Source organism: Undibacterium sp. GrIS 1.2, from assembly GCF_040544435.1.
Classification (GTDB): domain Bacteria; phylum Pseudomonadota; class Gammaproteobacteria; order Burkholderiales; family Burkholderiaceae_D; genus Undibacterium.
In genome coordinates this window covers 1-57,671 of the sequence record NZ_JBEONP010000008.1, presented here as the reverse complement: position 1 = coordinate 57,671, position 57,671 = coordinate 1, and the positions used below count along the sequence as shown (strand labels likewise).

Sequence of the window (57,671 nt, the reverse complement as noted above, 5' to 3'; positions counted from 1 at the left end):
GTTGGGCATCCCCTCCCCTGATATCAACTTAGAGGTAGGTTCTGGCAGCCATGCAGTACAAACGGCCGAAGTCATGTGTCGCTTTGAAACTGCGATGGGCGATGATTTGCCGTCCGCCGTTCTGGTTGTCGGTGATGTCAACTCAACTATTGCATGTGCCTTGGTCGCCAGTAAAAAAGGGATTCCTGTGATCCACGTGGAGGCAGGCTTACGTAGTTTTGACCGGGCAATGCCAGAAGAAATTAATCGCGTATTGACGGATCAAATCTCCGATTTATTGTTCACGACGGAGCCAAGTGCTAAAGATAATTTAGCGCGTGAGGGTATTGCAGCTGGTCGCATACACTTTGTCGGTAATGTCATGATCGATACGCTCAGAAATAATCTGAGCCGGACAATTGCTCCAAGCACGATCGCCGCAGATGCTGGACGTGCTGGTTTTCTAGAAGGACGAAAAGACTTTGTGGTTGTAACAATGCATCGTCCATCAAATGTCGATGATCAAGCGATTTTGACCGCTTTGATGGAAACCATCGTCAAAATCAGTACGGAAGTACCGGTCATTTTTCCAGTACATCCTCGTACGAAATCCATGTTGGAAAAATTTGGTCTGATGAAGTTATTGGACTCATCAAACATTTTATTACTGCCCCCGATGGGTTACCTTGAAATGCTAGGTTTGATGAAAGATGCGAAGTTGGTACTCACAGATTCCGGCGGCATACAAGAAGAAACAACGGCTCTTGGTGTGCCATGTATCACACTCAGAAATAACACTGAGAGACCAATTACGGTTGAAGAAGGTAGTAATACTATCGCCGGACAAGATCCCGAAAAAATTATGGCAATTTTTAAAGATGTGATGCAAACCGGCGGCAAAGCCGGGCGCATCCCAGAATATTGGGATGGTCATGCATCTGACAGAATTGCCGCCGTAATCGGTGCGCAGCTTGGTATCGCCATTAAACCCCAACAATAAGCATCGGTACGGATATCATCATGTCACTTTCAAGCAAATCTCCTTCTTCATCTGGCATACGTAATGCTATGACGATTGACGTAGAAGATTATTTCCAGGTGTCGGCGTTTGCTGGACACATATCACGCGATAGCTGGTCAGATTTGCCTTGCCGCGTGGAGAGAAATATGGATTGCATACTCGCGCTGCTCAGTCAGGCGCAAGTTAAGGCAACCTTCTTCACACTAGGCTGGCTCGCAGAGCGTTATCCTTCTATGGTAAAACGTATCGTTGAAGAAGGTCATGAACTGGCAAGCCATGGTTATGGCCATTTGAGGGCGTCGGATCAAAGTCAGGCGCAATTTCTGGAAGACATCAGTAGTAGCAAAAAGATTTTAGAAGATATCGGTGGCCAAGCGGTACTAGGCTATCGAGCTCCCAGCTTTTCTATCGGGACAAATAATTTATGGGCGCTCGATTTGCTGCTCCAGGCAGGATATCGATACAGCTCCAGCATCTATCCAATTCAGCACGATCACTATGGGATGCCGGATGCGCCTCGCTTCAGTTTTTACCCGAACGGCAAAGATGGTTTATTAGAACTGCCGATCACGACCGTACGTTTTTTCCAAAAAAACTTCCCCGCAGGCGGTGGTGGTTTTTTCCGTCTATTTCCCTACCAGCTTTCCCGCTGGCTACTGGAAAGAGTCAACCAACAAGATAAGCAATCCGGCATATTCTATTTCCATCCGTGGGAAATAGATCCAGGGCAACCACGTCAACATCAGATCAATTTAAAAACCCGCTTCCGTCATTACGTCAATCTTGATCGTACTGAAAATCGCCTCAAGGCGCTGACCCGCGATTTTCAATGGGGTCGTATGGACGAAATTTTTCTGGTGCCCAATTGAACGCTGTCGTCAATTCCTTGCCGACGCAACCGACATCCATCCAATCAACTCCTGTTATTCGCTTAATGCAGGCAAGTGATTTAGCCAGATGGGATGCGTTTGTACTATCCAACCCTGAAGCTAGTTTTTTTCATCGGGCTGGCTGGCAAACCGTTATTGAAAAAGCCTTTGGTCATAAAACCTGGTTTTTCTATGCAGAACTCAATGGAGAAATCATCGGCGTCTTGCCATTGGCTCAAATAAAAAGTTTTTTGTTCGGGCACTCTCTCATTGCTTTACCTTTTTGTGTTTATGGTGGCATAGCAACCAGTTCCGATATCGCAAGAGAAGCACTCAATCAAGAGGCACAAAAACTAGCTGCGTCTCTCAAAGTCGGTCACTTGGAATATCGCAATTATCGCGAGCAAGCATCACATCCTGATTGGGTCACCAAAGATTTATATGTCACTTTTCGGAAAGAGATTTTTGCCGACGAAGAGCAAAACATGTTGGCTATCCCGCGCAAGCAACGTGCGATGGTGCGCAAAGGTATTAAGGCTGGCCTACAAAGTGAAATTGATCAAGATATTGAACGATTCTTCTCGGCCTATGCTGATAGCGTACATCGCTTAGGTACGCCGGTATTTTCCAAAAAGTTTTTTACTTTGCTAAAGCAGACCTTTGGTACCGACTGTGAAGTATTAACCATCACCAAAGACGGTCGGACTGTGAGCAGCGTGATGAGTTTTTATTTCCGTGATGAAGTATTGCCATACTACGGCGGCGGCAAAAGCGAGGCTCGCGAAGTCGCGGGCAATGATTTCATGTATTGGGAATTAATGCGTCGCGCCTGTGAACGTGGACTTAAAATTTTTGACTTCGGTCGTAGCAAACTGGGAACTGGTGCGTTTGACTTCAAAAAAAATTGGGGCTTTGAAGCTCAGGCACTACATTACACTTATCAGCTGCATCAATCATTAGCAGTACCCGATACCAACCCATTAAATCCCAAATATCAGCTATTTATCAAAATGTGGCAACGGATGCCTTTGGCTTTGGCGAATGTAATAGGTCCACACCTTGTAAAAAATCTGGGATAACAGTGGAACATATACTGCTTTTGGTGCATCGCATCCCCTACCCTCCCAATAAGGGAGACAAGATACGCTCCTATCATCTGCTGAAGCATTTGACTAAGCGCTATCAAGTTCACTTGGGTACTTTTGTGGATGATCCCGATGATTGGCAGTATGTTGATATCGTCAAACAATGGTGTGGCGAAACCTATTTCGGCAAGTTAAATCCGGTCAAGGCTAAACTGCGCAGCCTGGGTGCACTGATCAGTAACCGTGCGCTCAGTCTCGACTATTATCGCGACGCTGATTTATCTGCATGGGTCGCTCAATTGATGGCAGAGAAATCGATAGGACGAGTACTAATATTTTCATCAGCGATGGCGCAATATGTTGAATATGCATCGGAGGCGCGTCGCGTGATTGACTTTGTCGATATTGATTCAGATAAGTGGCTGCAATATGCAGAGAAGAAATTGTGGCCTATGAACTGGATATACCGCCGAGAAGGTCGACAACTCTTACGATATGAAAAAAAAATCGCGCAAAATTTCGATGCCTCACTGTTCGTCTCCGCTGCGGAGGCAAGTTTATTCAAGCAATTAGCACCGGAGAGTAAACATAAAATCGGCTTCTTCAGTAACGGTGTCGATACTGAATATTTTTCGCCAGCACCAGACTATCTCAATCCCTATCCACAGGGTCAAGCGGTCATCGTATTTACCGGAGCCATGGATTATTGGCCGAATATCGACGCCGTGCAGTGGTTTGCCGAAGATATATTGCCATCAATCCGCGCAAAAAATCCTGCTGCCTGTTTTTATATCGTTGGCTCACGACCCAGCGACCAAGTACAACTCCTGGCCAGGCTTCCCGGTGTCTATGTCACGGGTACTGTTGCGGATGTACGCCCGTATATCGCGCATGCAGGTGTCTCTGTTGCCCCTTTGCGTATTGCACGTGGTATTCAAAATAAAGTGCTAGAGGCAATGGCAATGGCAAAAACCGTTGTCGTATCACCTCAAGCTTTAGAGGGTATTCATGCCATACCAAATCAAGAACTCATTGTTGCTGAAATAAGCGAGCAATTTATCTCTGCCATCTCGGCTTTATTAGCCAAGCCCGATGGATTACTTGGTCCTGCAGCCCGTCATAAAGTAGAACAAGAATATGGCTGGAGTAGCAATCTGGCGATGTTGGATACCTTACTTGACGCCACACCTTCCGTTTTATCGGAAATCGCCACAAAGGAAGCATCTTGAGTACCCTGTCCGTCAAGTCAAACGCAGGATTGTTTAATGCATCAATAGTGCTGATACTGATCGCTGCTTTACTTACACCATTCCTGATTTATTTTGGGACTGCACAATCTATTGTTGCGATCTGGAATAGTTCGGAAACGTTCGCTCATGGTTACATTATTTTGCCCATCAGTTTATGGCTGATATGGAAGCGACGCCAAGTATTAAGCACCCTTTCACCAGCGCCTTATTGGCCTGGATTACTACTTATAGCAGCTTGCGGATTTGGCTGGCTATTGGCGGATTTAGGTGATGTCCAGGTAGTACGGCAATATACCTTCGTAGCGATGTTGCCAGCAATTGTGATTTCAATGCTGGGGCTGCGCATTTCATGGAAAATGGCATTCCCATTATTCTTTTTATTGCTTGCTGTACCTTTTGGCGATGTCTTCATCGAACCGCTCATTAATTTCACGGCAGATTTTACAGTCGCTGCGCTGCAAGCCACCGGCATACCTGTATTACGTAACGGAGCTAGTTTTGAAATTCCATCAGGAAGCTGGTCGGTCGTTGAAGCCTGCAGTGGCGTACGTTATTTAATATCGTCGATCACGCTTGGTTTTTTATACGCATATCTCACTTATGTGTCACGTATCCGCCAATTAATGTTTGTACTGCTCTCCATCATCGTACCCATCATTGCCAATGGCATGCGGGCATATATGATCGTGATGATTGGTCATTTGAGTGGGATGCAATTGGCAGTTGGTGTTGATCATCTGATCTACGGTTGGTTATTTTTCGGTTTGGTCATGTTCTTGATGTTTTGGATTGGTAGTTTTTGGCATGAAAATAAAAAAGACGTATTGCCAGTAACTACCGCAAATCAAGAGTCTGAGCAGGTAAAAGCCGTACCGGTATCACGATTGTTCATCGCACTCATTGGCGTAGTTATCAGCTTAGGTATTTGGCCGCTGTATGGAAATTATCTTGCGCGAACCAGATTCAATCCTGCCACTCCGATCCTTAACAGTTTTCATCCAGATTGGCAGCCGACTACCGCATTCACCGATTGGAAACCGTATTTCGCTCCTGCTAAAACGGAGCTTTATCAATTCTTCTCGCAAGACAAGCAGGCTTTAGGTATATCTGTACTGTACTACCGCAACCAAAGTCGCGGCGCAGGATTGATCAGCTCTTCGAATAAATTAGTGCCAGAAAAAGATCCGGTCTGGTTCAACGTCGGCAGCTCTGTTCGTCAAGAGACCATCGGCAAGCAATCCCTGTCCCTTAGAGAAAGCAGACTGCAAAGCGCAGCCGGGCCGCTTCTCGTCTGGCATTGGTATTGGGTGGGCGGGCAATTTACCAGCAATGATTACTTAGGAAAAGTTTTACAAACAAAAGAAGAGATTCTGATGCGCGGAGATGATGGTGCGGCACTGGCTGTGTTTGCGCCTTACACTGCAAATCCTGATGAGGCTCGCGTGGTAATGCGTCATTTTCTGGACAGTAATATGACGACGCTTGAAAAAACGCTGGCGGCCAATAAGAAGCAATGACATTCATTAGCAAAATGACCCAAGAGCCCATTCCTCTCGTCGTGCATTTAATCTACCGCTTAGATTTCGGTGGATTAGAAACATTGTTAGTGGAGTGTGTGAACGGCATGCCAGCAGATCAATATCGCCATGCGATTGTCTGTCTTACTGGCTATACCGATTTTGCACAAAAAATTACACAAGCCAATGTTCAGCTTTTCTCTTTAGATAAAGCGCCGGGACTCGGCTTAGGTACACATCTTAAACTTTGGAAGTTATTACGGCAGTTGCGTCCAACAATTCTGCATACGTATAACCTATCTGCAATTGAGTACGCACTCACTGCAAGCTTGGCTGGGGTTCCTGTTCGCATTCATGCTGAACACGGACGTGACGCCGGTGATCCCGACGGTAAAAATAAAAAACATAACTTACTGCGCAAGTTGTTAGTCCCATTTGTGGATTGTTATGTGCCGGTTTCGGGCGACCTGCAACGCTGGCTCAAGAGCGTGGTTGGTATACCCGATGCTAAAAACCGACTCATCAACAATGGTGTTGACACTAACAAATTCAGCGCGCATCAAAGTTCTAACCCTCAGCCTGAGGTGGATAAAGCAACTTCATTAACGCCACTGAATTTACCGACGATATTCCCTCCTGACAGCTTTGTGATTGGCACGGTTGGACGAGTTCAGGATGTAAAAAATCATGCCACGCTGGTGGATGCTTTTATTCAATTGCAAGCGCAATTGCCAGCCGATAAATCCCGTATGCGTTTAGTCATCATCGGCGATGGTCCACTGCGACCTGCACTGATTAACAAAATCAACGAGGCCGGTATCTCTGATGTAGTCTGGCTACCCGGGGCACGTAGTGATATTGCAGAAATCATGCAGACATTTTCTGTGTTTGTATTACCCTCTATCGCCGAAGGCACTCCCGTCACGATGTTGGAGGCAATGTCCTGCGGATTACCCATCGTTGCCACCCGTGTTGGTGGTATTCCAGAATTAGTGGTGGATCATGTCACAGGGACGCTGGTTGCGCCCAATGACACTAATGCATTAACGAATGCCATCGCAGTCTATCTACAACAACCCGAATTGATTAGCTTACACGGCACTGCTGGTCGTAAGCGTATAAAGCAGTATTACAGTATCAATGCGATGTTGGCTGCGTACACCGATCTATACAATCACTTTTGCCATACAAAATTAAAGTCCATATAAAACTGAAATGACCTTGAAAGAAATAATCATAATATGTGCGGAATAGTCGGCATTTTTGACATGCGAGGAGAGCGCGCCATCGACAGAGATGTGCTGCACCGCATGAACGAAACTCAACATCATCGAGGCCCTGTCGAAGGTGGCTTACATATCGAGCATGGCCTGGGTTTTGGTCACCGTCGTCTTTCCATCATTGATCTGTCATCAGGCCAGCAACCGCTGTTCAACGAAGACCATAGCGTCGTTGTCGTGTTTAACGGAGAGATATATAACTTTCAAGCTTTAATGGCAGAGCTAATCACGCTTGGTCACAGCTTCCGCACGCATTGTGATACGGAAGTCATCGTGCACGCATGGGAACAGTGGGGTGAAGCTTGTGTAGATCGCTTGCGCGGCATGTTTGGATTTACGATCTGGGATAGAAATAAAAAAATATTATTTCTGGCGCGGGACAGGCTGGGAATCAAACCGATGCATTATGCTTTTCTGCCGGATGGCATGTTTGCATTCGGCTCAGAATTAAAATCCTTACTATCGTTACCGACTTTGGTGCGCGAGATTGATCCTTGTGCGGTAGAAGATTATTTTGCTTACGGCTATGTACCGGAACCAAGAACTATTTTCAAAGGTGCGCTCAAGCTGGCGCCGGGACACACGCTGACGCTGCATGCAGGCGCAATGAGCAGCGTAGTACAACCTAAAAAATATTGGGATGCACCATTCAAAGCGCATGCGCCCATGACCGAACCGGAGATGGAACAAGAGCTGATCGTCCGTCTGCGGGAGACCGTCCAAAGCCATATGATTGCCGACGTTCCACTGGGTGCTTTTTTATCCGGCGGTGTCGACTCCAGCGCAATCGTTGCCATGATGGCGGGGCTGACAAATGAGCCTGTTAATACCTGCTCTATCGCATTCAATGATCCGGCATTTGATGAGTCCGCCTACGCTACACAAGTCGCTAATCAATACCATACACGGCACCACACCGAGACCGTGGATAAAGACGACTATGGCCTGATTGATACGCTGGCGGCATTGTATGACGAGCCCTACGCCGATAGCTCTGCCATTCCCACTTATCGCGTTTGCCAATTAGCGCGTAAGCGTGTGACAGTCGCATTGTCGGGCGACGGCGGTGACGAAAATTTTGCAGGCTACCGTCGCTATCGTTATGCCATGGCCGAGCAAAGAGTACGTTCTGCATTGCCACTGGCGCTGCGCAAACCACTGTTTGGCTTTCTTGGGTCGTATTATCCTAAAGCCGATTGGGCACCTCGTATGTTCCGCGCTAAGACCACGTTTGAAGCCTTAGCTCGTGATCTGGTTGAGGGTTACTTTCACGGTGTTTCGATTCTGCCAGATCGGGTACGCGACCAATTATTTAGCGATAAATTCCGTCGTGAGCTACAAGGCTATCGGGCGATTGAAGTAATGCGTGGTCACGCCAATAACTCACCGACAGATGATCCTTTATCGATGGTGCAATATATTGACCTGAAAACGTATTTGCCTGGTGACATCCTGACCAAAGTCGATCGTGCCAGTATGGCGCACGCATTGGAAGTCCGTGTCCCTTTGCTGGATCATCAGTTTGTAGAATGGGTTTCAGGCTTGCCATCCTCGGTCAAACTCAAGGGCGGCGAAGGTAAACATATTTTTAAAGAATCTCTGAAGCCACATTTATCCGATGATATTTTGTACCGGAAGAAGATGGGTTTCTCTATTCCGCTCGGGACTTGGTTACGTGGTCCCTTGCGCGAAAAAGTGCGGGCGGCTGTACTCAATCCCGCCTTACTAGATACGGGCTTTTTTAATCAAAGTTATCTGGAACAAATGGTCGATCAGCACCAGTCTGGCTTAAAAGACCATAGTGTCTCTTTGTGGTCCGTCTTGATGTTTGATGCTTTTTTACGTACGAATGGCGTGTCCGCTGCCAGCACGTCGACGACTAACACTGCGGGGAAACATTAATCATGCGTGTTCTGCATATTCTGGATCATTCAATCCCCCTGCATAGTGGTTATACCTTCCGTACCCGTTCCATTCTGCGCGAGCAACAAGCACTCGGCTGGGACACCTTTCATGTCACTGGTTCCAAACAAGGCGTTTGTGCGGATCTGGAGGAAGATGTCGACGGCTTACATTTCTATCGGACGCCCGCAATCAACGGGCCACTCGCCAAATTACCCGTACTAAATCAAAAGGCCGTCATTGATGGATTGACGCGTCGCTTGTCCGAGATCATTCCGCTTATCAAGCCTGATGTCTTGCATGCACACTCCCCTTGCCTGAACGCGATTGCGGCACTCCGCGCCGGCAAAAAATTTGGTATTCCTGTGGTGTATGAAGTGCGTGCTTTTTGGGAAGATGCCGCAGTCGATCACGGCACGGCCAAAGAGTTCGGCTTGCGCTACCGTGTGACGCGTGGGCTGGAAACATATGCTTTAAAACGTGTGAACGCAATCACCACGATTTGTGAAGGCCTGCGTAAAGATATCGTACAACGCGGCATCGCTGCAGACAAAGTCACTGTGATTCCCAATGCAGTCGATATCGATAAATTCTCTGTCGGTGGGATTGCTGACCTCGCACTGAAAGCAAAATTAGGGTTGCAAGATAAACGCCTGATCGGATTTATCGGTTCGTTTTACGCCTACGAAGGCCTGGACGTCCTGCTGCGTGCATTTCCGTTGATGTTGGCGCACGCACCAGATTTGCGGGTACTGCTGGTGGGTGGCGGGCCACAAGATGGCGCATTACGGCAACTGGCAAAAGAACTCCGGATTGACGACAAAGTGATCTTTACCGGACGGGTGCCACATGAGCAGGTTCAGCAATATTACGACTTGCTGGATGTACTGGTCTACCCGCGGCTGTCCATGCGCTTGACTGATTTGGTCACACCACTCAAACCTTTAGAGGCCATGGCGCAAGGACGCTTGTTAGCCGCGTCCGATGTCGGCGGGCATTTAGAATTGATTGAAGACGGTAAAACCGGCGTGCTGTTTAAAGCAGATGACCCGCAATCGCTGGCTCAAAAAGTCGGTACGCTGATGGATGCGCCACAACAATGGCCAGCCCTGCGTGAAGCTGGGCGTCGCTATGTAGAAACCGAGAGAAACTGGCCGATTAGCGTTGCACGTTATAAGCAGATATACAGCCGGCTGACTGGCTTACGCGGTTTATAAATTGACCGTCTGAGCTTACCCACCTAGAGAGAAATAAATACTCCCAATAGGTATATTTTAATTATCCATATAATCATTGGACAATCAAGCATATTTCTTAAATTTAATGGGGAGTATATTCAAATTCACTCTAATCTGACGCATGCTGACAGATGCAATCAGCACTAACCAGATACACCAATCTGGACACAAGCAAGAGTCAGTCTGAAATTTGATCAACCATTATGAACAAGCAATATTCCCTCTACCTCGACATTGTTCGTTTTCTGGCATCGCTATTTGTGGTGTTAGATCACTTCAGTTCGCAAAAAATTGTCGGCGGCAGTGCCCGGCAATTTATTCCAGAACTAGGTCGGGAAGCGGTGATTATTTTCTTCGTCTTATCAGGCTACGTGATTGCCTATACGACGCAGACCAAGCAGCAGTCCTTGCGTGAATATGCCGTTGCTCGCTGTGCCAGGATTTACTCGGTTGCATTGCCGCTTTTATTGCTGGCATTTTTATTGAACTACGTATGCAACACTTATTTCCCGAACGGCGATGGGGCTGCGCCTTACTACGAAGTTTCTAAAGCGTATTTTTATATTCCGTTTCATCTTCTGTTTTTGGGAGAGTTATGGAATTTTTCTGAGATCCCGCCGTGGCTCATCCCCTATTGGTCTTTGGGATATGAAGTCTGGTATTACGTATTTTTTGCAACCCTCTATTATTTTTCCTCATACAAACGCATCCTGTTGGGTGGCATCGTTTTTTTAATCCTGGGACACAAACTTTGGCTATTGTTACCCGTATGGATGAGTGGCGTATTTCTATACCATCACCAAAACAAAATCCCTCTCAGCGTCAACATGGCAAGACTCGGTTGGTGTATGAGTCTAATTGCGCTTGGCGTTTACGAATATTCTGACTTTGATCAATCCTTGCTAGCCTGGGGTGCGCAGATCTGGCCTTTCAAATCACTGACATTGGGCAGTGCCAGTCGTGATCTGGAGGACTACCTAGTCTGCCTGATGATTCTGATGAATTTTTATTGTGCGCGCTATGCAGAATTCTCCTTACTGGAAAAATGTAGTCATAGCATACGCGCCATCTCGTCTTACACTTTTACACTGTACCTGGCACACATGCTGGTGGTATCGATGTGGCTGCGCTTCTACCCGCACGATGCGACTAGCTTGATGGATATTCTCTGTATCTCAGTTTTGATCGCCTTATTTACTTATGTGATCGGGCAATTTACGGAACATAAGAAAAATTGGTTTGCCATGATATTTGATCGCAGCTTTGGTGCGATTGCGGATCAGATCCGCCGCATCTCTAAACCACATCAAGGTAAAGCCTGAGCCGGCTGCGGCCTTCAAAGTCACACCGCATTTTTTAGTGATCTAACAAGCTGATGCTGATAATTTTTACCTATTTTTAAGAATGATTCTAAGCGATGCTTTTTAATTCTTTCAGTTTTTTACTGCTGTTTTTGCCAGTCACTGCCATCGTATTTTTTGCGTTGGCGAAACGTAGCCATCAGTTAGCAGCAGGATGGCTAGGATTGGCTTCGCTGTTTTTTTATGGCTGGTGGGATTATCGCTATCTACCTTTGTTACTAGGCTCTATCGCATTCAATTATTGGGCTGGCTGGCGCATAGGCCATATGGATCGCAATCATCCCAATGATCACTCTAAGGCCAAGCCGTGGCTAATTTTTGCCGTCGTTACCAATCTCGCGCTGCTCGCTTATTTTAAATATGCGGATTTTTATATTTCCAGTGTCAATTATCTGACTGGATCTAAACTCGATGCGCTGCATATCATTTTACCGATCGGAATTTCGTTTTTTACTTTTACTCAAATAGCTTTTCTGGTCGATACCTATCAAGGCAAGGTCAAAGAATATCGCTTTGTACATTACCTTTTATTTGTCACTTACTTCCCTCATTTGATCGCTGGACCGGTGTTACACCATAAAGAAATGATGCCGCAGTTTGGTAATGCCGCAACCTATCAATGGTCCCCCAAAAACATGGCAGTTGGCTTATCGATTTTTGCTATGGGTCTCGCCAAAAAGGTATTGATCGCCGATAGTCTGGCGCCGCATGCCAGCTTCTTTTTCGATAAAACAGATACCCCATCGCTACTGATTGCCTGGGGCGGAGTGCTGGCGTATACCTTCCAGCTGTATTTTGATTTTTCTGGCTATTCCGATATGGCGATTGGACTATCGCGTATGTTCGGTATCAAGCTGCCGCTGAATTTTAATTCGCCTTATAAGTCGGTGAATATTATTGAATTTTGGCGTCGCTGGCACATGACCTTGTCGCGGTTTTTGCGCGACTATTTATATATCGCTTTAGGTGGCAATAAGAAAGGTTCCGTGCGACGTTATTGCAACTTGTTTATCACTATGGTGCTGGGTGGACTGTGGCATGGCGCAGGCTGGAATTTTGTAATTTGGGGCACGCTACATGGCGTCTATCTGATGTTAAATCATGCCTGGGTTGGTATCGCTAGTGCCTCACGTTTACCTCGTAATTCTTTGGTCTGGAAGTTGTTTAGCATTGCCTTAACTTTTGCCGCGGTCTGTATCGCTTGGGTTTTTTTCAGGGCATCCGATTTCAATCGCGCCAGCTCGATTATTCAAGGCATGTTCAACGTCTATGGTATCGGCTTGCCAGAAACCATCGGCTCCCATCTTGGCGGATTAAAAATAGTATTAGAAAAAATGGGAATCACGTTTTATCTCGGTGGCGGGACGCGCTTTGTACAAACCTATACCTGGGTTTTGATCGCGGCCGGCATCGCGTTCCTGCTGCCAAATACGCAGCAGATCATGGATAAATTCGATCCGGCGCTGGACTATCAAAGCGGCAAAGATAACGCACCGGCCTTCATCCAACGTTATATGAGCTGGACACCAGGCTGGAAATGGGCAGTGTGGGTGGGGATGATTATGGTCGCCAGTCTGCTACTCATCAATCGGCCTGCAGAATTTTTATATTTTCAGTTTTAAGGAAACGACATGTCTGATCAAACATCATTTGTCCGTTTTCTACGTTCGACCTGCATCGTCATATTATTGGGTATTGCTGCAGCGATTGCACTGGTAGTGGTAGTGGACCCTTATCGTCTGTATAGAGTCGTCGATGTGCCTGGGTTCAATGCGGTCAAACCACAACCAGATCGCTATCAGGAACAGATCAAACTGAGCAATGCGCGCCGCACTAACGCAAGCGCGCTGATCTTCGGCAATTCTCGTGCTGAGTATGGTCTCAATCCGGAATATCAAGGCTTTCATCAGGCCGGTCTGTCGGCTTACAACATGGCTTTATCTGGTACCAAAATTGGTGCCTCAAGGCGTGACTTAAGCTACTTCAAAACCTCGGGACAAAAGCCTGCATTTGTCTTGCTAGGCGTCGATTTTCTGGATTATCTGGTTGATGCCACCAAGCCTATACCGCCAGCCGTAATCACACCTGTCAGCCAATATGATGTGAACGGGATTAAATGGCAATTTGATGCACTGTTTTCATTGACCTCGGTCAACGATGCGCTCAAGACTTTAGAAATTCAAAAAAATCCAGAGGCAGAAACGATTAGTCCACGTGGTATGAATCCCCTGCTGGAATATAAAAAATTCGCACGGGAAGAAGGCTATTACGCCATATTCCAGCAACGAGCGCTGGAATATGCAAAAACCTTCAGTCAAAAACCACATGACTTGGTATTTCCGGCCAGCGGCAGCTCGCCAGAATTGGATGGCTTACGTGCGACTTTAAGCATGATCGCTGAAGATAAAACGGACGCCAATATCATCATCTATCCTTACCACGCGCAAATACTGGCGATGTTTGAAGAAACGGGTCTGTGGCCAGCGTTTGAGCAGTGGAAAGAACTGTTAATCAAAGAAATTGCAGCAACCAATGCCAAGTATCCAAATGTACATATCAAGCTATGGGATTTCAGCGGATATGGCACTCAGCAGTGTGAGCGGATTCCTGAAAAAAATGACCTAAAAACAGCGACCCAATGGTATTGGGAGGCTGGGCATTTTAAACAGAGTTTAGGCAACCTGATCTTGGCACGCATACTGTCCGATAAAATCGGACAGAGTCGTGCGATGATCTTTGGTACTGAGCTTGTGGCTAGTAACGCAGTAGAGAATCAGCGCCGGATTCAACAAGAAAAAGCCAGTTGTATAACGGATTATCCAGCTTTGTTTCAGCAGGTAGCATCATTGGTTGCAGCAGAAAAAAAGGAGAAATAGCTGTCGAATTGTTTTACACATCTATTAAAAAACCGATGCAATTTAACGATTTTTAACAAAACAAGCTTATTTTTCAATGGCCTGCGTAATAAGGTATGATTTTTGCTTGAAATACAAAATCGTTTCTTGTTGAGGGTTATTGTCATGAAAAATAAATTCATTCGCGCGGCGCTCGTATCTACCGCGTTAGCACTGTCCGTTGAGTCCCATGCAACCACGATCGGGTTTGATTCATTAACTACCGACGGTACAGGCTTCGTAAGTCCTAAGACATATACAGAAAGCGGTTTCCTGTTCCAGACACAAGATCCAAGCGGTGGCTTTGGTTCTGCACGTACAGGCGATGTAAACTTCCTCTACAACGGCCAAATCATGACCTGGTATTACGGCTCCGCCAGCTTGTTTAATGACAATTTGGGCTCGGGTGTAACGGTATTGAGTAAAGTTGATGGCAACACTTTTGCACTGAATTCGATAGATTTAGCGGCATTGAATAACTATTACTCCTTTGACGGTGGTGAGAACATCACCTTCACAGGTAATGTCCATGGCGGCGGTACCGTTACCCAGTCATTCCAATTCACAGACCAATTCAGTTTCCATACATTTGACTTCGTTAACTTTAGCGACCTGGATTCAGTTACCTGGGGTCAAGGCTTCCCATACCATCAATTCGACAACTTAGTTCTGGATGCGAGCGTAGTGACGCCACCTCCGCCACCTCCAAACGATGTTCCGGAACCAGCTTCGGTTGCTTTATTAGGTTTAGGGCTGGCGGGCTTGGGTATGGCACGTCGCAAACAAGCTAAGTAATTAATGCAAAGTAACGAGTTCAACTGAGCTCGTCAAGTATCAAAAAAGATTGCTCTGGCAATCTTTTTTACTTTCAGCGCGACCTGTCGCTAGAAGTGACGCAGCAGTCCGGGATCAGCAATCAGAATTTTTAATGTTACGGCTAAGATTTTTCGTGGCATTTTAAACATACTCTTGATTAGTATATTTTAATCATCCAATCAATCTATGGACAATCAGGCTATTTGTCATATTAAAATGGGGAGTATCTGATATTTGTCGAAATAAGCGTATTCCAACAACCGTATGACAACTCGCTATCTATGCGTGATGCTCATCTTAATCTGCCGTAACGCTAACCAGTCAAACCAAGTGTCGATTCCACGAAAACGTAATCGTAATTCGGCTGGATATTCGACATAAAGCTGATCGATATGCTGAGGCAAGCCCTGTAATCCTTTGGACTTCAGCGGATATTTGATCAATTTATTTTGGAAGTAGCGCAAGCTATAGCGGATTTTTCTACGGTAATACAAGCGCAGATCGCGCCAAGATAATAGTGACAAAGCTTCGTAGTAAAAACGCGCAGGTTCACAAATATAGATACGGCGCATATCCCAGCTCTGGGTGGGATTTAAATCCCAATAAGCCAGCGCACCGATCAAGGAATCATCACCGATCAAACCGATGGGAAGACGCACATTGCCAGCGCGAAGCTGCGTAACAAAAGTACCTGACAAAGCATATAGATTGCCGCACAAGCCACCGTCCCGCAGTAACAATTCTTTATCTGCTACACCGATACCTTCTGCGGGTAAGGCCGCCGCAACATGTGCCTCTGGGTGATCCGTCAAAGCTTGCTCTAACATGTCCAGGGAATCAGGCAACAATTCGCAATCACCATCCAAAAAATAGTAATGCGTTGCTTGTGCATCTAGCTCGTGGATGAAGACATTCCAGGCATTGGATTTATCACCGACGTGGATCTCCTGCAAAGAACAGAATGGATTGTCCAACATGAATGCGCGAACCAGATCGCCCGTGTTGTCACTACTACCGTTATTCAAGACGATGCATCGATCGTCATTAGAGATGGCGCGCTTAACACTCGCCAGACAGGCAAGAATTTTTTGTGACTCATTATGTGCAAAGATCGCAATCATCTTTGTCTTTTTATTGTGTTCAATGAACATGTTAGGCCTTTGTCAGATAGTAAGCAATGCACAAAGCCAGGTCGGTCTTTTGAATACATCCAACCAGAAGATCATTCAGATTTGGTCCATCGCTTATTCAGAAAATGGCGCATAGGATTTTCAATCAAATAATATGAAGCGATACCGCAGAATATGGCCAGGCACACTGCAAGCCAAGTAGCTAAGCCATCTCTGTGATGTGCCAGATAAAAAACCTGTTGCCATAAATAGATTGAAAAAGACCACAAACCGATTTGCTTAAGTAAGGTCCATGACAGGATTTTTTTTACAATCGCCGGCGCAGTCGAAAGTGCGTTCAATGTGAATGCAAACAAGCCAACGCCGATAAAACCCCGGACAGGCAACGGTACTGACCGCCAGTAACATGCCAAGCCAAGCAATATCAAAGCGGGATAGACAAACACGGGTAAGGTCGGGATACGGACTCTCTGCAAACACAGCAGCAGCAAACCAGAGAATAAAATACCGAAAGCAGAAATTTCAGAATGCGCCCAGAGCTCGTACTCCAATTGACCGGGAGGGAAATGCTGCCAGTAGAGCACACCTAAAACAACTGATAGCAAGCTAACGCTGCCAATAGCGTAACGTACATCAATATATTTCTGACGCACTGCCACAGCAATGAGCGTCAGCAGAATATAAGTATGCTCTTCTACACTCAATGACCAGATATGCCCGAAAGGCATGATGGCATGGCCGACCTCTCCTGGAAAGTAATTATTGATGAAGAGACTCGCCATCAGCGTCTCGCTCCAGTTGATATTTTTTCCAGTCAAGAAAAAGTACAGCAAGACCAGAGCAAGAAATGCAAAGTGCGCTGGAAATATCCTTGAAATACGACGCTGATAAAAGGTTTTGATCGGTACATTTTTGATAAACAAAAGACGACACATCAAAAAACCAGAGAGGACAAAAAAGAAGTCGACGCCAACACGACCAAAATTGATACCGGGGATAGGAAAAAAATGACCGATCAGAAGAAATATAATCGCAAGGCCACGCCAACCATCCAGGTAATCCACATGCTGATCTGCCATTTGTCTTACCTTAGGTTGAAAGAACTAGTATCTGCGACGCAGGACTTGTTCAGCTATGCGGTGCAAGGTTTTCCAACGTGGAGAATGCAAGGCCTGAGCAGATGACTCAGAAATCACTGGTGATAAGCCACGAAAACCACGCATATTGAAGCTGCTTTTATTATTGGCCATAAACTCGCAATAACGGCGAAAACGCTTAATCATGATAGGGTCGGCATTATCACGATTGGCGTTCAATAACTCAAAATTATGCGACAAGATGACGAAGCTTTTACGCTGATAGTCGTAAGCCTGTTGCAATAAACCCTCCAGTTCCAGATTAGAACAGGCACCGAGTTGTGCATGTCTTGGTGCGCCAGTACCGTCGTTAAAGATCGTCATCGGATATTCAATCACACCAGCACATTCGACTGGATCGTTAAGGGTTTGTCCTGGCAAAACACCACTTTCAAGACCCATCATGCTGGCGTTATAGCTGCTATCAAATGGGATTTGATTCGCGGCTAGCGCGTGCAAGGTGTTCAGATCAAAACCAAAACTTCCTGCGCGGAACGCATTCACTCGTCCGCCGCCAGCCTGCTGGATTAACTCTATCCCTTTAGCAATCAGGGTCGTCTGCTCCTCCAGCGAGAACTGACGCATGAACTGGCGTTTATGTTCACTATTAATGAGTAAGACTTGCTTGGCCTCATCGACCCATTCTGGATGCATATGCAATTGCACTTCTTGCCCATGCTCCTGAATCAGTCCGATGATCTCTGCTAGCGGCTCTAATCCAAAACGAGTAGCAAACAGAGGCTCTACAAAGAACACTCCATACAAACCGTGATCGCGCAACTGTTGCAGCTTATAGCGCAGACCGTACTCGCCTTTGGCAGTACGACCGTACACATATTGCTGAAAGGCATGTGGAAACTTGGCGTCGATATTCTTCCAACCACCGCACCAGATTTCTACATCAACAGTAAAAAAAACATCTAACATAAATTGATCAGAGTAAATACAACGCCTTGCTTCAAACATCCGTTAATAATAGTTAACAGCGGCTAATAGTGACTAGATAAAAATCTACCATCACCGGCATAAACCTAATGCGATACTACTGGTGACTGATTCACTAACTTGTAAGAAAGTGTTACCCGATGTTCTTCACCTTATCGAACAATTGCTCCAACATCAATCCATCCATAAAGAACTTGGTCGCCCAATTAGGGTAACGATACGTCATATATCCACCGTTAATCGGATGAGAGCCCTTCATCGCGCCGCGCACATGCAGATCGTCAGTAATCAAATTTTGTATGCTCATATTGAAGCGATTAGCTTTTTTTGCATGTGCGATCAACGATGTCTCACCTGTGAGTTGCGCCAGGCGCAGCCAATTGATCGCCATTTGTGAATTACCGGTGACGCAGCTCCAAGTAACTGCCGTTTTCCATTCGGGCGTATAAAACGCATTCAACGCGCCATCTTCACGCTGCTGTACGGCGACTGCTTTTGCCATCTTCAGCGCACGGTCAATATAGTCAGGTCGCTCTGCCGCAACACCAACTTCCAAAATGCCGCGAATAGAATACGCGATCGTGTGCGTCAGTGCAGTCAAATCCGCATTGTCGGACAAACAGTTATCTGGCAACCAGCCATTGGCCTGAGCGCGTGCCAGCGTCCATTCGACGTTCGCAATTGCAGCTTCTAGATATCGGGTATTTCCAACTGCCTCATACGCACGCACCAGACCGAAAGCAGAGCGTGTGTTATAGCTATTCAATTTGGAAGTAGTAAAAGGCGATGGAAAACGACGCCATGCACCGTCCTCATCTTGTGCTGCAACCAGCCAATCAGCAGCGCGGTTCAATGCAATTCTATAACGGTCGTCACGAGTTTCCAGATACGCTTTTGCCCAACCGAATAAGGCTTGCCCGGTATTAAAAATCGTTGGCGCCACAATCTCTGCATCCATAGTACCTGCGCGGACACCACCATCAGGTAGTTGAATATCGCATTCCCATTCCGTCATCCGCCTGGCGGCCTCGGCGTAAATCGGCGCATTATAATATTTTGCGTAATCGTACAAAGTAGGAATAACATAGCCAGTCGTCTCGGGATAAGAAGCTAGCCATTTTTGCGCACGGATATCAAAACTATGAGCAACACCGTCATCCGCCGTCCCCAGTTGTGCTTGCAATAGCCAGTCGGCAGCTGCTTTTAAATGGGTTTCTATCGATTGGGTTGGAAATACACTCATGCCCAATTTATCTTTAACTAATTGCTTAATGTGATTCATTTTTCTTGTTTCTCTCTTTATTTCTTTGACTGATCCTAGTGCTCAACAACCGGCTGTCTTATCGAATCTGGCTCCGCCTCTGCTAATCAACGTCGTAGTCGCTGCAGAACCCGATCCAACATAAAATCGATCCAGGGCAAAGGGTCATCCCAGCGCCAATACGCATCGTAAATAGCCGAAGTACTAGAGCGTTCATCCGCTAACTTGCCGCCCTCTTCAAATGCCCAGCGATCAGATTGGGGATCGCGCCAGACTATCGGTGATGGCGGCTTGTTGATCTGCTGCGCCGGCAATCCGTTTTCATATAAAAATGCTGCAAGCGGTAAATTCACTCCATTCAGGGTAGCGACCTCCTCCTGAAAATCAGTGCGGGCAACCGTCGGCTCTATCATGTAGAACTTACCGTCACGCTCATCGCGCTTATATTCCATACTACCCATGCCGGTAAAACTGACCTGATCAAAAAAAGCTTTGGTCATTGCGGTCAACTCTTGATCGTATTCCCAGGCTGCTGTACAACTTGCGGTGCCACCAATTTTGACAGGCCATGAGCGTATTTTCCGGCCAGTGAATGAGGCGACTAACTCGCCATCTTTTCCCAGATACTGCAGACAAAAATAGATTTCGGAATCCTGTCCCTCGATCCATTCCTGCACCACCATATCCGCCAGAACCGGATGTATTTCAAGATACTGTTTTTTTAGTTCGTCCATAGAAAGCATCTTGTATGCTTTCTTAAACCGTGCACCATATTCGTAATTTTTCTCACTTGGCTTTAACACGCAAGGAAATTGTAATTTTTCTACCTGGATTAAATCATCTGGTCCCTCCAGACGAACGGTCTTGGGAATAGGTGCGTGATACGCTTCAGCGAGATCCTGAAAACCCTGCTTGTGCATCAATTGCATCAGACAGTCGTGTTCCGGCAAGCGGATGCGATAAGCAGCATCAATCTGACTGCGTAATTCTGATACTGTTTTGACGGTTTTTTCTTCCGTCAAAAATAGGGTCAACGGACTAGAAAAATTAACTGCAAACGCTATTAGTTGATCAATAAAATCTTGCCCTTCCAATACCGGAACAACGATTTTTTTTGCATATTTGGAGCGCATTGCCGGTGCTTTGGCGTCGGTATCCATTACCACCACAGGAATACCAGCAGCACCCAGGCTGCGCACAATGCCCAGCGCATTGACGCCACCGCCGATCACCACTGCTGGCATATCTGATTTGTACTTTAGAGGCATATTAGGATGAGGTTGAATGGCGAATAAACGGCCAGCGGTTCAATCGGTTTTCTGCGATGCCCAGATCCAGCATGGTCTGACGGATTTGCTCCAGACCTTTCCGGTCCAGATACACAATCCAGAAAAAATAGGTCAGCATACCGACCATGACTTCTACCGCCAATAAAACCGGAATGGAATGGATCAACGGCAAGGCAATCGTTCTGGCTAATAAAACCGTTATACCCATCACCGTTGTTCCCAACAATACTGGCCATAAATTACGGTAATAAGACAGCATGGACATGCCAGTGATTTTGCTCACGTCGCTCAGCAGTTTGATGGACAGCAGCGGGTACAGCACGACCCAGACGATTGACACGCCACGTAATCCATCCAGCAATGCGCCGACGATTACACCCGACAACATCACCACGCTGCACATCGCGGTATAGGCAGAGAGTTTTTTCGCATGTCCGGTACTTGTCAGCACTTGTGATAACAAGGGATCGACCGATTTGATCAGTCCCATTAAACACAGGGCACTAAATGGGATAAGTACATCTATCCAATCTGGGCCTAGTAATACCAAGATTAATTCACGCGAACAAACCAACATGCCGATCAGAGCAGGGTAAGTAAGATAAGCAACCCCCCGTGTCAATTTGAGAACCACTGATGATAATTCTGATAAATTATTTTGAAGTTTAGAAAATAAAGGCGAAGCAACGTTAATAACTAGTGTCATGACTTGCGCAGTAGGCAAGGTTGCAATTGAAAAAGCAACATCGTAAATACCTAGTGCTTTTGCTCCCAGCATTTTTCCTATAATTGCTTTATCGGCGTTAGTATATAAATACCAAAATATACGTGTGCTAGTGACATGTAAGCCGTAAATAACTAAATTACTTGCTTCTCGTATCCCATACTTACCTTTCGGTCTCCATGATGAAAGTATAAAAAATCCTAAACTAGTAACGATGCTGGAAAAAACACTAGCCCAGACTAGTGACCAAGCGCCTTGTCCCAGAAACGCAAGCACCAGACTGACGATACTTTGTATTAGTGTCGCAAGAATATTCACGCCTGCGATTGCTTTAAATTGCATCTCTTTGCGCAAAAAAGCCATCGGTACTGTGCTAAATGCACCGAAGATAAAACTACTCGCCAGCACGGAGATCATGGCTTGTAATTCCGGATGTGCATAAAACTGTGCAATGGGTCCACTGGCAGCCAGTGTGATCAAAAATAAAACGATACTCACTAAGATCGCGATAACGAAACAGCCATTGACTTCTGTTGTAGACAGCTTGGTTTTTTGAACGATGGCAGAACCGATTCCAACTTCATTTAAAAATCCGATGAAGCTAACTACGATCATCGCAATTGCCATCAAGCCATAATCAGCCGGACTTAGGATGCGTGCCAGTATCAAGGTCGTACTTAGCGAAATAACTTTCCCCAAAGCGCTGCCAAGGCCAAGGTGACCCATCGCTCTGATTGTTTTTGATCGCATTTCACTACTCATACGCAGATTCTTTTACTTTCATTGGTAACTGATTTCTGTTGATAATCAGATTGATTTTATTGACCTGGATAGCAACGTACAGACTGGCTAATGGTGCTCGGAAATAATGAAAGCAGAGTTACCGCTAGGCTCACTCGCCTCTGCAAAAATTTGCGCCAATTGCCGCGCACGGTGCTTACGAGAAGACGCCTGCACCACGCTATCATCTGCAAGATGCGCTTGTCCCAAACGAAGTTTTTTGATGAACGCTCTAAGTGCAAGCGTAATCGCCTCAGCCGAATTCATCTCGGCTAAATCATGGAATCCTGCTACCTTGAGTGCACTAGCTGTATCGCCTGCGGGATCAAGTAATCCAAAAATCGGTTTGCGTGCTCGGAAGTATTCGTAAATTTTTGCGGGAATCTGTCGATTAAAGGGCGTTCCCTGAAACAGCAATAAACCCTGTACCTGCAACATTTCCGCCAACGCTTCACGATAAGGAACTGGTGCCGCGACATGGACAATTCCTTCCAGACCGTATTGTTGTATTAAGTCCTGAAAATACGCATCATCGCCAGGCGCACGCAGAATCACCTGAAAATGCTCTGGGTCTATCTCGCCCTGTGATTTTAAGCTAGAGATTGCCGCAAAGAATGCGCTAGGATCACGTCCCTCCGTGTATAAAACACCACTGTGCAACAGGGTAATTTTATTATCAGGTATTAAAGTGACGCTCTTTGCTGCCTGCTTTGCTGCCAGCTCTGCTGCAGCAAAACCATCCTCGTCATAACCATTCTCAATCACCACAAACTTCCCTTTGGCAACATCAGGAAATCGCTGTTGGTACGACTGCATTGCGCTGCGGGTAGTGAACATCGCTTTGGTGCAATGGCGTATGGTTTGACGTTCTATCCATTGGTACATTTTTCTTTGTAATTTATTCTTAGGATATTCTGGCTGTAACATCGGATCACGGAAATCGGCAATCCATGGCAAACCCGTTAATCTCTGCAAACAAAGACCAATTAAGTGCGCAGTAGAAATGGGAAACGTAGACCAGATCACTTCTGGCCGGTAGCGTCGGATCAGCATCAATCCCACCGGAACTGCGGAAAATAACCACGAGATCCAGCGATCAGGCAGTGCTATGATTTCGGGATAACGTCCGGCAATACCAAGGTGCCGTTTAGCGTCCAGGGCGTAAGACCGTTTCACAATCGTGCCGGCTGGAAGCTGATTCACCTGAGAGGAATTTTTTTGTTCGTAGGCCATGGGATGGGCGGACAACACCATCGGTTCCCAGCCCCACTCAGGTAAATTGCGGGTAAAACTCAAGGTACGTTGTATGCCACTACTGGCCGATTGCGGCGGAAAATGAAAAGCGATCAGCAAAGCGCGTTTTTTTAATTCTTCAATATTGGTGTTACCGTGAGATCCAAAGCCAGCGAGCCAGCGTAACAGGCGCAACTGAAACATAAAAGGCGTCGTGTCCCAAGGACGGCTACGCGGAATCTGAAAAAAATTGTCGGTCTTGACCGCGGCACCCATCGCGGTACTGAACGCGGCGACATAACCGGCCTCTCTTACCATAGTCATATGACGACCATCGAAGTCTTTACCGACTTTGCCGTTGGGATACGCAAACAAGCGTAATGGCTTACCGATGATCTCCTCCAAAACCTTTTTGTTTTGAACAATTTCGTATCGGGCTACGTCATCTTCTAATTTAGTCAGGATGGGATGCGTGATCGTGTGACCACCAATTTCTACTCCGGAGTTAGAAAGATTGACTAGCATCTCGCGTGTCAACATCAATCCGGCACCGAGGTTATCACCCGCTAATTTTTCTAGCTTGCGAATGACATTGAGGCGTCCATCGGCTGACAAATATTTGGAATCATCGTTAATCTTTTTAACCAGTTGATGCCTGTCCTGCATCGTATGTACTTGATGGACGCCCATCGCAATATCACGTAAATCCAGCTCACCGTTTGGCACCCGGCGGATCGCCTCAATGATTCTGTCGTTCCACATATTGCCCTCACCCAAATAGGCGGTGGTGACAAAGATGGTGGCGGGCAAATTGAATTCCTGCAAGATCGGCAATGCCAAATCATGTGTCGACCGATAACCATCGTCAAAGCTGATACAAACTGCGCGCGGTGGAACACGGCCTTCCTTCAACGCGGTGATTGCATCGAATAAAGGCAGTACATTGAAATTTCTCGCCAATGCTTTCATCTGCCAATAAAACGTGCTGACATCCGGCTCGGATTCCAGCAAGGGATCAGCGTGTTCCAGTATCCGGTGGTAAGTAATGATGCACACTCGTCCCTCTGAACTGAGTTGTGCAATACGATTGCCGATGCTGCGAATAAATTGCGATGAGAGTAGGGCGTTCTGTTTGTGTGCAGCCATATAATTGCAGCCCCGTTATTCGAGCATATCGAGCATGGATCGTATTCTTGAAGCGAAAAGCCACATGTCAAACTGATGCGGCGTTCTCATTTTTGGACGATGATATAAAACCGTAATGTTACAATAAATGCATGAAAATTAATATTCAAGATTGTGTTTTATTAGGGCTTAGCTGGGATAATTTGCTGTTTTTGTTGAAGTAAAGGTTCTTGCTCTCTTTTTTCCTGATCTTTAATGACGGAGGGCAATATTTTGTATTCAAGGACGATCACGATGGCAAACAAAGCGTAAATCATATCGAAGTACGCAAAACTCAAAGCAGCGCCACCGACAGCGTAAGCAAAAATAGAGAGCCTCACCATTGTCGCCAGATTGAATAGCCAATCAGGCCCATTCGCCTCGCGGGTTTTTTTAGCGACTTTGCCTGCGTTGACAAAAGACAGTCCCAGAATCGACACAAAAATCAGCAAGCCGACAAATCCATGATCGCCTAGTACCTGAAAATAAATACTGTGTGCGGCACGAGATAAGAAGGGATTCGGTACCGCTGTTCCGGTATAAAAGAAGGGATAAAGATTGAAATCCTGGCTGAGTGAATACCAGACAATACCGTTCTCCAACGCTTTAAATCCGCCGCCAAACAGAGGATGCTGAGTAGCAAGAATAAACGAGAGCTTCCAGGCAATCACCCGCCCCATAAACGAGCCGTCTTCACTCGCATTACTGATGGTATCCATACGAGAGAACCATTCGGCAGGAATCAAACCTATCATCGCACTACCGATGCAGACAAATAAAATTGCGAATAAGACTTTGCGCTTGCTCTTGATGAACAGATAGCCACCAACAGATGCCAGCGCCACCATGCCGCCGCGCGAGCTGGTGCCAATAATCGCAGTAACGACTAGTACGATCAAACCTAGCAGACCGAACTTCAATATCCAAGATTTCTTGCCGTACTCACCTAGCAAATAAAAACAAATGGGAAGCAACATCGCCATCGCTAGTGCCAGCTCATTGCGGTCACCAAGTACGTGTCCAGCCATACCTTCGATATTGTGCGCGCCGCCGCTAGAAATGTATTTGAGCCCTTCAATACCGGCATAGAAACCGACTGAAAAAATCAGGCACCACAGAAAAAAATCCAGGTGAAGTTTTTTCTCCATGACCAGTATCACGAACAAGAACAGCGCCAATACTTTAGTCAGGCGTCCCCAGAAATCCCAGGTCACATCAGCGATGCCAATGCCAAACAAACTACTCAGCGTGGTCCAGATAAAAAATAAAATGACTAGTACGCCGACATTACCTAGTTTTACTTTGGGTTTTCGTTTAGAGACTAAATACACGCCGATAGTAGCGGCAGCAAATAGGAGGTTATAACGTAGCGTCGCAGCCATGCCGTAGACCCAGCCGTTGGGATTGAACAAGGCAGTCCAGATCCACAGGCCAAGACCGATAAAAGGTCGCTGCAAGATGACGTAAATGAGCAGCGGTAATACTGCGAGCAAAACAATATCACGCATGCGGTTCTCTATTCCTTGATATCAGTGACGGCAGCCTGTTCGGCTTGTTCGCGCGCTTGTTCTTGCTTATCTTGTCGGATTGCCCAAAAGCACAGATAAACCACAGCCACTAAATTCATAGCCCAAAGTGCACTTTCCACGACGTCTCCTGATGAATGGATGTTTGCTTTAATTCCTTGGTGCTGAATCACTTAGCACCGGATGGACGGGCAAACAACCGTAATTTAGTTCGAGGGGATTATGCCGATAAACACATACTCCCCCTATTTTTTATAAAATAAGTCTAATTGTCCAAATAATCTCTGGACGATTAAAATATACTCATTATGAGTATATTATTTAACTACCTAAACTTGACTGCTTTCTAGCCTGCAGAAGCACGTTCTAAAATCTGCCTGAATAATGTCAGTTGTCCTTGGGTAGTCGCTTCCCAACTAAAATGCTCAGCATAACGACGCGTCGCTGCCCGATCTGGATAATCGGACCGCAAGCGCTGGACGGCTTGCACCAAAGCAGTGGGCGTCCGCTCAGCCATCAACACTCCAGCTTCTGGCGCGGCGACTACTTCCGGCGTACCCCACACTGTGCTGGCCACAACTGGCGTACCGCATGCCATGGATTCCAGCAATACATTCGCCCAACCTTCGCGTTCAGACGCTAAGATCATAGCATCGGCAGCACCGTAGTATGTCCTTAACTCGTCTTGTTTTAAGGCGCCTAAAAATGTCACCCGGTCGGCAACTTTTAAATCGATTGCCTGTTGCTCCAGTGCCTGCCTGAGCATGCCATGGCCGGCGATCAACAAGCGCATATCTGGCAACAAAGGCATCGCACGGAGGATCAGCTCATGTCCTTTAACAGGTACAAGATGCCCAACTGTAAGCAAAGTGAAATGGTCTAAGCCTAGCGCCTTACGCGCCACGATCCTGTCGACAGGGCGGAACAATTGCAAATCAACACCATTGCGCAGAGAGACGATCTTCTTAGCATTGACACCCAAACGTACCAGCTCGTCTTTTAATGCATTGCAAACGGTAATGATGCCACCGACCTCTGCTGCGGCCTGCAAAATCATGTTGCGCGGCTTGGTAAAGCTAGGTAATAAAGTGATGTCAGATCCGCGTGCGGTAATCACAACTGGCTTATTAAAGTATTGACCTAACTTGCTGGCGGCTACGCCATCAGGATAAAAATAATGTGCGTCTATCAAATCAAAATCGTAGCCTTCATCGATCATCTTTGCGATACAAGGTTTTGCCGCGCGCACCAACATCTGAGGTGCGATGTTCATACCGATTTTTGGTGGCAAAAAGTAGCGAGGATGATCTACCGACATACCAAAACGGTTCTCATGCAGCGGCACTTTGGCAAAACTCGCATAGTCACCAAAATAGGCATTGGTACTTGGAAACCAAGGTACAGGTGCGACTACCCTGGTACTGACTTGACCGCTGGCAATCAAATGACGCAAACGAGTCTCGACAAAAATGCCGTGACCAGGGCGCTGTGCATTGGGAAATAAGGTACTAAAAGTCAATAACTGCATGCGTTTTCTGTCTTGCTCAAGCGGAGGCAGCCGACGCCTGCTGGAAATTATTTTGAAATGGGAGCTGATCCTGCGTTACCAAATTTGCCTGTTGCGAGTGATAGATATAGCGCATTACTTGATCTATTACTTGATCTATTACTTGATCTATTACTTGATCTATTACTTGATCTATTTCTTCCCTCAGCCAGACGGTTTGCTAAGTTTGCTGCGTTTACTTAGCTTTAATTTTAGTAGCAAATTATAAAGATATTTTCCGGTTCAGGTGCAATTATCTTGAGCCCATTTTTGTATCCCGCATGGTGCGAGTACAAGATAATTACACCAGAACGAACATATTTTTAATTATCGAGGTACCACCGCAAATTGGGGATTGGTGGAGTAATCAGGTTTGACCGAGCGATTCATAAAAATTTGCCAGGCGTTAGCGCCGCCTGTCACGCCAGAATCTACGCTGTATGCCAGCGCCGGTTGCATATTTGATGGAAAACCTTCTGTTCCGTTGGAGTACCCAGTCATCTCACCGACCTTTAATCCCAGGTTAGCCGCCATCGCAGCACTGCCGCAGGCCAAGGAGGTCAAAGTGCTTGGGCTGCTGGCTAAATAAGCCTGCCCGATCGTCGTGTAGTAACTACTGGTCGCGGTATCTCTGACATTCATCGAATAAATCGCGCCTAAAATCCAGCAATAGCTAGGGTCAGCCATACGACTGATAGGGAATTTCGCCTTCCATTGCAGTAACGGCGCTGCTTGTGTAAAGCCTAGTTCAGTTGCATGCCCTGCTGCCGAGGTGAAGAAATCATCCATCCAAGGCGCAATACCACGGTTGGCAACGCCTTGCGCATCGGGATACGCGGTTGAATAAGCGTCGAAAATTGCGCCCAGTGTATTTTTGGGATCACGGTTGTTGCTGTAACTGGCGTTATACCAATCTAGATTATTAGATAAAAATTGTGCGAATTGCGCTTTGAACGCATCTTTATCAGGCGTGATGTAAGCAGCCTCGGCAAGGGTACGTAAAATCCATGCCTGTCCGCGGACTGGCGTGCGGTTAAACAAACCTTTGATATTGTCGCGGTAACCGGGATTACTCTGAAACAGATTCCACATCGTCCAGAATTGCAATTCTTCCAGATGATAAAAATCACCTGTCACCAGATATGGCAAGTAAGAAAAAGAAGGTTCGTGATTAGAATCAGCAACATTCGGATTGGTGCAAACCCCGCCACAGATAGGAAATGCCTCTAGCTTCTTGGTAACTGGATTCATGGTGTCGCCTGAATTTCCCAGTACCGTCATGTAGGGATAATCCATCAAACTGATCGGCCTGTCGGTATTTTTATCGCGGTAATGCATGGACCAGCTACCTGCCAGATCAGCCGTACCTAAGGTCACGTTTTTTGCATCTTTATCCATGCTCAACAAATAATTTGCAGCCCAGCCGGGCACCAAACCGATATCAGGTCGCCCTCCCGGTCCTGGCATATAAGGTTGCGCAATGCCACTGCCCATAGGCTCAGTGACGACCCCAACAAATCGGCTACGCAACGTTGCAAAAGAGGCCGTGGAAAACACGATACTCTGATCATAGTTAGGTATCGCTTTGGTTTTAATTAAATACGCGGTGTTATGCTGCAGATGCACTTGCGGCTCTGCGCCCCACCAAACGACTTTGCGCCAGCGGGCATGGTGGTAATGCGTCAACGCGGACTTGGAATACACTGTCTGACCAGACACAAGAATTTGCGCATCATAGGTCAAATTTTGTGGTGCTGGCTCATAAGCCCAATTGTTTTCAATAGTGATATCGACCTTCGCCTTGCTCAAGCCGGTAAATGATCTGATGGCAAAACGTGCTGTGAGGTGCGGATGTGCGACGCCTTGCGCCGTTGTTAAAGGTGCAGAGACCACCCATTCATTGGCGATAGGTCCGGCTAGCCAAGTGATGTATTTACCACCGCGTAATAGCGCGTCGGCCGAGGCGGTATAGGTTTGCCCAGCTAAATTGACACTCACACTAGAAGTAAAGCCAGCATTAACTAAGCCAATCGGGTTGACGGCTACCGGAGCAGTTACAGCACCGCTTGTTTTGACTAAGCTCAATGCTTGTAATTGAGTAGGATTTTGCGCAGGCAATTTGGGGATAAGGACCGAGATAATCGCATGACGCAAAGAACCATCGGGGTGCGTCGCTTTTGCATCAACTTGGATAGGAACAGCAGTACCGTCACTCAACTTACCGGCAAGGATAGATGACGAAGGTACGTCACCGGGAGCAAACACCTGACCAAAAGTGACTGGCGTATTCGTCTGGTCTGTGCTGCCAGTATTTTGGAATTTAATATCCGTAATTATTTGCGACGAGGTGGTTGCCGTTGAACCAGTTTGGGAACCACTAGTCGTGTTGGAGGGGGCCGTTGTTGAGGCTGCTGCGTTGGCGCTATCTGCGGATGTGGATGGAGCGGACGAGGAGCCACCACATGCGGACAATAGCAGGCTGAAAAATGTGCAATGAAAGAGATAAATCTTTGACGCGAAGTTCGGTGATTTCATGATAATTCCAATGCACATGTTGAATAGCCTCCACAAGCAAGACTATTTATTAACCCATGTTAATGTATTTTAAGACGGATGTTTGATGAAAAAATGTAAGCGCGAGAAGAATGTGTTTTAGTAAATTGACGCAATTACACTAATACTTCTATCGCTTTAGGATGTCCCAAAAAATCGTAAGGACTTGCAGACAGACCATAAGCACCCGACTGGAACACGACAATATAATCGCCGATTTGCGTTTGTGGCAACATCATCTCGTCAGCAATGAGATCTAAAGGAGTACAAAGCGGACCCACTACCGACACTGTCTCTACTATCGTTGATGGTGAAAAATTTACCGTCGTAACGGGATAATTTTTGCGAATGACCTGGCCGAAATTTCCTGATGCGGCTAAATGATGGTTAAGGCCGCCATCAATCACCAGAAATATCTTACCGCGTGACAATTTACGATCAATCACTTTAGCGACATAGATGCCCGCCTCACCAACCAGATAACGTCCGAATTCCAATGCCACTCGAATATCGGGGAAAACCGAGCGTATTCTTTCCATGCAGCTGACTAAATGAACACCAATCGGCGCTATATCGAGCGGCAACTCTCCAGGGAAATAGGGAATACCAAATCCGCCGCCAAGATTGAGATGTCTTAGTGGTTTGCTGGCATGCTGCGCCAGAGCGATCGCTAGTTCAATGCTCTTGGTCTGCGCCTCCATGATGGCATCCGCTTTTAAGCTTTGTGAACCACTAAAAATATGGAAGCCAAACCAGTCTACGCAGTCTATATTTAGCGCTGCTATCCGCTGTAAAACTTGTGGCACTTGCTCGGCATCAATCCCGAACTGCTTGGCGCCCCCGCCCATTCTCATGCCAGAGGATTTAAGCTCAAAATCAGGATTGACCCGTATCATTACTTTGGCTTGTATCGTCAGGCGTTGTGCGAGCTGATGCAAACGCTCCAGCTCCCCCTCTGATTCAAGAATAATCATTGCGCCGGAGGCCAAGGCTTGACTTAGTTCGGCATCGGTCTTACCAGGACCCGCAAAACTAATATTGCCTGGTGATGTGCTGGTATCGAGAGCGCATTTCAGCTCACCGGCAGAAGCGACATCCAGACCATCGACTAAACCTGCCATATGTTGCACAACTGCTGGCATAGGATTGGCCTTGATGGAGTAATGCAGATAAATGTCTTTGGGCAAGGACTGGCGCAAATGCTGCACTCTTGCCGTTAGCAAGTCTCTGTCATACGCAAAAAATGGCGAGCTACCGATCCGCTGCGCCAGTCTTGGCAATGCGATCCCGCCAATTTGAAGACAACCATCTTTGGTAGCAAATTGAGTTTGGGATGCGTGCACAGGTTTCTTCATTTTATACAAGGCTTAGCGAAATCTAATTGGGGGCACAGAAGTAACAGAGAAAACTCTTATGTTGAATCATCTTGAGACAGCAAATATCCATATACTCCCCCTACTTTTTAAAGAATATGCCGTATAGACTAGGTTTATTATGGACACTCTATATATACTCATAGAGAGTATTTTTAAACCATACTATAAGTCAGGGCTGAAACCGATCTGCGAATCGCAATTGCAATGCCTTACGATCAATTTTCCCATTGGGATTTCTTGGCAACGCGGACGACTGAATTTCTATATGCGCTGGCACCATGTAGGAAGGCAAACGTCGTTGACACTCTTTGCGCAACACATCAGGATGCAAATCTACTCCCTCAGTATGGCTGGCAACCAGAATAATCGCTTGCCCGGTGACTGGGTGCGGCACGGCAAATACGGCAATCTCTGCCACTCCCTCGACCACATGCACGATGTCCTCGACTTCGGTAGGACTAATCCGGTAGCCAGAGACTTTGATCATCTCGTCCTGACGCCCGATAAAATACAGATAACCCTCCTTATCACGCCGCACTGTATCACCGGACCAGACTGCAATCTCGGGGAGAGGCAAGCCCGTAAGCTGCGCACTACTATGTTTGCCAAGCGGCTTAAAACGTTCAGCCGTTTTTTCCGGATCATTCCAATACCCCAGCGATACTAAGGGACCACGGTGTACCAACTCGCCCTCCTCTTCGGGCTGGCAATGCTGTCCGTCTTTGTTAATCACTAAAATCTCAGCATTAGGAATTGCGCGGCCAATAGAGTCAGGCCGATGATCAACCTCGGACGGTGGTAAATAAGTAGAGCGAAATGCCTCCGTTAAACCGTACATCAGATAAATCTTGATATCTGGCAGATGCGTACGCAAAGCATTCAGCGTCATTTTCGGCATCGCTCCGCCAGAATTGGTGAGATACCGCAAGGAGGTTTTTGCTGGCCATTTTTGTTGGCTGAGCTGGATCCATAGCGGTGGAACACCCGCCAAACCAGTAATTTTTTCTTCCTCAATCATATTGATAATATCGCGAGGAAAAAGATAATTCATTAAAACTACAGTAGCGCCGACAGCAAAACCCGTCGTGAGTTGACTCAATCCATAATCGAAACTCAGCGGCAAAGCAGCCAAAATTCTATCTTGCGGATGATTCTCTAAATAGCTGGTAACGCTGTTAGCGCCAACCAAGAGATTGCGATGAGACAACACCACGCCTTTGGGCTTACCTGTGCTACCGGAGGTGTAAAGAATCGCTGCCATATCACTGTCGATACAGCGATGCGGTAACAATGGTTGATTAGGTAGTTTTTGCGACTGCGATTTTGTCGGTGGCGTTTTCTCTGTCTGCTGTTGTGCTTTGGCGTTTTCTAATCCGATGTCCCAAGAAGCGATTTTAACTTGCGCAACATTCAAGGTAGATTCGCTCGCGCCAACAAGAAAGATCGTATGCAAATCAGGACATTGCACCAAAACCTGAGCAAGCGTGCTTAAGCGCTCCGCCGAAGTCACCAGGATTTTGACATTGCAATCACCCAGGATATGAGCGACTTGGTCGGGTTTCAGTAAAGGATTGATTGGCACAAAGGTCGCGCCAGCTGCAGATGCGCCGAATAAAGCTGGCACGACTTCCAAGCGCTTTTCCAGATAGACCGCCACACGCTCGCTGCGCTGTAAATCTGCTGATAAATATAGCTGAGCCGCGAGTTTTGTATAGTCTTCCAAATCAGCATAAGTCCAGCGCTGACCTTGATAGCACAACGCCTCTGCCATCGGCAACCGATGAGCGCTATGTTCAATTAACTCGTGAACGAGATCGACCATTGATAAATCATCTGTATATGCATTGGCATGTAGGGGTTTAAATACGTCAGTTGTACATGCTACTGGCATCTATTTAATCGCATGGCGATTCATTAAGTCATACAGAGTAGGTCGACTGATCCCCAACAATTCTGATGCTTTTGCGATGTTGCCATCGACTCGGGCGAGTGCTTTAACAACTGCTTTATGCTCGGCTTCTTCACGTATTTGACGCAAATTAATCGGCGCTTCCTCTACCGGCTCTGAAGATAATCCTAAATCGTCTGCAGTAATTTGAGGACCATCCGCCATAATAATCGCGCGTTTGATGCAGTTCTCCATCTCACGCACATTACCAGGCCAGGTGTGCGCCTCTATCATCGCTAACGCATCCTGACTAAAACTCAGACCCGGACGACCTTCTTTAGCATTAAATTTATTCTTGAAGTGATGCGCCAATAATGCGGCGTCACCGGCACGTGCAGCCAGAGGCGGAATATTGATCACGATTTCACTCAGACGATAATACAAATCTTCCCTAAACCGCCCAGTTGTTGTGAGCTCTTTTAAGTTCTGATGGGTCGCACAGACAATGCGTACATCTACCGGAATTTCTTTGTGCCCGCCGATACGTTCAACTACTCTCTCTTGTAAAAACCGTAGCAGCTTCGCCTGCAATGCCATCGGTAAATCACCAACTTCATCCAGAAAAAAAGTGCCTTCATTCGCCAGCTCAATTTTGCCTAGATTCTGCTTCACGGCACCAGTAAACGCGCCTTTTTCGTAACCGAATAATTCACTCTCCAGCAAATTCTCTGGAATTGCGGCGCAGTTGATCGCCATAAAACGCTTGTCTTGACGCGGACTCAGTTGATGCAATGCGCGCGCCAATACTTCTTTCCCGGTACCGCTGTCACCCAACAACATGACGGAAGCCGAGGATGGTGCTACTTTTTCTATACTACGACAAACCTTCATCATGCCTGGGTCACGGCTAATCACGCCAGACATCGGTGAGCTTGACTGCATTTGCAACATGCGGCGGTTATCTTGCTGAAGCGCATGTAAGTAGAATGCACGCTCGATCACTAAGCCAAGCATTTCTGGATCAAATGGTTTTTGATGAAAATCATAGGCACCCATCGCAATCGCCTTAACAGCGTTATCACGCTCCTGATTACCGGATAAAACAATTACTTTGGTATCTGGTGCCATCGATAAAATTTGCTGCAAAATGGCAAGACCTTCTGTTGCTCCATCTGGGTCTGGTGGCAATCCGAGGTCCATCGTAACAACGGCAGGCTCGTGGCGCCGCACCTGCGCTAATGCGCTTTCTCTATCACCTGCAACTACCACCTCATACGCATCAAAACTCCAGCGTAATTGTTTTTGTAGCCCAAGGTCATCTTCAATAATGAGCAGTTTTCTTTTCTCTTGGCTCACATTATTACCTTTTGTGTTTTAACATTTTGCGAAGCATTCGCTTGATCTGAAAAATGGCAAGGTAAGATCACTTTGAAACTGCTGCCGACCGATACACGGCTACTAATTTCAACTCGTCCGCCGAGCTCATCAATATATTCTTTGGTCTCGAAAACACCGATACCCATACCAGCTACTTTAGTTGACACAAATGGGCTGAAGAGTTTTTCACGGATAAATTCTTCCGACATCCCGACCCCTGTATCTTTTATCTCAATTACGGCAAAGTTGTTCTGTTTGCTTAGTACGATTGTTACTTCGCCGTCATTAGGTGTAGCCTCAATCGCATTTTGGATCAGGTGACCAATGACTCTTTCTAAACGCTCCCAATTAGCAAACACTTTTATTGCGCCACTACGTATATCTAATTTCGGCTTGGGCTGATATGGTGATTTAGATTCCACAGCCTTTTGTAATAAGTCATCCAAAACAACTACCGTTGCCTGATCTGCCGACGCCCCTCGACTTAACTTTTGCAGCAAGACTTTCATCTTCTGGACTGAGTGATCTATCGTATCAATCATGTCTTTTTGAAATTCGGGATTGTCCTTATGTTTTTCCGCATTCGATAACAATAGCGACAATTGCGCTACCAGATTTTTCAAGTCATGCACCATGAAGGTAGACATACGATTAAAAGACTCGAACTGTCTTGCAATCATTAAACCATTGGCCGATTCTTGCTGCGCCAGATAACTGGCGGCCTGAATCCCCGCAATTTTTAATAAATCCAATACTTCCCAATTCAACTTGATCTTACTGCGGGATTGGGCAAGAACAATAAAACCAAATAATTTACTATTGAAGATCAGCGGTAAAACTAGCCAAGCTCTCGGGTATTCTCGCAACCAGGTTGGAATAACGGTATCGTCATACGGATTGATGTGTTCGTCCGTACTTTGTAAGTCAATTACCCACTGCTTCTCTTCTAATAAACGGCAAAAAGCACTATCCAAAGGTTCGATAGACTCTCTTAAAGGCATATTCCAATGGCTGACCGGCTCACAATTTCCCGACTCTCGCCTGACGTATAAGGCACCGGCAGGACTCTCCACTAATTCCGCCAAAGCGCGAATCACCCGCTCATCCAAGTCTGTGCCACCAACAGAAAGCGTGCGGGTAAAACGCATCCACTCTTCTCGATAGTCGTAATTATAGTTGTAAAAATGCTTACTTATAAAAACTTTAAGCCAAGAACGTACAGATCCGGAAAAAAGTAAGACGACCAGCAAAATGACGGCCCCAAAAAGAAAGGCCACTTGCATGACCGTCCCCCAATTGCCACCAAAAAATCGGAGGTAATATCCTGCAGCAGCCATCGCTAACAAATAAAATGCCGCACCGAATAGCGTTGCAGAGTGAAACAACATTTTCCTGGATACTAATATTCCGAGTGACCATTTTGGATTGCGGGCAACAGAAATTGCAATCAAAGGAACACTAAGCGAGTTGACGATACCTCTGGCAGCCCAAATTTCTGGATTAACCGCGCGAAACAACATCGCATCGCTGTACAGATAAAAATCATAGGCAAACAAGCCGCCTATACCAAGGCAGGCAAATTTAATTCCCCATCGCCCTTGATCAGACATATTTCTAAAAAATTGCTCGACTAACAAAAGACCAATCACGGCCATGGCAACTCGGCCAAAAGTATCACTAGCGAGACGAATCTGTTCACGAAATACGCTCTCCGAGCTAGCGTGCACATAAATAGTGGCAACAAATAGCGTCACCAAAAATACCAAAATAAAACGTGAATAAGTTGTGGCTCGCGACCAGGAAAATACTTTAGGAGGAGCCTGTGGATTGAGTAATACGAGTAAAAATAAGATCCAGCTCGCTCCTCTAGCAACTTCTAAAGACTGCGAGAAAAGTGATAAAGGAATACCCGTTAAAGCATGATAAGCAAGAATGGCAGACGACCACGCAGTCAGCATGCAGGCAATTGTCAAGGACAGCCAATGAAGCCGGCCTCGCCATAAAGTCATCAAAACAATGGATAACAGTAAAAACGCTGATGCAGCGATGGTGTAACTAAGCGAAGCGACACTAATCAGCATCTAATCTACTTTCTTGAGGCGGGCGTGTTACCTAGCACCTTTGCCTAGCAAAACGACCTGTACTGTTTCCAACAAAATCAAAACATCTAAAAAAAGACTATTGTTTTTGACGTAATACAAATCATATTGCAGCTTTTGCAAAGAATCTTCTACCGAGGCTCCGTAGGCATATCTCACCTGAGCCATACCGGTAATACCTGGCTTAATGCTGTGCCGCAAATTATAAAAAGGAACATCTTTGCATAGCTGATCTACAAAGAAAGGCCTTTCAGGGCGAGGGCCAACAAAACTCATTTCGCCTTTCAAGACATTCAGTATTTGAGGTAATTCGTCAATGCGCAACTTGCGGATGATCTTACCGACTCTAGTAACACGTGGATCATTCGTTGTTGCCCATTGCGGATTACCAGCTCGCTCAGCATTCGTACCCATACTACGAAACTTCAAAACCATATAGGTTCTGCCGTCTTTCCCGACTCGCTCTTGCTTATAAAGGATGGGGCCACGATCTTCCAAATAAATAAGACAAGTAGTAATTAACATGACAGGCGACGCCAACAAGAAAATAATCGCACTGGCGAATAAATCAAAAATCTGTTTAATAATTCGCCGCAAAAAATTCTGATTAAATCCATCACCAAAGACGAGCCAGCCAGGCTGTAAAGACTCAACGCGAATTTGACATGCCTCGCGCTCAAAAAAGGCCGCAGCATCAATCACTCTCACGCCACTTAATTTGCACTCAAGCAAATCATCAATCGGAAATTGTGAGCCACGTCGATTTTGTACTGCAACCACAATTTCATCTGCATTATATTTTTCAGCAAGGGTACTTAAGCGAGTGTTCGCGGGGAAAAAATTGACATTAACAACCTGGCAATCTTCATCACTAACTGGCATAAAGCCTAATATTTCATATTCATGATGGGCTGAATTACTCAAAGCAAGTTCACAACACTCCTTTGCAATAGCGCCACTTCCAAGAAAGATAATCCTTGACCGTAAAACGCCAGATTGCGATGTCTTAAATATTAAAACTCGCGCCACCAAAATGCCGATAGCGGCAATAACCAACACAATACCCAGCATACCTCTGCCAATATACAAAGTCGGCAGCACATAAAATACTAAGGTAATGAGGATTAATGCCATGGCAAACGAAGGCATCAGACGAAGAAATGTATTACGAATACCCTCTCTAAAATTGATCTGATACATGCCCAATGCACTCATGCTAAATACGACTGCAAAGGCAAATACACAGGCAGTTTGAAAAAAACTATTAGACGAGGATGAAAACGGAAGTTCATGATCAACATCACGAATCATTGCTCCAAAATAAACTGATACCAGCGAAATGCTGAATTCAATCAAGAGCAAAATCGAAGTGATACGTGATACGTGGTGGTTGGCGATTCTGAACATCTATGCTCCACAGCCCAGCAACAAATTAATTGCAAAAAAAACATTATTCATATAGAGATTACTATATTTTTTGCAATTTTTACAGTGATTAATAAAAATGAAATATATTCTGCGCAGAATGCAACAGCCCAGAATATTTTTACCATTACTTAAGTAAAGACTGGTAAATGCAAAAAAGCTGCCTGATTACTATCAGGCAGCTTCCAACAAAAAAACTTGTTTTATATTATTTTGCTTTACGGCGCAGACTAGCCAGACCTGCCAAACCCAATCCCAACAAAGCGATAGATGCTGGCTCTGGAATTTTATTGGATCTGATTGGATCATTGATCAAACCGGTGAAGCATTGACCTGCGCTGATCTGTGCGCTTGTGCAAACACCCGAACCAGCATCAGCACCGTTGTCACTCAAAGTATATTTACCGTCAAAATCGTGTCCGAATTGAGCGTTTGTATTCCATGAGCTGTAAGCAGTTCCGCCAACAACATCACCGAAAAACGAACCCTTGCCGTCAGCTGGCAAGTTTGTAGAAGTCGCTTGCTGTACCAACGTTGATTGAGTTTCATCAGCTGTTGGATCAAATCCGCCAGCAACATTAACCAATTGCTTTCCTGCACCAAACACTACTTGCAAATAAGCTGGGCCGAGACCTGCAAACGCTGAATAGCTATTGAATCCTGTACGATCGTTTGGATTTGCGTTGAAATCGGAATCCAAAGCATTAATCTTTGTTGCAGAGCGATATACATCCAAATGGATCAATCCATCTGAAGTGCCGCCAGTCGCACCAATGTTGTAGATATTAAAACCGGATGCAGTTGAGACGATATTCAAATCTGCAATGCCGTAAATCATGTAATACAAATAACTACCATCAGACAAACCAGCAGCCCAGGATTTGCCGCCTGTACCCAAGATCTGAGTAATTGAGCCTACACCCCAAGTTGTTTCGTTGCTGCCAGCTGTTGTATTTGTTTCAGTTGTTAAACCGACCAATTTGATATTCAAATTGCCAGTAAGATCATCCAAAGTTGTTGCACCGGCTGACAATGATGCCAAGCCCAAGGATGTTGCTGCTATCCATTTTTTCATGTTCATATTAGTTCTCCACATTTGTTTAGGGCGCGGTTAATTGAGCGTCGACGTCATATAAGCAAATGCTGTGCCACTATTTACCGTTAATATATTCTCATAGGAGAACCCAGTACAAATATCGGTTTTAATGAAAAAAATCATCCTATATTTAGATCTGCTGTAAGAAAAATCGACAGCTTTAAAATGTAAATAAACAGGCTATTTGTCTATGGAGATGCCGCATGGAAATAGCTGTTATCTCTATTAATTACCTACCGGAACGTTAACTAAATTTCACCACTTATGCTTTGACATGTTATATGCTTGTGTGAGCTTAAAACAGTCAATTTTGCAAACATATTCGAGGACATTATTATGACTACCAGTTTTAATTATGATTATTTTGTAACTCGGAATAATGGCTATGTGGATCTGACGACCCAAAAAAAAATCAGCGAAACCACGATCTTGATTGCAGGTTGCGGCATTGGCAGTAGCGTCGCCGTTTGTGCCACGCGGATGGGGTTTTGCAACTTCGTCTTAGTCGATGGCGACGTCGTCGATGCGCATAATCTAAACCGACAATTTTATGATTTTGACGATATCGGCAAACCCAAAGTTGAGGCCTTGAAACGTCAAATTTTACGCATCAACCCTGAGGCTAAGGTTGAGGCGATTTATGCCTACTTAAATAAAGATAACACTGCAGATATCGTCAAAAAAGCTAATATCGTTTTTGATACTGTCGATTTTCTTGATCTCGAAGCAATCCTGAGTCTACATACGGCAGCCAAAGCATTTCACACAGAATTGTTCACGGCCCTGTCTATCGGATATGGCGCTGGAGTTCTTTATTTCCCCTCAGATTCTGGTATTTCATTGACCGATTTAATTGCGAATGACATTCAAGACAGTCAGGGTGAAGGGGATGCGAGTTATGCCAATGTTTTTGCGAAAATAATGAATCGAATTGGCGCTCATTTAGACAAACAAGTCGTGGAGCAGGTGGCAAAAGCGTTAACCATTATGGAAGATGGCAGACCTTGCCCGGCATCACAAATAGCGGTTGGTAGTTTTACGATTGCGGCGATGGCGGTATCGATGATGCATGACGTTATTGCTGGATTAAAAGTGCCAAGCGCACCGCAAATGGTGGTACACAGCTTTAGAAATAATCAAACTAAACTCATCAACATTACCGAGTAATTATTTTCGATTCTGGTCTATCGATAAGCTTAAAAATTAATCTGATTACTAAAATTAATCCGACTCAGATCACCTTCCTTGCTAGGTGCGACGCTTAGTTAGGCGCTGCCAGAAACTACCTAAAAAGGTAAAAAAAACGATCTTAAATGGAATAGGCTGGTCGTTAAACCATGCTGCTAAAAATTTATTTTCTCTTTGCAGACGCTCTTCCAATTCATTTAAATCAACGATAAATGGGGTAACAGGTCCGTAATAATCAGTTTGCGGTCCAATGGGTACAAACCTGAATCCCATCTTATCTAATGAACGTGCGAGTGACCTCTCCATTGCTGCATACCAAAAACGAATTCCATTTTGGCGGCTATACCGATACATTTCCCTATACAGGCCTAACAATAGTAATGGGCTATTGCCTCTGCGAGTCTTCCCGCCTTGGTGAGGTTTAATAGTTGCAGAGCTACCTTTTTCTAAAAAGTCTTTGGACACACCTTCCATTGAATCACCTCGACGTCGACGATGCGTCTTACGAACGACCAGGCGAGATATTTCTCCCGCGATCGCACGATCTGGCATTTCAAAAGTATCAAAAATACTGCAATGACTTTCAAACGGGTAATCTAGCGACGTGAGTGGCTGAACCAGTCTCACAGTCCCTACGATCTCATCTTCCATTGTGTAGGCTGCAAAATGGGTCGCACAATCATCATATTCATCGCTTTCAAGTCCATTTTGAAACTCCTCGGTTGGAAGAAATTGACACTCCAGGCAATAGACCTCGTATCGCAATTGAAAAATTTCTTTTAGCAATACTGATTCAATATTGCCTCGTAATTCCTTACGAAACTTAAAGTAAGGAACCAAAATATCTCGCTTGCCGAATATTCTCTCGATCAACATATTGCCTTCCGCTCTAAAGCTGATTTTTGCTTGCTCGATGCATCACGATGGGTGAAGAGGTTACTAAATTCCTTTGATATGGATGAGTCGTCTTTTGATAAAGACGATTTATTTTTTGAACATAATCATGTGTTTCTAAGTAAGGCGGTACGCCATGATATTTTTCTACCGCACCCTCGCCGGCGTTATAGGCCGCAGCAACGAGGGAAACATTACCTCTAAAATAGGCGAGCAACCAACGTAAATACGATAGCCCACCTTTAATATTGTCTTCTGCATCAAAAGCGTTTTTTACACTAAAACGTTGTGCGGTGTCGGGTGTAAGTTGCATCAAGCCTTGCGCATTTTTTTGCGATAGCGCCTTCTCGTTAAAACCGGATTCGACATAAATAATGGCAAGCGCAAAATTAGCATCAACCGAATAACGTGGTGCCAACTTTTGTACTAATTGGGCGATCTTTCCTTTGGGATAAACCGGGATAAACGTTTCTGCATTTTTAACGCTAGGGACTTCGACAACGACGTCAAAGCAAGGCGGCAACGAAGTCATTTCTGTAACGACGATCGTACCGAGCATTTGCTTCGCTTGCGGATGTCCTTGCTCAGCAGCGATCTGAAAAAGTTGCTGGGCAATTGCATCATTTCTAGGCACACCTCGACCATTTACATACATCCAACCCATCGCATATTGAGCTTCTGCATAACCCGCTTTGGCGGCTACGCAGTAAAGTTCTAAGGCATGTGGATAATCACGAGGAACCCCTTCGGCGTGTTCAAATTGTGCAGCCAAACGTGTCAGCTCAATTAATTTCGCTTTATCTACATCACTGACTGACGCAGCAATATCAATGCTCTGGTCTGCTAATACGGGAGTATTAATCGCACTTAAAGCCAGCGCGGCAATTAGCAAACGAAGGGGTCTGAACATAGATTGTGTTTATCGCGTTCTCTGTCGCACGCTCTGAACGGGCAGACTCTGTTTCGCTCATGGAATAGCGATTAAACAGCTTGAGAATGTCGATACCTTTTGTGATTATTTTAATTTAGATAGTACAGAGAATTGACGGCCAATAAGTATCAAAGATGCAACTAATGTGGTTTTATTGTTTACTCTTATTTAGGAATAATTTGGAATTGATCAGAGCTCTATATTGCCAGCCAGAGATTAAAGAGATAATGGTTTGCGTTGAGAGAAATTTGATATAAAACCTGTACTAACCCATTGATATTAGAGCGTTAATCCATCGATCTTTAAATAATCAATGCCAATGAATTTACTATACTCCCCTAGTATTTTTTAAAAATACCTCTAATGACCAGACTTTATATGGACGATATAAAAATACTCGCTGGTAGTATAATTTAAGAACAATTCCTAGGTGGCAACTGCGAGGCATTCATAGGTAAAAAACTTACGCGGATCTCGCTTGCTCTTCTTCTATCTGAGCAACTGATAAAGCAAATGATATATCTTCAAAATCACGCACCTCTATCCTTTTTAGGAGAGATGAATGCCTTATGCAATAAGTGCCGGATAAGCAACAGTGGCGGCATTCGCAACCAGTTGGCACGAATATAAAGTAGTGATCTTGCCAAGCTAGTGAAACCATCATCACAACTACGATGCAGAGGCAATAAAGCGCGACAAAAAAGACTGTCCATCAATGCCAACATCCACTTATTTGGCGCACCAACGTTAGCACTCTCATACACGCCAGCCGGTATGTCTGTATGCAAAAATATACGTGCATATCTGAGGGCGTAAAAAAGTGGCCTGGTTAACTCCAATTCCACCGCACGAGGCACCAGCGCATTCCAGAACTCAGCAGAGCGACCGAAATGTGCCATCAGCTTATGAATATCCAGCAAGTCTCTTAAGCCGTGATGAAATTCACCCTCATAGAACAAATGCACCATGCTGTGCAACACCATGTCAACTGGTGCCAAGGTAAAGACCTGATCGTTTCCGCGAACGGGAATTGTGGCTCGTAGCAGTTTTTTTGAATCCGGGTGCACCGCGGCAGTCTCCGGCAAAATCGCGTGATGCAAGTCCACCACGGTCATGCGTTTAACATGTTGCATCGGAGGCAATTCATGCATCCAATTACGGTAATAGCGCTGATCATATTCATCATGATGAGCCGACTCCCAGCCGTGCATCATCATTGCCGCCTCCACCGCACCCAACTTTTCTTTTGGCACAATCAGATCAATATCGGAGAACAGCCGCCCCTTTGAAGAAGGTAAATCGGCTAGCACATAGGCAGCGCCTTTTAACAATACAACTGGCGTACCAGTGTCTTCAAAAGCCTTAACAATCAGGTACACCTCCCAACGCACCGCTTGTTGATGTTTGTCAGCGATCCGATCTGCCCAGATCAGATGCTGAAGTGCTGGTGGCGGGACAACATCTAAAGCGTGAGCGTCGCGCAGCTGGACGTACAAACTGCCTAGCATATTGGCTGCACGCGCTTGGCGAATCAACAAATCCCAATCCTGAAGTTGGTACGTACTGACGATCATTGGCTGTTGCAGCGCGGCCACTAATAGCTGTCGTCTGTTCGCAAATTGTTGGCTTGAGTAGCTTTGCGTACTCATATTTTTGCGAGCGCCAAAGAGGAGAAAAAGTCCATCGCCTCATCTAAAGAGCTATATGTCAGCTCACAAGAATCTGCACTGTCAATTACATTCGCCAGCGAATGAAAACCGGCACTCCCTAATAGACTGTAGTTAAAAGCGTTATCAGCAACCCGCATAAATGCACGAGCTTTGGAGATATTTTCTACCTTGAGTTTTGTATCTGCTTGGTATTTAGGGAAAATAATCCAGGCCGGCTTCGCGGTCTCCTTATCCCGCTGGACGCTATCTTTTGACGGTTTTAAGTGTGCAACCGTGCCCTTAATCGTATCGTGGACAGGAATACTAAAAACAGCCTCGGGGATATATTTTCTGATCACATCAATCGACTGATTTTTCAAGCTCACTGGGCGTGGTAAAGGTGCGATCAAACCATCGCTCAGCCGTATCAGAGTCAACTCATCCGACAGCAAACGCCAACCGCGATGAATTAAAGCAGCGCACAAAGTACTTTTGCCCGATCCCGGCGGTGCGGGAAGAATCGCGGCATAGCCGTTACGCTCCACCACTGCAGCATGAATAATCAAGTAACTTTGTGCATGGCTGGAAACGCACCAGTTCAACCCCCATTCCAGCATGGGGAAAGCTTGCTGGTATGGCAAAGGCTTGAAGGGTAAATTACCATCACACTCAAACAAAACTTGGGGGCGAATCCAGCGTCTAAGACCGGACGGAGCCGAGAGGCGGACATGAAAATCCGCAAAACGATCGTCAGCGATCATATAGTCTGCATACATCTTCGCAATACCCTTGATCGCGGCAGGAATAGTCGTTTGGATATTCACCACAAAAGAACCTGTCTGCAAATACAGGCCTTGCTTAAGGTGATGAGAGAGTACGGTGGGAGTGAAATCAGACAGCTTCAAATTAGACACGCTCTATTAAAGAAAGAGCATGCAAACTGATGAGAACATCTCGTACATACCGAACCAAGTCATCATCAATTTCAACATTCCATACATCAGCCAGGATTGCCGCAAGAGACTTTGCATCTCCTGGGGACTGTTGCAGTTTTTCCAATATTTGTCCGGCAGCGTGATCTAATAAATGAGTAGCACCTGATAAGGCATTAAAAACGACAACCTCGTCACCCCAATTGTGAGAATTACTAGCGGTGCTTACAAGCACTCTCCATTCCATATTGCTTAATTACTCCAGAGCATCGCGTGTTTTCAAAAACCACTAAAAAGCTTAAACCCACGTAGCTTTTAAGTACGTGACGATTTGTGCTGCATTCCAATATACGCCAGGCGAAGGAGAGAAACGTCCCTGGCTTTGCCATTGCGTGAACATCTGGCGAATCTTATCGGTCGTCAAAAATGGCGTCCAATGGCTCGCTGAGTTCAGATATGCGGCCATTAAATACATGCCGATATAGTAATTTGCATTATCAAAAGAGAGTCCCGCGACCAAATCGGAACAGGTCACACCATAATATTTGGATGATTTTGAGCAGTCAGTAAATACTTGCTGGAACTTTGTGCCGTTGTTCTTTTTGTCAGGATTATCATGCTTTAAGTTTGCTGGCCAGTTTGTTGTACCCGCCCAGTAACAAGGAGAACATGCATAATTTGATTGAGGAACGCCGCGGTGGCTTTGATTACCTGATTGAAAGCCAGAAGGTGACTGCGTAGTACAGGCGAGCACAGGGCGACTGGCCATTGTCATCAGCACGCCAGTGGTCGCCAGACCCGCTTTGGTGAACCTTCGGCGAGATTCGCCTGAAAACTCAGTCGGAGATACAGAATGGCGATCCTTGCCATCTGCCAAAGATCGTCCGTCTTTCCCTGAGCCGTGATTTTCTTCTATATTCATGACGCTCTCCGTCCTGCATTATGATTTACGTTAAGCAGCATCTAATTTAATTTGATTTTTAATAATGCGCAGCAATTGCTTCACTAAAGCAAAATACATTCCATATTGGAATTAAAATAATTTCTTACTTAGAATCAAATACTTAAAATAATTTAATTAAATAAAAAAACAAGTAATTCTTTTTGCAAACCAAACCGTAAAAATTCTCGACAAGGATATAACTTAAATAAAGTTCAACACTTGAATTAGCGATTCCGAATTTTTATTGTGCAAAAAATATGTATTTTGCTTTTTTTGAAAGGCCCTCTAGTTTCTACGATTTTAAGAAAAAAATCCATTCAATGGATACAAATACCAACGTATTAATTATCTAAATTGCACTTATTTTTAAATAAAATCGCACAGATTGCACGGTCAAATATAATCATTAAAATTTACCTGTTTCAACAATCTTCTCAATTAATGGCCGCTATAAAACATAGTTCGTGCCTTTGGATCCCTAATGCAATCTTTAGAAGAAGTAAAAAACTTATTAGCGGATGTCTTACATCTTGGCCCACAGAAAGAAACCTTAATGGCAGAGTCAATTTTGCTCGGTGGATTAGCAGAATTAGACTCCATGGCTGTCATCAATGTGATTACTGCGTTGGAGGAGCATTTTGGCATTACGATCGACGATGACGAAATTAATGGCAAAACCTTTGAAACTCTGGGCAGTCTCTCTGCATTTGTCGATAGCAAATTAAATTAATGTCCGAGACCAGCACATCACCGGCACCGGCTGAAGCTTTTTTTCAGGGCGCAGCAACAGGTCAACGATTTTGTTTGTACTATCCGCCGGTAAATCCCGCCACTTGTCGCGGCGGTATTATCTATATTGCTGCTTTTGCAGAAGAAATGAACAAAGCACGACGCATGGCGGCAATCCAGGCGCGTAGTTTGGTCGGTTGTGGCTACGGCGTCTTAGTTATTGATTTATATGGCTGCGGCGACAGTAGCGGTGAACTGAAGAGTGCAGATTGGGATATCTGGAAAGCCGACGTCTTGCTGGCAATTAAAGTGCTGCGAGAAAAAATTAATGCTCCAGTCAGCTTATGGGGACTGCGATTAGGGGCGCTGATGGCGCTGGACATTGCAAGAGAACCTTCCCAACAGTTGGAAAAAATCATCTTATGGCAACCTGTTTTGCAAGCTTCATCTTATTTAAATCAATTCTTCCGCTTACGTTTAGCAAGCGACATGCTAGGTAAAAAGGAGGACGCTGTAACGAATAAGTCCGTTCGACAAATGTTAGAAGAAGGGCAAACTGTAGAAGTTGCTGGCTACGAAATAAGTCCGTGCTTAGTGCAAAGCATTGATCATCTTGATGCCGCATGCTGGCACGACTTCTCTGCACAATTACATTGGTTCGAATGTGTAAGCGAGGACAATCAGCCAATATCACCAATTAGAAAAAAACTGATGACATACTGGCTAGACTCAGGTGTCGATCTTCATGTCCATAGCGTCAAAAGTATCGCATTTTGGACTACTCAAGACATTGCTGTTTCCCATGAATTGCTCACTGCTACGACGAATATTTTTAAAGACTCATTAATATGAGATCGCAAGAGATGACATCTGACGTTTTACAAGAACAGGCCGTTAGCTTCAAAGTAAAAGGGGCATGTTTGTATGGCGTAATAAGTACGCCTGCGCAAGCCTCTCCACGCGGTGTTTTGTTTATCGTTGGTGGTCCTCAATATAGAGCAGGAAGCCATCGCCAATTTACCTTATTAGCCCGCGATTTGGCTGCAAATGGTTATAGCGCGATGCGCTTCGATTACCGTGGCATGGGCGACAGCGAAGGCGAATCTCTGCATTTCTCCGAAACGACAGAAGATATAAAAGCGGCATTAGACTACTTCTTTAAAACGCAAACCCATTTACAAGAAGTCGTACTGTGGGGGCTGTGCGATGCAGCGTCAGCTGCCCTGTTTTATGCACATCAAGATCAACGGATAACAGGGCTAATTTTGCTCAACCCCTGGGTCAGAACTGAGGCTGGAATTGCAAAAACGTATCTAAAACATTACTACGTCCAAAGACTATTCACAGCAGAATTCTGGAAAAAAATGTTGCTGGGTAAAGTTAGATTTTTTACGTCGGCTAAATCATTGGTGATGCAATTGCGCCAGGCAGTAACAAGTAAGAACGTACATTCAGATTCTGAAGAACAACTTGGCTTGCCCGAAAAAATGTTATCTGGGTTACAGCGCTTTAAAGGCAAGACATGTATTATTTTGAGTGAAAACGATCTGACCGCGCAAGAGTTCTCTGATCTGGTTTCCAGCTCTGCTGATTGGAAAAAATTACTCACGTCACCACGACTGAAACAACTTACGCTAGCTGGTGCCAATCACACCTTTTCGCAGAGAAAATGGCGGGAACAAGTAGCTAGCTGGACAACAGAATGGCTTAAAAGCTGGTAAATCTAAAAAATGAATCTTGAAGAATCAATACTGACGAATGAATATTAATGAATGAATACTAACGACACAGCCCGCGCTAAGCTCAATTCAGAAACCGCACAATTCCCCTGGACAGAGTTATTACGTTACTTCGCAGCAGGCGATGTGATTATGGTTGCCGACCAACATGATCTGGTCGAAGTTGGGCTCCAAATATCGATGGATAATAAATCTCTGGTTCAGCAATGGCTAGACGAAGGAACCATTAGTAAAGTCAGTGATTTACAAGCACAAGCCTGGCTTGAGAGTGACGCGCATTTATGGACAGTGGTCGTTAAACCCTGGATATTGGTGCAGCAAAGGGAAAGCGATTAATCACTTTGACGATTCAGGCTAAATTTGCTCCAAGTTTTAACGATGTTAGTAGCGAACTGCACTCAGATATAATGCGCCGTATGAGTAAAAGCCTTGCCTGCACCGAAGTCTCTGCAGGACGCTAAAAATATACTCCTTCCTGTTTTAATTAACTCCTGTGAAACCTCTCTCTAATTTAATGCTCATGAAAAAGAATTCATCTCTCCTCTTGGCAAGCTTGGTTCTGGCACTCGGTTATGGCGCATTGCCATTAACTGCCACTACAGCCTATGCTCAAACTGAAGCGGCAACTCCAGAAAAAGCAGAAACTGTACGTCCTGAAATGGGCAAACCACTCAATGAAATTCAAGAATTACTGAACAACAAACAATTTCCGCAAGCTTTAGAAAAAATTAACGCGCTGGATGCGTTTGAAAAGAAAACGCCTTATGAGGCATTTGCCATTGATCGCATGCGTGCAGTCGTTGCATCAGGTACCAACAACACTGACATGCTGGCGAGCTCATTTGAAGGCATGCTTAAAACTAATTTTTTAAAAACGCCGGAGCAACTTCGTCTGATCGAAGCCATGGCAGGAACTTATTTCAATGAAAAGAAATACGATCTGGCAAAAAAATGGGCATTGCGTTACTTAGAAAAAGACAATAGCAGCCAGCCAGTACATACCCTGTTAGCCCGCTCCATGTACTTGCAAAATGATTTTGCAGGTGCGGCAACTGAGCTGAAGCAATTGTTGAAGGCCGACGAAGATGCTAAACGAACACCAAATAATGACAATCTGCGACTCTTGGGCAATTGCTATCAGCAGCTAAAAGACAACGCAGGCTACATTACCGTTTTAGAGGCGCTGGTCACTTACTATCCTAAAAAAGAATACTGGGGTGATTTGATCTACCGCGTAGAACGTAAGCCAGGATTCTCGGATCGTTTGCGTCTGGATTTATACCGTCTTCTGTTAAAGACAGACAATATCGAAGACGCCGCACAATTTGTTGAAATGGCTGAACTCGCTCTGCTTGCAGGTTTGCCGCTAGAGGCACAAAAAGCTGTGGATGCAGGCTATGCCGCGAACATCTTGGGACAAGGCAAAGATGCAGCTAAGCACAAAGTATTGCGCGACAAAGTCAACAAACAAGCGGCTGATGATGCCAAAACTCTTGATGCCGGCGAAGCAGCAGCCAAGTCATCTAAAAATGGTACCGGCATGGTCAACATGGGTTACAACTTCGCTATCCATAATCAATACGACAAAGGTATTGCGTTGATCAATGACGGTATCGCTAAAGGCGGCTTAAAAGCACCCGAAGAAGCCAAGCTGCACTTAGGCCTGGCCTATTTGCAATCCGGCGATAAAGTAAAAGCAGCTGAAGTTTTTAAAACGATCCAAGGCAGTGATGGCACCGCTGATCTGGCTAAATTATGGATGTTGATGAAATAAACTAATTAGCTTGCAAAATGCTGGTTTGACTTTGCTGGTTTGACTCTGATCACCTGATTCGGGCGGTCAGAAATTCCAGTAACAACGGGTCTGAAAATCAAAAGGGATGTGCAAACAATGCGCATCCCTTTTTCTATCCGGGATCAGATTAGACCTTCGGGTATAAGCTTACTTTTAAGACTCAATTCTTTGAGTTATTCCATATACCCACTATAGTATATTTTATTTGTCCATATAATCATTGGACTATAGGGTATTTTCTATATATTTTTGCGGGAGTATATTAATTCGACTAAACCACTGAGCTAAAAATATCTGCTTAAAACTCTCCCCAAAAAAAAGGCACCTCCGAAAAGGTGCCCATTAAATCAGTCACATGCGCTCTAAACATGCACTGAAGATACTACCCCGAGAAAAACTTTACCTCTGATGCGAGAACCGACAACCTGGCTCTCGCATCGATACTCATATAACGGTACCAATTAAGAATGGTAAGCGGATTCACCGTGGCTGGTGATGTCCAAACCTTCGCGCTCTTCATCTTCAGGCACACGCAGACCGATGACCAGATCAACTAATTTGTAAGCGATCAGAGAAACGATACCGGACCACAGTATTGTCGTACCAACTGCCGTTGCCTGGATTTGAACCTGACCAATGATGGAGTAGGCATCAGTAGACATTTTGTTGGTGACGTAGTCCATGATGCCCTGACCACCAAGAGCAGGTGATGCAAACACACCTGTCAACAAAGCACCCAAAATACCACCGACGCCATGCACACCAAACACGTCCAATGAATCATCTGCACCCAGCAAGCGTTTCAGGCCATTGACGCCCCACAGGCAAATCACACCTGCCAGCAAACCAATGATCAAGGCACCCATAGGACCGACGAAACCACAAGCTGGTGTAATCGCAACCAGACCTGCGACCGCACCGGAAGCACCACCCAGCATAGATGGCTTACCTTTAGACATCCACTCACCGAAAACCCAGGAAACAGTCGCAGCAGCAGTAGCCAGCAAGGTATTGATGAAAGCCAATGCAGCGACATCGCCTGCTTCTAAAGCAGAACCTGCATTGAAACCAAACCAGCCCACCCACAATAATGACGCACCGATCATGGTCATTGTCAGGGAGTGTGGTGCCATCGATTCTTTACCGTAACCAACACGCTTGCCAATCAAATAAGCACCGACCAAACCTGCAACCGCAGCGTTGATGTGAACGACAGTACCGCCAGCGAAGTCTAACGCACCTTTTTGCTGCAAAAATCCACCTTTCAACAACTCGGTTGCGCCAGTAGCCGCATCTTTAATCGCATCAGGGCCAGTCCAGAACCAGACCATATGCGCGATCGGCAAGTAACTGAAAGTAAACCACAATACGATAAACAGCAGAACGGCGGTGAACTTAGCACGCTCAGCAAATGCGCCGATGATCAGACCGCATGTAATCGCTGCAAATGTCGCTTGGAAAGCCACATAGACAAACTCAGGAATCACAACACCTTTACTGAAAGTTGCCGCAGTAGAGAAAGTTGCTTTAGCCGGATCCCAAATACCGTTGAGGAAAAGGCGATCAAACGAGCCAATAAATTTGCCACCTTCTGTGAATGCCAATGAGTAGCCGTAAATGCACCACAGCACGATAATCACTGCAAAAATCATGAAGACCTGCATTAAGATTGACAGCATATTTTTAGAACGAACCAAGCCGCCGTAGAACAAAGCCAAGCCTGGAATTGTCATCAAAATGACTAACAAAGTAGATACCATCATCCAGGCAGTATCGCCCTTGTTGGCAACAGGTGCAGGTGCTGCAACAGCGCCAGAAGCGGCTGTAGCATCTGTCGCCGCTGCCGGTGCTACTGGTGCCACGGCAGCACTGGCCGCTGCGGATGCCATTTCAGCAGGCACTGATGCAACGGCTGGCGCAGTAACAGCAGCAGTAGAAGCTGGTGCATCCACTTTGGCAGATGCTTCATCGGCTGCGATTGCCGACGATGCAAAGCCAACGGACAGGAACAAGGCGCTAGTTATCAACGCTTTGCAGAATGTTTTTTTCATGTGTGATCTCCCTGATTCCACGATATCGGTCACAGTGCGTCGTTGCCGGTTTCACCGGTACGAATACGCACAACTTGTTGCAAGTCATAGACAAAAATTTTGCCGTCACCGATTTTCCCGGTACGAGCAGCAGTCTCTATCGCTTCAATAGCACGATCAACAATCGCATCATCTACCGCAGCTTCAATTTTTGTCTTAGGCAAAAAATCGACGACATATTCAGCACCGCGATACAACTCGGTATGCCCTTTTTGACGTCCGAAACCCTTGACTTCAGTGACTGTAATCCCTTGCACACCAATAGCAGACAGTGCTTCTCGCACCTCGTCTAGCTTAAAGGGTTTAATAATGGCGGTAATCAGTTTCATGCTGACCTCTATTTAATAAATGTTTTAGAACGACTTCAGTGCGGAGAAAACTACGCTTGTCTTACCGGTAAATTTGCCGGCAGGAGTAAAGTACAATTTTTCGTCAGCGTTAGTTCCGATAGCGGCAAGGCTAAAAGTAACGCCTACAAATTCTTTAGTCACACCGATTTTCCAATCTGTGTAGGAAGAAGCACTATTGTTTTTGACTGTTTGGTGGCCTGCGTGCAAATTCAGTGTGTAACCAGATTCTGGTACGACTTCTACGTTGGCACCGATATCAAGATAACCGCTGTTTTTACTATCGACGAAACCGAAAAGATTCGTCACAGAGTGTGAATATTTTGCATAGACCGGACCGTAGCCAACTTGACCATAGATTTCCGTCGTGTTTGCATTTGCAAAACCTGGCACGCTACCTAGTCCGTTGGATGGATATACGTAGGAGAGAAAACCAACATCATAAGAAACGTCTTTAACGATTTCGCCACGTTTGCCACCATAGATATCCCACTCGATATTGCCGTCACCACCAGCATCTTTAGTCCATTTGATCGTTGATAACCAAGTACCAGCGTAAAAACCTGTTGGGTTATGTGTATAGTCAGCACCGCCTTGTAAAGCGGGATTTAGACGAGATTGCGAAATGCCGCGATAGCGGTAATCGCTTACACCACCAATATTGAAACTAACTTCGTTGTCCGGCTTAGCATCTTCTGCATGGGCTAAACTCGCGCCAAATGAGGCTGCTACTGCGACTGCTAATAATAATTTTTTCATCGTACTTTCCCATTTTTAGTTATGTTACGGTTTAAAAAACTTTTATCATTCGTACCATTAGCAGGAGTCGTGCCAAGTCTGGATTTAAACAAAATAAAATTTGCTAATTTGATGAATCATCCGCAGCAAACATCGTAAAAATTCATATTAGAGGGAGCATCTAAGTTCATAGATGTGTTTGTTACGTTATGATTTCACTCTGCTTAGCGTATAGTTAGGTATTAAATAGGCAATACAATTCTGGACATCAAGAAAAATGCACCAATACTTGGCGCCATAAAATTACACACCTAAATTAACTGCACTAATTTTGTGCATAAAAATCGACCAATAGGAAATCAATATGAACAAGCAAGATTTTTTTAGTGATATTCAAACCAAAATTAACCAGGTGTTAGAAAATTCACCAGCCAAAGACATTGAAAAAAATGTCAAAGCGATGATGAGTCAGGGTTTCTCCAAACTGGATTTGGTTACCCGGGAAGAATTTGATATCCAGGCGCAAGTCCTGGCAAAAACCCGTGCCAAGTTAGAGGCATTAGAAGCGCGCATCGCTGCGCTAGAAGTACCGGCCGATAAAACTTAAACACTAAGCTCAAACAATAATGTCACTCGCCGTACTGAAAAGCCGTGCCCTTACCGGGATGGAAGCACCAGAGGTCACTGTGGAGGTGCATCTGGCAAATGGTCTTCCCTCGTTTACGATTGTGGGTTTGCCCGAAACTGAGGTCAAAGAATCTAAAGATCGCGTCAGAGCGGCTTTGCAAAATGCGCGGTTTGATTTCCCTACCAAGCGCATCACTGTCAATCTGGCACCCGCAGATTTACCTAAAGTATGAACAATATTTTTATTTGAGAATGCACATCGCTATATGCGAATAGCACATAGATAAATAAGAACCTATGGTCGAAAAGAAAGAACGCGCCGCTTTTCATCCTCAATTTTACGTCGACGGCTTGGCGCGAATTTTGTGGATCGGGCAACTGAAAAAGGTAAACGAACACAAAGGCTCATCTTGGATAAGAGTCTATTGGATTGAAATTGAAAGTAATGTCCATCATCCTAATTTCAACCATTGTGCTCCAGCTGCTGATGCAATAGTCCAGAATATAGATTTACCAATCGGTTATTTACCACTGATTCATATAAATGCAATATTGCACAAAGGCTTAGTCGTAAGTCCCTGGAAAGACGGAAAACTGCCCTTCGAATGTCGGTCAAACGGCCGCAGTAAAATTGATTTCTCAAGGGGAAATTTAACGGTATTTAATCGGCGAGAAATCGACGAGCTAAATGAGCCGATCTTAGCCTTCAAGGCAGATCGTTTAAAGGAGATGCCGGACTCAAATGCAAAGTGCATTGGCGTTCGCATTGGAGAGGATCCATACGCAATTATTTTTCCTTGCGCTGAAATTTTACGTTTTTTCTATTGCACTTCTTCCACCATGGCAAACGTGTTATTCGATGGACGTATTTTTGAACCAGAGAAGCACTTATTTGATGCCTTAGAAGGAAGGTCCTTTGGACCTTTAGAGGGACACGTTTTCATCACATTAAGAAAGCAAATGCTTGATAGTGATGCAAAGATCATTGCATCATTTTTTTCTGACCCCAAAGTGCTTAGTGCTGCGCAGTTAATACATCTGGAAGCCATTCGTAAAGAAGGTATTTATAGAGATGTTCTCGCCTATCCACCAGTAGATGGTGAGGTAGACCTTGAGTTCTTCTATATACCGATCAAAACAGGTGGAAAAACTCGTATTTTTGTTACTAAATTGATTAAGAGCTATCATCAAACAAACTTCAATACTTTAGAGTTTGACCGCGAAAACAACTTTGAGGATGCGCCAAGTAATAAAGATGGCGAGGTAGACGAGGTGCCCTGTGATTTAGAGGGAGATCCGGCGGAAGCAAATCCACCAACCATGGCGGACGGCACTTACATGGATCCTCGCCTGGCAGCAGATTTTAGGAGAATCGAATTAGGGAGCAGATTTCCCGAAATAATGAGTATTCCATGGAATAAAATCCCCGCATCAAAAACAAACCTACCTGCTCGACGTCGCAGACTGCGTAATGTAACGTCTCTCTTACGTAGTTTAACAACGGCTAAAGGAAACGGTAAGGGCGAATCTCTAAGGAAAGTAAACATTCAAGCTCCGACTGATTTCGAGTCTGAGCCCACAGAATCTAACGAGATATCACGTGAAATTGGCAGCATGGCTTATCAAAGAACCATTCGCCTTTTGCAAAATGCAGTTGATGAGAAAATTGTAACCGTTACGTTTTTAGAAGGAATATTGCCGCATTTCACTATTATTGATGGCGTTTATTTCAACGTATACCCTTCTAATTTTAGAAGCTATTTCCCGAGACAAATGTTTCATTTAATAAGCAAAATGCCTCTTAAAGCTCGCTTTGTCTTGATCGCAGAATTAAAAAAAGGCGAAGAAATACGGTATTTGGTCGATTTCCAGCAAAGAAAAGAGCAGGAACTTAGTTATCAAGTGTTGTGGGTAAGAGACGGAAATAGCTCAACGGAAATATTGAGAAAGTTAAAAGAAGCTCTATTTGCTTATGCGGCAACAAAAACAGTCGGAACGAAAGCCTTCATCAACGTAGCTGGTTTGAATTGGAGCTCATTCAAACATAAACCAGAAAAAGTTTCTGGTCAGTGGATTGTGAATCAGACGTTTGGAGCGAAACCTAAAAATTAAATAGCGTGCCTAATTGAAACGTCTTTACCAGCATGGCGGCTTGGAGTGCACATGCAAGTGCTAAAACTCAATATATGTATGTCCCAAGCCTGTACGGAGCTCGCTTCATTTAGAGATGACCTGCCCGAGGCACTTGCACTAGTGCGGAGTATTTATCCAGCGTTGGTTATCTTTGAACTTTTTATGCTTCATATAAAGCGAGCGTCGACAATTTGTTGCTGCAATCGGCTAATAAGCGCTTCTTTTTCGATTTGTTCGCCATGAGGAGCACTTTGTATAAGCTCTTCAATTTTCGTAATAAAAAAAACGGAATTTTTGTGCTCGATAGTCGACGATTTTCATTTTGAACTCAGAGTTTGCAGGGGGTGCGGAAATTTTCTTGGACTACTTTTGGGAGTGGTTCATGTACTCATATGAAGAACGTCTTCGGGCGGTGAAGCTATATATTAAGCTCGGTAGGCTCTGCAAGGCGACAATTCGTCAATTAGGTTACGCGACAAAGAATTCGTTAAAAGCGTGGCATAACGAATTCCAAGAGAGCGGCGATTTAAAGAACGGGTACGTTCGCCCAACACCGAAGTATTCGGAAGAACAAAAGAATGTGGCACTGAACCATTACGCAAATCATGGACGCTGCATTGTCTATACCGCAAAGGCGCTGGGATATCCCGACCGAGCGAAACTAAGAGAATGGGTTCGCGAACGATACCCGGAAACTGCACATTACGTCGTTGGTAAAATTGGTAGGCCGAGAGTTACTTTGGCGTCCAAACGCGCTGCCGTGTACGAGTTATGCACAAGGGAAGGAAGTGCAAAGGACGTTGCGCAAAAGTTGGGCGTTGATCTAGTAACCCTTTACAACTGGAAGAACCAATTACTTGGCCGAGAGGCCTCAGCTTCTATGAAACAAGACAGACGCTCATTGGCAGATTCAGATCGTGACAAATTGGAGCGGCAAGTTGAAACACTCAAGCGCGACATGGGGGTGCGGATAAAAACTTGGACTGATTTATGTCGTTAAGCCGAGACTCTCGCGATATTCTAGTGGACTGCGAGAGCCAAGGGAAATTTTAATCCGTTTTTCGTTGTACCAACGAATGTATGAGTCAAGTGCCTGAATAAACTGCTCAATGGTAGTCGCTTGCCATTCCCTAAGATAGAACATTTCTGTTTTCAGCCGCCCGAAGAATCCTTCGC

General features: G+C 45.3%; 47 protein-coding genes and 2 pseudogenes (1 of these 49 running past the window's edge). 22 read left to right on the top strand and 27 right to left on the bottom strand.

Annotated elements, in window-relative coordinates; all coding sequences use genetic code 11:
- The 12 genes from wecB to AAKU61_RS05045 all read left to right on the top strand — a co-directional run.
- On the top strand, positions 1-979 hold the 3' portion of the coding sequence (gene wecB / locus AAKU61_RS05100) for a non-hydrolyzing UDP-N-acetylglucosamine 2-epimerase (protein WP_354330190.1). 188 nt of this gene lie to the left of the window's left edge; the window shows 979 of its 1,167 coding nt (coding positions 189-1,167); its start codon lies beyond the left edge, outside the window; the stop codon is at positions 977-979.
- Positions 980-999: 20 nt separating this feature from the next.
- Positions 1,000-1,869, top strand: coding sequence for an XrtA system polysaccharide deacetylase (locus tag AAKU61_RS05095; protein ID WP_354330189.1), 870 nt, complete (start codon positions 1,000-1,002; stop codon positions 1,867-1,869).
- Positions 1,866-2,948 (top strand): FemAB family XrtA/PEP-CTERM system-associated protein, encoded by a 1,083-nt coding sequence (locus tag AAKU61_RS05090; RefSeq protein WP_503012581.1) that lies wholly within the window; start codon positions 1,866-1,868, stop codon positions 2,946-2,948. Before AAKU61_RS05095 ends, AAKU61_RS05090 begins: the two co-directional genes overlap by 4 nt.
- A 2-nt stretch (positions 2,949-2,950) precedes the next feature.
- A complete protein-coding gene (locus AAKU61_RS05085; RefSeq protein WP_354330187.1) occupies positions 2,951-4,183 on the top strand; it encodes a TIGR03087 family PEP-CTERM/XrtA system glycosyltransferase in 1,233 nt (410 codons plus the stop codon).
- Positions 4,180-5,721, top strand: coding sequence for an exosortase A (xrtA, locus tag AAKU61_RS05080; RefSeq protein WP_354330185.1), 1,542 nt, complete (start codon positions 4,180-4,182; stop codon positions 5,719-5,721). The genes AAKU61_RS05085 and xrtA overlap by 4 nt, the downstream gene beginning before the upstream one ends.
- A complete protein-coding gene (locus tag AAKU61_RS05075; RefSeq protein ID WP_354330183.1) occupies positions 5,718-6,929 on the top strand; it encodes a TIGR03088 family PEP-CTERM/XrtA system glycosyltransferase in 1,212 nt (403 codons plus the stop codon). The genes xrtA and AAKU61_RS05075 overlap by 4 nt, the downstream gene beginning before the upstream one ends.
- 33 nt (positions 6,930-6,962) lie before the next feature.
- Complete coding sequence (locus AAKU61_RS05070) at positions 6,963-8,903, top strand: XrtA/PEP-CTERM system amidotransferase (RefSeq protein ID WP_354330181.1); 1,941 nt, start codon at positions 6,963-6,965, stop codon at positions 8,901-8,903.
- Positions 8,904-8,905: 2 nt separating this feature from the next.
- Positions 8,906-10,120, top strand: a complete 1,215-nt coding sequence (locus AAKU61_RS05065; RefSeq protein ID WP_354330179.1) for a TIGR04063 family PEP-CTERM/XrtA system glycosyltransferase — start codon at positions 8,906-8,908, stop codon at positions 10,118-10,120.
- 224 nt (positions 10,121-10,344) lie between these two features.
- Positions 10,345-11,463 carry an acyltransferase family protein gene (locus AAKU61_RS05060; protein ID WP_354330177.1) on the top strand — a complete coding sequence of 373 codons (1,119 nt, stop codon included), beginning with the start codon at positions 10,345-10,347 and terminating at the stop codon, positions 11,461-11,463.
- A 95-nt stretch (positions 11,464-11,558) separates the two neighbouring features.
- Positions 11,559-13,124 carry an MBOAT family O-acyltransferase gene (locus tag AAKU61_RS05055; RefSeq protein WP_354330175.1) on the top strand — a complete coding sequence of 522 codons (1,566 nt, stop codon included), beginning with the start codon at positions 11,559-11,561 and terminating at the stop codon, positions 13,122-13,124.
- Between the two features lie 9 nt (positions 13,125-13,133).
- A complete protein-coding gene (locus tag AAKU61_RS05050) occupies positions 13,134-14,378 on the top strand; it encodes a hypothetical protein (protein WP_354330173.1) in 1,245 nt (414 codons plus the stop codon).
- A 129-nt stretch (positions 14,379-14,507) separates the two neighbouring features.
- Positions 14,508-15,191, top strand: coding sequence for a PEP-CTERM sorting domain-containing protein (locus AAKU61_RS05045; RefSeq protein ID WP_354330171.1), 684 nt, complete (start codon positions 14,508-14,510; stop codon positions 15,189-15,191).
- 296 nt (positions 15,192-15,487) lie between these two features.
- On the opposite strand, the gene AAKU61_RS05040 is transcribed toward AAKU61_RS05045, so the two are convergent.
- From AAKU61_RS05040 to AAKU61_RS04960, 17 genes are all read right to left on the bottom strand, one after another.
- Complete coding sequence (locus AAKU61_RS05040; RefSeq protein ID WP_354330169.1) at positions 15,488-16,363, bottom strand: glycosyltransferase family A protein; 876 nt, start codon at positions 16,361-16,363, stop codon at positions 15,488-15,490.
- Positions 16,364-16,434: 71 nt separating this feature from the next.
- Entirely contained in the window at positions 16,435-17,421 is a 987-nt protein-coding gene (locus tag AAKU61_RS05035; RefSeq protein WP_354330167.1) for an acyltransferase family protein, read from the bottom strand.
- Between the two features lie 24 nt (positions 17,422-17,445).
- Positions 17,446-18,405 carry a polysaccharide deacetylase family protein gene (locus AAKU61_RS05030; protein ID WP_354330165.1) on the bottom strand — a complete coding sequence of 320 codons (960 nt, stop codon included), beginning with the start codon at positions 18,403-18,405 and terminating at the stop codon, positions 17,446-17,448.
- Positions 18,406-18,556: 151 nt separating this feature from the next.
- Positions 18,557-19,705 (bottom strand): ulvan lysase-like protein, encoded by a 1,149-nt coding sequence (locus tag AAKU61_RS05025; RefSeq protein ID WP_354330163.1) that lies wholly within the window; start codon positions 19,703-19,705, stop codon positions 18,557-18,559.
- Between the two features lie 86 nt (positions 19,706-19,791).
- A complete protein-coding gene (locus AAKU61_RS05020) occupies positions 19,792-20,952 on the bottom strand; it encodes a carboxylate--amine ligase (RefSeq protein ID WP_354330161.1) in 1,161 nt (386 codons plus the stop codon).
- 1 nt (position 20,953) lies between these two features.
- Positions 20,954-22,447 (bottom strand): lipopolysaccharide biosynthesis protein, encoded by a 1,494-nt coding sequence (locus AAKU61_RS05015; protein WP_354330159.1) that lies wholly within the window; start codon positions 22,445-22,447, stop codon positions 20,954-20,956.
- 99 nt (positions 22,448-22,546) lie between these two features.
- A complete protein-coding gene (locus AAKU61_RS05010) occupies positions 22,547-24,856 on the bottom strand; it encodes a polysaccharide deacetylase family protein (RefSeq protein ID WP_354330157.1) in 2,310 nt (769 codons plus the stop codon).
- Between the two features lie 161 nt (positions 24,857-25,017).
- Positions 25,018-26,382, bottom strand: coding sequence for a putative O-glycosylation ligase, exosortase A system-associated (locus tag AAKU61_RS05005; protein ID WP_354330155.1), 1,365 nt, complete (start codon positions 26,380-26,382; stop codon positions 25,018-25,020).
- Positions 26,383-26,390: 8 nt separating this feature from the next.
- Complete coding sequence (locus tag AAKU61_RS05000; protein ID WP_354330153.1) at positions 26,391-26,522, bottom strand: hypothetical protein; 132 nt, start codon at positions 26,520-26,522, stop codon at positions 26,391-26,393.
- 224 nt (positions 26,523-26,746) lie between these two features.
- Positions 26,747-27,928 (bottom strand): glycosyltransferase family 4 protein, encoded by a 1,182-nt coding sequence (locus AAKU61_RS04995; protein ID WP_354330151.1) that lies wholly within the window; start codon positions 27,926-27,928, stop codon positions 26,747-26,749.
- A 345-nt stretch (positions 27,929-28,273) separates the two neighbouring features.
- Positions 28,274-30,481 (bottom strand): RIFT barrel domain-containing protein, encoded by a 2,208-nt coding sequence (locus AAKU61_RS04990; RefSeq protein ID WP_354330149.1) that lies wholly within the window; start codon positions 30,479-30,481, stop codon positions 28,274-28,276.
- A 134-nt stretch (positions 30,482-30,615) separates the two neighbouring features.
- Positions 30,616-31,854 (bottom strand): pyridoxal-dependent decarboxylase, exosortase A system-associated, encoded by a 1,239-nt coding sequence (locus tag AAKU61_RS04985; protein WP_354330147.1) that lies wholly within the window; start codon positions 31,852-31,854, stop codon positions 30,616-30,618.
- A gap of 190 nt (positions 31,855-32,044) precedes the next feature.
- Positions 32,045-33,697, bottom strand: coding sequence for an acyl-CoA ligase (AMP-forming), exosortase A system-associated (locus AAKU61_RS04980; protein WP_354330145.1), 1,653 nt, complete (start codon positions 33,695-33,697; stop codon positions 32,045-32,047).
- A gap of 69 nt (positions 33,698-33,766) precedes the next feature.
- The gene (gene prsR / locus AAKU61_RS04975) at positions 33,767-35,119 is read right to left on the bottom strand and encodes a PEP-CTERM-box response regulator transcription factor (RefSeq protein WP_354330143.1); all 1,353 of its coding nucleotides are present in this window, start codon (positions 35,117-35,119) and stop codon (positions 33,767-33,769) included.
- On the bottom strand, positions 35,116-37,221 hold the full coding sequence (gene prsK / locus AAKU61_RS04970) for an XrtA/PEP-CTERM system histidine kinase PrsK (protein WP_354330142.1): 2,106 nt from the start codon (positions 37,219-37,221) through the stop codon (positions 35,116-35,118). Before prsK ends, prsR begins: the two co-directional genes overlap by 4 nt.
- 27 nt (positions 37,222-37,248) lie before the next feature.
- Entirely contained in the window at positions 37,249-38,646 is a 1,398-nt protein-coding gene (locus AAKU61_RS04965; RefSeq protein WP_354330140.1) for a TIGR03013 family XrtA/PEP-CTERM system glycosyltransferase, read from the bottom strand.
- Between the two features lie 226 nt (positions 38,647-38,872).
- The gene (locus tag AAKU61_RS04960) at positions 38,873-39,745 is read right to left on the bottom strand and encodes a PEP-CTERM sorting domain-containing protein (protein ID WP_354330138.1); all 873 of its coding nucleotides are present in this window, start codon (positions 39,743-39,745) and stop codon (positions 38,873-38,875) included.
- Between the two features lie 351 nt (positions 39,746-40,096).
- On the opposite strand from AAKU61_RS04960, the gene AAKU61_RS04955 reads away from it, so the two are divergent.
- Positions 40,097-40,927, top strand: a complete 831-nt coding sequence (locus AAKU61_RS04955; protein WP_354330136.1) for a ThiF family adenylyltransferase — start codon at positions 40,097-40,099, stop codon at positions 40,925-40,927.
- A gap of 81 nt (positions 40,928-41,008) precedes the next feature.
- Here AAKU61_RS04955 and AAKU61_RS04950 read toward each other — a convergent pair whose 3' ends face one another.
- The 6 genes from AAKU61_RS04950 to AAKU61_RS04925 form a co-directional block, all read right to left on the bottom strand.
- A complete protein-coding gene (locus AAKU61_RS04950) occupies positions 41,009-41,824 on the bottom strand; it encodes a PEP-CTERM/exosortase system-associated acyltransferase (RefSeq protein ID WP_354330134.1) in 816 nt (271 codons plus the stop codon).
- A 13-nt stretch (positions 41,825-41,837) separates the two neighbouring features.
- Positions 41,838-42,752 carry a transglycosylase SLT domain-containing protein gene (locus AAKU61_RS04945; protein WP_354330132.1) on the bottom strand — a complete coding sequence of 305 codons (915 nt, stop codon included), beginning with the start codon at positions 42,750-42,752 and terminating at the stop codon, positions 41,838-41,840.
- A gap of 551 nt (positions 42,753-43,303) precedes the next feature.
- Complete coding sequence (locus AAKU61_RS04940; RefSeq protein ID WP_354330130.1) at positions 43,304-44,422, bottom strand: nucleotidyltransferase domain-containing protein; 1,119 nt, start codon at positions 44,420-44,422, stop codon at positions 43,304-43,306.
- Positions 44,419-45,336: an HprK-related kinase A gene (locus tag AAKU61_RS04935; RefSeq protein ID WP_354330128.1), complete on the bottom strand. Its 918-nt coding sequence runs from the start codon at positions 45,334-45,336 to the stop codon at positions 44,419-44,421. The genes AAKU61_RS04940 and AAKU61_RS04935 overlap by 4 nt, the downstream gene beginning before the upstream one ends.
- Positions 45,329-45,589, bottom strand: a complete 261-nt coding sequence (locus tag AAKU61_RS04930) for an HPr-rel-A system PqqD family peptide chaperone (RefSeq protein WP_354330126.1) — start codon at positions 45,587-45,589, stop codon at positions 45,329-45,331. The genes AAKU61_RS04935 and AAKU61_RS04930 overlap by 8 nt, the downstream gene beginning before the upstream one ends.
- Before the next feature lie 63 nt (positions 45,590-45,652).
- Positions 45,653-46,276: a hypothetical protein gene (locus tag AAKU61_RS04925; RefSeq protein ID WP_354330125.1), complete on the bottom strand. Its 624-nt coding sequence runs from the start codon at positions 46,274-46,276 to the stop codon at positions 45,653-45,655.
- Positions 46,277-46,778: 502 nt separating this feature from the next.
- Here AAKU61_RS04925 and AAKU61_RS04920 point away from each other — a divergent pair.
- The 5 genes from AAKU61_RS04920 to AAKU61_RS04900 all read left to right on the top strand — a co-directional run bounded on the left by AAKU61_RS04920 (position 46,779) and on the right by AAKU61_RS04900 (position 50,539).
- Positions 46,779-47,027, top strand: coding sequence for an acyl carrier protein (locus AAKU61_RS04920; protein ID WP_354330123.1), 249 nt, complete (start codon positions 46,779-46,781; stop codon positions 47,025-47,027).
- Positions 47,027-47,878, top strand: a complete 852-nt coding sequence (locus tag AAKU61_RS04915) for a hydrolase 2, exosortase A system-associated (protein WP_354330121.1) — start codon at positions 47,027-47,029, stop codon at positions 47,876-47,878. Before AAKU61_RS04920 ends, AAKU61_RS04915 begins: the two co-directional genes overlap by 1 nt.
- An 11-nt stretch (positions 47,879-47,889) precedes the next feature.
- Positions 47,890-48,747: a hydrolase 1, exosortase A system-associated gene (locus tag AAKU61_RS04910; RefSeq protein ID WP_354330119.1), complete on the top strand. Its 858-nt coding sequence runs from the start codon at positions 47,890-47,892 to the stop codon at positions 48,745-48,747.
- 51 nt (positions 48,748-48,798) lie between these two features.
- Complete coding sequence (locus AAKU61_RS04905; RefSeq protein ID WP_354330117.1) at positions 48,799-49,101, top strand: DUF2288 domain-containing protein; 303 nt, start codon at positions 48,799-48,801, stop codon at positions 49,099-49,101.
- Between the two features lie 184 nt (positions 49,102-49,285).
- Positions 49,286-50,539 carry a tetratricopeptide repeat protein gene (locus AAKU61_RS04900; RefSeq protein WP_354330115.1) on the top strand — a complete coding sequence of 418 codons (1,254 nt, stop codon included), beginning with the start codon at positions 49,286-49,288 and terminating at the stop codon, positions 50,537-50,539.
- Positions 50,540-51,021: 482 nt separating this feature from the next.
- Here AAKU61_RS04900 and AAKU61_RS04895 read toward each other — a convergent pair whose 3' ends face one another.
- From AAKU61_RS04895 to AAKU61_RS04885, 3 genes are read right to left on the bottom strand one after another with little or no spacing between them, the layout of a single operon-like run.
- Positions 51,022-52,611, bottom strand: coding sequence for an ammonium transporter (locus AAKU61_RS04895; RefSeq protein WP_354330113.1), 1,590 nt, complete (start codon positions 52,609-52,611; stop codon positions 51,022-51,024).
- Between the two features lie 29 nt (positions 52,612-52,640).
- A complete protein-coding gene (locus AAKU61_RS04890) occupies positions 52,641-52,979 on the bottom strand; it encodes a P-II family nitrogen regulator (protein ID WP_186953856.1) in 339 nt (112 codons plus the stop codon).
- Between the two features lie 24 nt (positions 52,980-53,003).
- Complete coding sequence (locus tag AAKU61_RS04885) at positions 53,004-53,756, bottom strand: TorF family putative porin (RefSeq protein ID WP_354330111.1); 753 nt, start codon at positions 53,754-53,756, stop codon at positions 53,004-53,006.
- 343 nt (positions 53,757-54,099) lie between these two features.
- Between AAKU61_RS04885 and AAKU61_RS04880 the strand changes: the two genes are divergently transcribed.
- From AAKU61_RS04880 to AAKU61_RS04865, 4 genes and pseudogenes are all read left to right on the top strand, one after another.
- Positions 54,100-54,342 (top strand): accessory factor UbiK family protein, encoded by a 243-nt coding sequence (locus AAKU61_RS04880; protein ID WP_322120335.1) that lies wholly within the window; start codon positions 54,100-54,102, stop codon positions 54,340-54,342.
- A 19-nt stretch (positions 54,343-54,361) separates the two neighbouring features.
- Positions 54,362-54,589, top strand: a pseudogene (locus tag AAKU61_RS04875) (magnesium chelatase domain-containing protein); the annotation flags it as partial.
- Positions 54,590-54,659: 70 nt separating this feature from the next.
- Positions 54,660-56,474 carry a hypothetical protein gene (locus AAKU61_RS04870; protein WP_354330109.1) on the top strand — a complete coding sequence of 605 codons (1,815 nt, stop codon included), beginning with the start codon at positions 54,660-54,662 and terminating at the stop codon, positions 56,472-56,474.
- Positions 56,475-56,877: 403 nt separating this feature from the next.
- Positions 56,878-57,456: pseudogene (locus AAKU61_RS04865) on the top strand (transposase); the annotation flags it as partial.
- A gap of 27 nt (positions 57,457-57,483) precedes the next feature.
- On the opposite strand, the gene AAKU61_RS04860 reads toward AAKU61_RS04865, so the two are convergent.
- Positions 57,484-57,671: IS3 family transposase (locus tag AAKU61_RS04860; protein WP_354330107.1), on the bottom strand; the 188-nt coding region annotated here is incomplete at its 5' end.

What these genes read in the sequence shown, in the direction of transcription:
- AAKU61_RS05095 (WP_354330189.1), top strand. Translation starts at nt 1,000, where the DNA reads ATGTCACTTTCAAGCAAATCTCCTTCTTCATCTGGCATACGTAATGCT.
- AAKU61_RS05075 (WP_354330183.1), top strand. Translation starts at nt 5,718, where the DNA reads ATGACATTCATTAGCAAAATGACCCAAGAGCCCATTCCTCTCGTCGTG.
- AAKU61_RS05070 (WP_354330181.1), top strand. Translation starts at nt 6,963, where the DNA reads ATGTGCGGAATAGTCGGCATTTTTGACATGCGAGGAGAGCGCGCCATC.
- AAKU61_RS05065 (WP_354330179.1), top strand. Translation starts at nt 8,906, where the DNA reads ATGCGTGTTCTGCATATTCTGGATCATTCAATCCCCCTGCATAGTGGT.
- AAKU61_RS05060 (WP_354330177.1), top strand. Translation starts at nt 10,345, where the DNA reads ATGAACAAGCAATATTCCCTCTACCTCGACATTGTTCGTTTTCTGGCA.
- AAKU61_RS05055 (WP_354330175.1), top strand. Translation starts at nt 11,559, where the DNA reads ATGCTTTTTAATTCTTTCAGTTTTTTACTGCTGTTTTTGCCAGTCACT.
- AAKU61_RS05050 (WP_354330173.1), top strand. Translation starts at nt 13,134, where the DNA reads ATGTCTGATCAAACATCATTTGTCCGTTTTCTACGTTCGACCTGCATC.
- AAKU61_RS05040 (WP_354330169.1), bottom strand. Translation starts at nt 16,363, where the DNA reads ATGTTCATTGAACACAATAAAAAGACAAAGATGATTGCGATCTTTGCA.
- AAKU61_RS05035 (WP_354330167.1), bottom strand. Translation starts at nt 17,421, where the DNA reads ATGGCAGATCAGCATGTGGATTACCTGGATGGTTGGCGTGGCCTTGCG.
- AAKU61_RS05030 (WP_354330165.1), bottom strand. Translation starts at nt 18,405, where the DNA reads ATGTTAGATGTTTTTTTTACTGTTGATGTAGAAATCTGGTGCGGTGGT.
- AAKU61_RS05025 (WP_354330163.1), bottom strand. Translation starts at nt 19,705, where the DNA reads ATGAATCACATTAAGCAATTAGTTAAAGATAAATTGGGCATGAGTGTA.
- AAKU61_RS05020 (WP_354330161.1), bottom strand. Translation starts at nt 20,952, where the DNA reads ATGCCTCTAAAGTACAAATCAGATATGCCAGCAGTGGTGATCGGCGGT.
- AAKU61_RS05015 (WP_354330159.1), bottom strand. Translation starts at nt 22,447, where the DNA reads ATGCGATCAAAAACAATCAGAGCGATGGGTCACCTTGGCCTTGGCAGC.
- AAKU61_RS05010 (WP_354330157.1), bottom strand. Translation starts at nt 24,856, where the DNA reads ATGGCTGCACACAAACAGAACGCCCTACTCTCATCGCAATTTATTCGC.
- AAKU61_RS05005 (WP_354330155.1), bottom strand. Translation starts at nt 26,382, where the DNA reads ATGCGTGATATTGTTTTGCTCGCAGTATTACCGCTGCTCATTTACGTC.
- AAKU61_RS04995 (WP_354330151.1), bottom strand. Translation starts at nt 27,928, where the DNA reads ATGCAGTTATTGACTTTTAGTACCTTATTTCCCAATGCACAGCGCCCT.
- AAKU61_RS04990 (WP_354330149.1), bottom strand. Translation starts at nt 30,481, where the DNA reads ATGAAATCACCGAACTTCGCGTCAAAGATTTATCTCTTTCATTGCACA.
- AAKU61_RS04985 (WP_354330147.1), bottom strand. Translation starts at nt 31,854, where the DNA reads ATGAAGAAACCTGTGCACGCATCCCAAACTCAATTTGCTACCAAAGAT.
- AAKU61_RS04980 (WP_354330145.1), bottom strand. Translation starts at nt 33,697, where the DNA reads ATGGTCGATCTCGTTCACGAGTTAATTGAACATAGCGCTCATCGGTTG.
- prsK (WP_354330142.1), bottom strand. Translation starts at nt 37,221, where the DNA reads ATGCTGATTAGTGTCGCTTCGCTTAGTTACACCATCGCTGCATCAGCG.
- AAKU61_RS04965 (WP_354330140.1), bottom strand. Translation starts at nt 38,646, where the DNA reads ATGTTCAGAATCGCCAACCACCACGTATCACGTATCACTTCGATTTTG.
- AAKU61_RS04960 (WP_354330138.1), bottom strand. Translation starts at nt 39,745, where the DNA reads ATGAACATGAAAAAATGGATAGCAGCAACATCCTTGGGCTTGGCATCA.
- AAKU61_RS04955 (WP_354330136.1), top strand. Translation starts at nt 40,097, where the DNA reads ATGACTACCAGTTTTAATTATGATTATTTTGTAACTCGGAATAATGGC.
- AAKU61_RS04950 (WP_354330134.1), bottom strand. Translation starts at nt 41,824, where the DNA reads ATGTTGATCGAGAGAATATTCGGCAAGCGAGATATTTTGGTTCCTTAC.
- AAKU61_RS04945 (WP_354330132.1), bottom strand. Translation starts at nt 42,752, where the DNA reads ATGTTCAGACCCCTTCGTTTGCTAATTGCCGCGCTGGCTTTAAGTGCG.
- AAKU61_RS04940 (WP_354330130.1), bottom strand. Translation starts at nt 44,422, where the DNA reads ATGAGTACGCAAAGCTACTCAAGCCAACAATTTGCGAACAGACGACAG.
- AAKU61_RS04925 (WP_354330125.1), bottom strand. Translation starts at nt 46,276, where the DNA reads ATGAATATAGAAGAAAATCACGGCTCAGGGAAAGACGGACGATCTTTG.
- AAKU61_RS04920 (WP_354330123.1), top strand. Translation starts at nt 46,779, where the DNA reads ATGCAATCTTTAGAAGAAGTAAAAAACTTATTAGCGGATGTCTTACAT.
- AAKU61_RS04915 (WP_354330121.1), top strand. Translation starts at nt 47,027, where the DNA reads ATGTCCGAGACCAGCACATCACCGGCACCGGCTGAAGCTTTTTTTCAG.
- AAKU61_RS04910 (WP_354330119.1), top strand. Translation starts at nt 47,890, where the DNA reads ATGACATCTGACGTTTTACAAGAACAGGCCGTTAGCTTCAAAGTAAAA.
- AAKU61_RS04905 (WP_354330117.1), top strand. Translation starts at nt 48,799, where the DNA reads ATGAATACTAACGACACAGCCCGCGCTAAGCTCAATTCAGAAACCGCA.
- AAKU61_RS04900 (WP_354330115.1), top strand. Translation starts at nt 49,286, where the DNA reads ATGAAAAAGAATTCATCTCTCCTCTTGGCAAGCTTGGTTCTGGCACTC.
- AAKU61_RS04895 (WP_354330113.1), bottom strand. Translation starts at nt 52,611, where the DNA reads ATGAAAAAAACATTCTGCAAAGCGTTGATAACTAGCGCCTTGTTCCTG.
- AAKU61_RS04890 (WP_186953856.1), bottom strand. Translation starts at nt 52,979, where the DNA reads ATGAAACTGATTACCGCCATTATTAAACCCTTTAAGCTAGACGAGGTG.
- AAKU61_RS04885 (WP_354330111.1), bottom strand. Translation starts at nt 53,756, where the DNA reads ATGAAAAAATTATTATTAGCAGTCGCAGTAGCAGCCTCATTTGGCGCG.
- AAKU61_RS04880 (WP_322120335.1), top strand. Translation starts at nt 54,100, where the DNA reads ATGAACAAGCAAGATTTTTTTAGTGATATTCAAACCAAAATTAACCAG.
- AAKU61_RS04870 (WP_354330109.1), top strand. Translation starts at nt 54,660, where the DNA reads ATGGTCGAAAAGAAAGAACGCGCCGCTTTTCATCCTCAATTTTACGTC.